The sequence below is a fragment of the Catenovulum adriaticum genome, assembly GCF_026725475.1.
Taxonomy (GTDB): domain Bacteria; phylum Pseudomonadota; class Gammaproteobacteria; order Enterobacterales; family Alteromonadaceae; genus Catenovulum; species Catenovulum adriaticum.
Map to the genome: position 1 here is coordinate 576,715 of NZ_CP109966.1, position 57,671 is coordinate 634,385.

37 protein-coding genes and 2 pseudogenes (2 of these 39 only partly in view) are annotated in these 57,671 nt (G+C 39.2%); 11 read left to right on the forward strand and 28 right to left on the reverse strand.

The window, feature by feature from the left end; genetic code table 11:
* On the reverse strand, positions 1-1,285 hold the 5' portion of the coding sequence (locus OLW01_RS15755) for a glycoside hydrolase family protein (RefSeq protein ID WP_268076514.1). Its footprint begins 845 nt before the window's first position; 1,285 of the gene's 2,130 nt are visible here — the first part of the coding sequence; the start codon lies at positions 1,283-1,285; its stop codon lies beyond the left edge, outside the window.
* 435 nt (positions 1,286-1,720) lie between these two features.
* Here OLW01_RS15755 and OLW01_RS15760 point away from each other — a divergent pair, with 435 nt between their 5' ends.
* Positions 1,721-3,754: a hypothetical protein gene (locus OLW01_RS15760; RefSeq protein WP_268076515.1), complete on the forward strand. Its 2,034-nt coding sequence runs from the start codon at positions 1,721-1,723 to the stop codon at positions 3,752-3,754.
* On the opposite strand, the gene OLW01_RS15765 is transcribed toward OLW01_RS15760, so the two are convergent.
* The 8 genes from OLW01_RS15765 to OLW01_RS15800 form a co-directional block, all read right to left on the reverse strand.
* Positions 3,743-5,176 (reverse strand): sulfatase family protein, encoded by a 1,434-nt coding sequence (locus tag OLW01_RS15765; protein ID WP_268076516.1) that lies wholly within the window; start codon positions 5,174-5,176, stop codon positions 3,743-3,745. The genes OLW01_RS15760 and OLW01_RS15765 overlap by 12 nt on opposite strands.
* Positions 5,166-6,626 (reverse strand): sulfatase family protein, encoded by a 1,461-nt coding sequence (locus tag OLW01_RS15770; RefSeq protein ID WP_268076517.1) that lies wholly within the window; start codon positions 6,624-6,626, stop codon positions 5,166-5,168. Before OLW01_RS15770 ends, OLW01_RS15765 begins: the two co-directional genes overlap by 11 nt.
* Positions 6,623-8,089, reverse strand: coding sequence for a sulfatase-like hydrolase/transferase (locus tag OLW01_RS15775; protein ID WP_268076518.1), 1,467 nt, complete (start codon positions 8,087-8,089; stop codon positions 6,623-6,625). Before OLW01_RS15775 ends, OLW01_RS15770 begins: the two co-directional genes overlap by 4 nt.
* Positions 8,090-8,197: 108 nt before the next feature.
* Positions 8,198-10,531 (reverse strand): PKD domain-containing protein, encoded by a 2,334-nt coding sequence (locus tag OLW01_RS15780; RefSeq protein ID WP_268076519.1) that lies wholly within the window; start codon positions 10,529-10,531, stop codon positions 8,198-8,200.
* Positions 10,532-10,581: 50 nt separating this feature from the next.
* Positions 10,582-11,625: a family 43 glycosylhydrolase gene (locus tag OLW01_RS15785; RefSeq protein WP_268076520.1), complete on the reverse strand. Its 1,044-nt coding sequence runs from the start codon at positions 11,623-11,625 to the stop codon at positions 10,582-10,584.
* Positions 11,625-12,812: a glycoside hydrolase family 43 protein gene (locus OLW01_RS15790; protein ID WP_268076521.1), complete on the reverse strand. Its 1,188-nt coding sequence runs from the start codon at positions 12,810-12,812 to the stop codon at positions 11,625-11,627. Before OLW01_RS15790 ends, OLW01_RS15785 begins: the two co-directional genes overlap by 1 nt.
* 139 nt (positions 12,813-12,951) lie before the next feature.
* Complete coding sequence (locus OLW01_RS15795; RefSeq protein ID WP_268076522.1) at positions 12,952-14,094, reverse strand: family 43 glycosylhydrolase; 1,143 nt, start codon at positions 14,092-14,094, stop codon at positions 12,952-12,954.
* Complete coding sequence (locus OLW01_RS15800) at positions 14,078-15,538, reverse strand: sulfatase family protein (RefSeq protein ID WP_268076523.1); 1,461 nt, start codon at positions 15,536-15,538, stop codon at positions 14,078-14,080. The genes OLW01_RS15795 and OLW01_RS15800 overlap by 17 nt, the downstream gene beginning before the upstream one ends.
* Positions 15,539-15,999: 461 nt before the next feature.
* Between OLW01_RS15800 and OLW01_RS15805 the strand changes: the two genes are divergently transcribed.
* The 4 genes from OLW01_RS15805 (at position 16,000) to OLW01_RS15820 (ending at position 23,141) form a co-directional block, all read left to right on the forward strand.
* Positions 16,000-17,586 (forward strand): alpha-galactosidase, encoded by a 1,587-nt coding sequence (locus OLW01_RS15805; RefSeq protein WP_268076524.1) that lies wholly within the window; start codon positions 16,000-16,002, stop codon positions 17,584-17,586.
* Between the two features lie 80 nt (positions 17,587-17,666).
* Positions 17,667-18,905, forward strand: coding sequence for a nucleoside hydrolase-like domain-containing protein (locus tag OLW01_RS15810; protein ID WP_268076525.1), 1,239 nt, complete (start codon positions 17,667-17,669; stop codon positions 18,903-18,905).
* Between the two features lie 386 nt (positions 18,906-19,291).
* Positions 19,292-22,006: a TonB-dependent receptor gene (locus OLW01_RS15815; RefSeq protein ID WP_268076526.1), complete on the forward strand. Its 2,715-nt coding sequence runs from the start codon at positions 19,292-19,294 to the stop codon at positions 22,004-22,006.
* Between the two features lie 100 nt (positions 22,007-22,106).
* Positions 22,107-23,141: a glycoside hydrolase family 28 protein gene (locus OLW01_RS15820; protein ID WP_268076527.1), complete on the forward strand. Its 1,035-nt coding sequence runs from the start codon at positions 22,107-22,109 to the stop codon at positions 23,139-23,141.
* Positions 23,142-23,168: 27 nt separating this feature from the next.
* Here OLW01_RS15820 and OLW01_RS15825 read toward each other — a convergent pair whose 3' ends face one another.
* The 3 genes from OLW01_RS15825 to OLW01_RS15835 all read right to left on the reverse strand — a co-directional run bounded on the left by OLW01_RS15825 (position 23,169) and on the right by OLW01_RS15835 (position 25,566).
* Positions 23,169-23,534, reverse strand: coding sequence for an energy transducer TonB (locus OLW01_RS15825; protein WP_268076528.1), 366 nt, complete (start codon positions 23,532-23,534; stop codon positions 23,169-23,171).
* A gap of 69 nt (positions 23,535-23,603) precedes the next feature.
* The gene (locus OLW01_RS15830; protein WP_268076529.1) at positions 23,604-24,371 is read right to left on the reverse strand and encodes a hypothetical protein; all 768 of its coding nucleotides are present in this window, start codon (positions 24,369-24,371) and stop codon (positions 23,604-23,606) included.
* A 232-nt stretch (positions 24,372-24,603) separates the two neighbouring features.
* On the reverse strand, positions 24,604-25,566 hold the full coding sequence (locus OLW01_RS15835) for a glycoside hydrolase family protein (protein ID WP_268076530.1): 963 nt from the start codon (positions 25,564-25,566) through the stop codon (positions 24,604-24,606).
* A 354-nt stretch (positions 25,567-25,920) separates the two neighbouring features.
* Between OLW01_RS15835 and OLW01_RS15840 the strand changes: the two genes are divergently transcribed.
* Positions 25,921-28,797: a TonB-dependent receptor gene (locus OLW01_RS15840; protein WP_268076531.1), complete on the forward strand. Its 2,877-nt coding sequence runs from the start codon at positions 25,921-25,923 to the stop codon at positions 28,795-28,797.
* Positions 28,798-29,175: 378 nt separating this feature from the next.
* Here the strand turns inward: OLW01_RS15840 and OLW01_RS15845 are convergent, their stop codons facing one another.
* From OLW01_RS15845 to OLW01_RS15865, 5 genes are all read right to left on the reverse strand, one after another.
* Positions 29,176-31,233: a methyl-accepting chemotaxis protein gene (locus OLW01_RS15845; RefSeq protein WP_268076532.1), complete on the reverse strand. Its 2,058-nt coding sequence runs from the start codon at positions 31,231-31,233 to the stop codon at positions 29,176-29,178.
* An 86-nt stretch (positions 31,234-31,319) separates the two neighbouring features.
* A complete protein-coding gene (locus OLW01_RS15850; protein WP_428980198.1) occupies positions 31,320-32,612 on the reverse strand; it encodes a TRAP transporter large permease in 1,293 nt (430 codons plus the stop codon).
* The gene (locus tag OLW01_RS15855) at positions 32,605-33,111 is read right to left on the reverse strand and encodes a TRAP transporter small permease (RefSeq protein WP_268076533.1); all 507 of its coding nucleotides are present in this window, start codon (positions 33,109-33,111) and stop codon (positions 32,605-32,607) included. The genes OLW01_RS15850 and OLW01_RS15855 overlap by 8 nt, the downstream gene beginning before the upstream one ends.
* Positions 33,108-34,097 (reverse strand): TRAP transporter substrate-binding protein, encoded by a 990-nt coding sequence (locus OLW01_RS15860; RefSeq protein WP_268076534.1) that lies wholly within the window; start codon positions 34,095-34,097, stop codon positions 33,108-33,110. The genes OLW01_RS15855 and OLW01_RS15860 overlap by 4 nt, the downstream gene beginning before the upstream one ends.
* Before the next feature lie 261 nt (positions 34,098-34,358).
* Complete coding sequence (locus OLW01_RS15865; protein WP_268076535.1) at positions 34,359-35,753, reverse strand: FGGY-family carbohydrate kinase; 1,395 nt, start codon at positions 35,751-35,753, stop codon at positions 34,359-34,361.
* Between the two features lie 953 nt (positions 35,754-36,706).
* Here OLW01_RS15865 and OLW01_RS15870 point away from each other — a divergent pair.
* The 3 genes from OLW01_RS15870 to OLW01_RS15880 are packed head-to-tail and all read left to right on the forward strand — an operon-like array spanning position 36,707 to position 40,096.
* Positions 36,707-37,714 carry a LacI family DNA-binding transcriptional regulator gene (locus tag OLW01_RS15870; protein WP_268076536.1) on the forward strand — a complete coding sequence of 336 codons (1,008 nt, stop codon included), beginning with the start codon at positions 36,707-36,709 and terminating at the stop codon, positions 37,712-37,714.
* 1 nt (position 37,715) lies between these two features.
* Complete coding sequence (locus tag OLW01_RS15875; RefSeq protein WP_268076537.1) at positions 37,716-39,092, forward strand: MFS transporter; 1,377 nt, start codon at positions 37,716-37,718, stop codon at positions 39,090-39,092.
* Positions 39,089-40,096 (forward strand): LacI family DNA-binding transcriptional regulator, encoded by a 1,008-nt coding sequence (locus OLW01_RS15880; RefSeq protein ID WP_268076538.1) that lies wholly within the window; start codon positions 39,089-39,091, stop codon positions 40,094-40,096. The genes OLW01_RS15875 and OLW01_RS15880 overlap by 4 nt, the downstream gene beginning before the upstream one ends.
* A 1-nt stretch (position 40,097) precedes the next feature.
* On the opposite strand, the gene tnpB is transcribed toward OLW01_RS15880, so the two are convergent.
* The 3 genes from tnpB to OLW01_RS15890 form a co-directional block, all read right to left on the reverse strand.
* Positions 40,098-40,232, reverse strand: a complete 135-nt coding sequence (gene tnpB, locus OLW01_RS18520; protein ID WP_428980206.1) for an IS66 family insertion sequence element accessory protein TnpB — start codon at positions 40,230-40,232, stop codon at positions 40,098-40,100.
* 126 nt (positions 40,233-40,358) lie between these two features.
* Positions 40,359-42,029, reverse strand: a complete 1,671-nt coding sequence (locus tag OLW01_RS15885; protein ID WP_268076539.1) for an arylsulfatase — start codon at positions 42,027-42,029, stop codon at positions 40,359-40,361.
* A gap of 12 nt (positions 42,030-42,041) precedes the next feature.
* Positions 42,042-42,221, reverse strand: a complete 180-nt coding sequence (locus OLW01_RS15890; RefSeq protein WP_268076540.1) for a hypothetical protein — start codon at positions 42,219-42,221, stop codon at positions 42,042-42,044.
* Positions 42,222-42,859: 638 nt separating this feature from the next.
* Here OLW01_RS15890 and OLW01_RS15895 point away from each other — a divergent pair.
* On the forward strand, positions 42,860-45,526 hold the full coding sequence (locus tag OLW01_RS15895; protein ID WP_268076541.1) for a TonB-dependent receptor: 2,667 nt from the start codon (positions 42,860-42,862) through the stop codon (positions 45,524-45,526).
* Positions 45,527-45,849: 323 nt separating this feature from the next.
* Here the strand turns inward: OLW01_RS15895 and OLW01_RS15900 are convergent.
* Positions 45,850-46,335, reverse strand: a pseudogene (locus OLW01_RS15900) (transposase); the annotation flags it as partial.
* A 130-nt stretch (positions 46,336-46,465) separates the two neighbouring features.
* On the opposite strand from OLW01_RS15900, the gene OLW01_RS15905 reads away from it, so the two are divergent.
* Positions 46,466-48,070 (forward strand): IS1634 family transposase, encoded by a 1,605-nt coding sequence (locus OLW01_RS15905; protein WP_268076542.1) that lies wholly within the window; start codon positions 46,466-46,468, stop codon positions 48,068-48,070.
* A gap of 19 nt (positions 48,071-48,089) precedes the next feature.
* Here the strand turns inward: OLW01_RS15905 and OLW01_RS15910 are convergent.
* The 7 genes and pseudogenes from OLW01_RS15910 to OLW01_RS15940 form a co-directional block, all read right to left on the reverse strand.
* Positions 48,090-48,309 (reverse strand): annotated as a pseudogene (locus OLW01_RS15910) (IS256 family transposase); the annotation flags it as partial.
* A gap of 60 nt (positions 48,310-48,369) precedes the next feature.
* Entirely contained in the window at positions 48,370-50,730 is a 2,361-nt protein-coding gene (locus OLW01_RS15915) for a family 43 glycosylhydrolase (protein ID WP_268076543.1), read from the reverse strand.
* A gap of 118 nt (positions 50,731-50,848) precedes the next feature.
* Complete coding sequence (locus OLW01_RS15920) at positions 50,849-52,363, reverse strand: sulfatase (RefSeq protein ID WP_268076544.1); 1,515 nt, start codon at positions 52,361-52,363, stop codon at positions 50,849-50,851.
* A gap of 158 nt (positions 52,364-52,521) precedes the next feature.
* Entirely contained in the window at positions 52,522-53,088 is a 567-nt protein-coding gene (locus OLW01_RS15925; protein ID WP_268076545.1) for a gluconate 2-dehydrogenase subunit 3 family protein, read from the reverse strand.
* On the reverse strand, positions 53,088-54,776 hold the full coding sequence (locus tag OLW01_RS15930) for a GMC oxidoreductase (protein ID WP_268076546.1): 1,689 nt from the start codon (positions 54,774-54,776) through the stop codon (positions 53,088-53,090). The genes OLW01_RS15925 and OLW01_RS15930 overlap by 1 nt, the downstream gene beginning before the upstream one ends.
* A 6-nt stretch (positions 54,777-54,782) precedes the next feature.
* Entirely contained in the window at positions 54,783-55,553 is a 771-nt protein-coding gene (locus OLW01_RS15935) for a 3-keto-disaccharide hydrolase (RefSeq protein WP_268076547.1), read from the reverse strand.
* Positions 55,554-55,587: 34 nt separating this feature from the next.
* Positions 55,588-57,671 carry the 3' portion of a PVC-type heme-binding CxxCH protein gene (locus tag OLW01_RS15940; RefSeq protein ID WP_268076548.1) on the reverse strand. 1,048 nt of this gene lie beyond the right edge of the window, so only the last 2,084 of its 3,132 coding nucleotides appear in the window; the start codon falls outside the window, past its right edge; it ends in the stop codon at positions 55,588-55,590.

A 57,671-nucleotide genomic window follows, 5' to 3' on the forward strand; every position in this document is an offset into this window, starting at 1 on the left:
CTGCTCTAAAAAAACTATCTTCAATAACATTTGGCTTATTACCCCAAGGTCTAGCACCGTCATTGTTTGGGTGCCAGCCCCAAATTTTAAAGTTTTTATATAAACTATTACCATTCCCTAAGTTAACACCATGGCCTGCTTGATCAGAAACGATAATGCCTTCAATGCTATTGTTTTGCCCTTTCATGCCAATAATTGAATGATTCGAAGGGTATGAATTAACCCCTAATACACCACCGTTATCTGCAAGTTGTTTTGACCATTTATAGTCACGACCAGACCATGCACCCCGGCCGAAAATTTTAATATTATGACCGTCTGCCCCTTCGGTATCACTGATTTTTCCCATATACAGGCGGCCATGCACAACAGCACCACCCGCTAAATAGATTTGTTTACCATCATCTATTACTGGAGCCATATTACCAACCGTACCCTTAAACCAATCTTTAGACGAGCCGGATGTATCAATGTCGGTTTTATTAAATAGTCGACCCAAATCGTGATAACCGGGCAGGAAATAGAGTGTTTTAGCGGCTTTCATTTGTGCTTCAGTTGAGTTCTCGGAATAGACATGAACATCTACTGAGTTTGGATCGGGTATTTGAGTTTCGGCCGGATCAGCAAACAACACAAACATATGTTTTACTACTCCGTCACTGGTTTGTTTGTTGTCTCTAGTTTTAAAATTGACCGCGACATATTGTGGTTTATCCACTACAAACGAAACGCTTTTACCATCTTCTACCACATTAGGAATAATCGCAAAAGGCGACGGCACAATTTCAACATCCTGTGTGCCCTCTCCAAATAATTTAGTGATGGTGACGGTGATCGGCTGACAAAATTCAGACGACAATGATACCCAATTAAATGTACGTGGATCATTTATCGGGTTGGCTCTAAATTCCGAAGCCCAATCCATAGATTGCATTTCATCTTCTTTAGAAACAGATTGAATAACCTCTGCTGGGATCACCTTTCCATTTTGACTAAATGTGACTGAATATTTATCTGACAAGATAGCTTCGCCACTTGCCGTTGGCCAGTCATAGGTATCAATACAAGTCGCAACCGGTGTTGGATCTGGTATTGGATCTGGTATTGGATCTGGTATTGGATCTGGTATTGGATCTGGTATTGGGTCTGGCGTTGGGTCTGGCGTTGGGTCTGGTGTTGGATCTGGTGTCACAACATCATCGTTTATTTTAGTATCACTTGAACAAGCCGCAAGCGACAATACCGCTGATAGAAAAATACTCAAGTAAGTTTGTTTAAGCATCATTTTTTAACAAGCTCCAATCTAATTTCTGATCAATAATTTAATCAAGATCTAGGTTTGCATTATTTGCAATTGAAGCCAGCATTCCATAAGTTAGAAAGTTAATCACCCGTTAATTAATTGTAACTCACAAAAAGATACATAAAGTCAGTTAGATGCAACACTTTGCCATCTGAAAGCTCAGACAAATACTCGCTTCAGTCAAGTCATGATGATTAATAATGCTTCATAGACACTTAAATATTTGGATGTAAATTCAATGAAAGATATCCGAACCCAACATTTCCATTTAAGGCACATTGAAAGGTACAACGGTTAAAAGTTCAGAGGGAAGTTAAATAACACACAATAAATGTTAAAAACAATAATTGTATTATATTAATTATATACCAAAATATATTATATTTAGCAATTTATTCACACAACAGAAGGTCACTTATGCACTTTAAAACTCTAATTGCAACTGCCGCCATATTTATATTGGCATGTAGTGCTAATGCTCAAATGAATATCCCCAATTTGCCCGCACCGGGCAGTTCATACTTTTCAAACTCACTTGCTTATACAGCTCAAGTGAAACAAGGTAACGGAGCATGGCAAACGTTATATGTTAAACGTACCGATTCGCAAGATGAGCTGATTACCAGTAATAACGGCAATGTGTTTAAAAACAGAAGCTTTAACTTTGCGCCATTTTCGTTTGATAAAAACGCCGGCAATATAACCATTCGTGTTAGTAAAAATGCCAGTATTATCTCTGAAAATGTATCAACAAATGCGAGCAACGTCGAAGTCATCAACGCGGATTCAGCGCCCATAAAAATTGATAATAACACCATAGAATTTAACTTAGACTCGCCCAAATATGTCATTGTTAATTTCGACATCCCGAGCAATATCAACAGTCACAATGGACACCAAGTGGTAAAACATCCGTTGGCCATATTTGTCGATGAAGTCAACTCAGATAACAATGAGCCATCAGCTGCAAACGGTCAAACTAAACTGGTTTACGATAGCAATACTACCTACCAAGATATGTATGATGCAGACATCATAGTGTTTAGAGGCGGTTTTCATGATGTAAAAAACCATCAAGCTCAAGGTGCAATCCCGGCTAACAATGGTAAAACAATTTGGTTTCATCCGCGCGCACTAGTCACTGGTTATATTGAACGTGCAGCTGGTGGCGGTTTAGGCGACAACATACTAATTTATGGTCGTGGCGTTTTGTACATGGGTGATTTTCGCAACCCAACTAATACCCCCAACACAGGCCCTTATTGGAAACCCGGCCAAAATAACAACAGCAATACAGGTATGTTTGAAGCCATTATTGCCGGCTCTAATAGCACAATTCGCGGCTTAATCATTGCTGATACCATGTGGCATGGTGTAGTCGTGCGTGATAACAGCACCATAGAAAATGTAAAACTTTGGGGTTGGCATGGCAATAACGACGCGTTTCGTCCGTCAAATGGCAGCCTTATTAAAGGTAATTTTATTCGCGCGGTAGATGATGCCTTGTATACACGCGCTATTACAGTAGAAGATAACTTATTTTACCAAAGCTTTAATGGCGCAATTGCCACGTGCGGTTGGGAAAATGTCGCCGATTCCGGAAATACTTTATTTAACAACAATATTATATACCGACCAGAATGGGCGGGCGGCCTAGGTAATAACAATGGCATATTGGCTTCACAAATTGGCCCTTATACTGAGTGTAAAAACATCCAATTTAATAACACACGTATTTATGGTGATATTGCGGGTATCACTAACTTGAAAGAGTCTAGCCGCTTAGCTCAAGCTGTTTACGATCCAGATAAGCACCAAGGTATACCCGGTATTCGTAATGTGACTTTTAACAATATTACATTGTACGGTAGCTTACTTAACAAAAGTAAAATTGACCCCTCTTCAAATATCGTGATTGAAGATATTGTTTTTCACAACTTTAAAGTAACAGATTATAAAACGGGTTATACCAATAACTCGGATAGAACCGCTTTATTTCAAGGCTCTCAATTAACCAATGATAATGTTTTAAAAATTACCAGTGGCAGTAATGCAACTGTCGCAGAAGACACTTACTTTTTAGATCACAAAGCATCGCTAGAGCGTTTACGCTATCGCTCTTCATATAATGATTTTATTGTCGCATCAGGCACAGGTACTTGGCTGCAGTGGCAAGTTGTGCATACCGACGGCGAGTGGTTTAAAATTATTCACGTGGCGACTGGAAAAATACTTGGTTCAAACAACAGCAATAATATTGAGCTATTTAATGCAAATACAACAGGCAACGACTACCAATGGAAATTTGTTAATGAAGGTGAATACGGCCGCATAATCCATCGTTCATCAGGACTGCGTATCCACATTAAAGAAGACGACAGCCAGTTTGAATTAGGACCAAATACTTGGACAGGTAATCGAACTTTATGGAAGTTGACTTCAGTTAACTAAACTTCTTTCTCCGGTAATTAAAGTTTTCCAACTGCTCGGAACGGATAACAGGCGCGGTGTTTGAGTGTTCTTAACATCGTCGCCTTGCTCGATCATCCACTTTTTAAGTTTTGTTTTAAGCATATTAGCAATGCTTTGTGTTTCAGGTTTGTCAATTAAGTTATTCATCTCCCAAGGATCTTCATCTATTCGATATAATTCAAATTCTGGATTTGCGTAATAGTTCATTACTGTTTCCATTGCCCTTTGATCATTAAGGCCAAGCTCCCACCATTCATGCCAATAACCACCTGCCCCATCGCGGCGCAACAGATCACTGTGATTAGTAAAAGCATATTCTGGGTGAATGTTGTGAATGAGCTTCCATTTATCTGTACGAATTGCACGGCTTGGGTAGATATTTTTGTTACCATCGGCTGTGGTTGTCGTAAATATTTCTGTTCTGTGTTGGTCTGAATTTCCAAATAAAACATCTTTGAATGAACGACCATCTAAGTTTTCCGCGACCTTTCCGCCTGTAATGTCAATTAGGGTTGGCAATAAATCAACCCAGCTAATCATTGCATTTGTTTGTCCTGACTTGATATGTCCTGGCCAATGGGCAACAAAAGGTACTCGTGTGCCATAATCGTAGAGGGTCCATTTACCAAAAGGCCATTGTGAACCGTGATCAGCACTATGGATAAATAAAGTATTATCACCTAAGTGTTGTTTTTGTAATGCAAACAACTTGCCCGCTAATCGGTCGAGTTCTTTAATTTGTTGATAATATTTAGCTCGATGTCGGCGGGTCTCTGGTGTGTCTAAAAACTTTGGTGGCAGCTCAACTCGTTCTGGGCTAAATTCAACTTCAGGATCATTCCATGGTACATGTGGGTTTGTTGTGCCAACAAATAAACAGAGTGGCTTATCAGATTTGCGCTGTTTAAAAAAATCAGCCACCATACGGTCAAGCTTTCCGATGTTATCATAATTATACAAATTTGAATGCGGTCGGTAGCTGTCAAAACCGTAACTTTCGCCTCTCGCCTTGCTACCATGAGCCACTTTGCCAAAAGCAGCAACTTCATAACCTAGCGCTTTCAAATCATTGATTAAACTTTTTACATCCTTTTTTGGATACTGATGATTTTCTTCTGCGCCATTCTTAGCTGGCATTAAACCAGTTAACATAGCTGCTCTGCTAGGTGCACAAGCAGGTGACGCTACATAAGCATGATTAAATACAAGGCCGTCTGCAGCAATTTTCTCAAGTTCAGGCGTTGGAATAAATTCATTTCCATATAGGCTCATATCTCGTTGAGATAAATCATCCGCTAAGTAAATAACAATATTTGGTTTATTTTTCGTATCAGCGAGCAACGATGCACTGAGGCAAAGCCCTATAACAACCCCTAGTATTTGTATTAGCTTACTTCTCATCAAAATGCCCCTCGTTTTTATAATCCCAATCTAATGCTAGCCCGCCTTCGGGAATTCCTTTCGGGTAGTGTCTCCCACTAGGGTTTTTACGGTTAACCGCATCGGCTTCTGTCATCACGCCCTTATCGCCTTGCTGTGCCATCCAAGCTTTAAGCTCGTTAAATAGTTTTTCTTGGATGTGGCTGAGTTCTTTTTTACCTGCTAAATTAGTCAGCTCGTAAGGGTCTTGTTTTACATCATAAAGTTCAAATTCTGGTCGCTGCGAATATGCGTTGGCGCGTGCAAGCGCTAATTCGTCTTTTTTCAACCAAGAGTTAAGTGTGCCAGATGGCCCCCCTTGCTTAACGACAGTATTAGAAAAAGCTTGTTGATGATTTAAATTCCAAACCAGTCGGTATGTGTTACTGCGTATTGTTCTGATGGGGTAACTGTCTGAACCAGAATAAATACCCTTTGTTGTTTGAACCGCATACGCATATTGCCTATGTGTTTTTGCAGGATTTGAAATAACGCCAAGTAAACTCTTTCCATCTAGTGGAATATTAGTTGTATCGCCACCCGCAGCTTCAATTAGGGTAGGTACAATGTCGGCATATTGGATAATGGCTTCCGTTTCTTGTTCTCGATTAATGTTATTTGGCCAGCGCATCAGTGCAGCTGCTCTATGGCCGTTATCATAAAGCGTCCACTTGGCAAAAGGGAAATTTGAGCCTTGTTCTGATAGGTAAATTGCCAATGTATTGTTCGCTTCTCCTGACTCTTCCAGCATATTCATTATCGTACCGAACTGCTGATCCATATAGGTAATTTCTGCATAATAAGCACTCAATGCTCGACGAGTTTCAATGGTATCAACCAAATAATCCGGCACGGTTAAACTTTCTGGAAGATATGCTGATTTATCGCCTCTAAACCATGGTGTATGAGGTTGATTAGTCGCGACAATGAGTGCCCATGGTTGATCAGTTTCTTTAAAAAAGCGCTCTGCCAACTTTAGATTTAAATCAATTTGACTTTGTTTTGTATCACCATGCTTACCGCCAAGGTATTCAAAACTAAAACTGGCATGTGGGGCTTCATGACGTTTCCCCATTAACGCAACCCGATAACCCAAAGGACGAAGATAGTTAGGTAAACTTCGTGTACCTTCATAAGCTGCACCATGGTTAGGATGCGCACCGCTACGAACGGGCTGCAATCCAGAATAAAGCTCCATCCGAGTAGGCGCGCACATAGCCGAGCTAGAAAATGCTTGGTTAAATTTTAAACCTTGTTTAGCAAAGGCATCTAGATTTGGAGTTTTAACGTCCGGATTTCCATAAACGCCAATATCTCGGAAAGTAAGGTCATCCGAAATAAAGATTAAGAAATTTGGTTGTTTGCCTTTTGCCAAAATTGGAAACGATACAAGCCAAGTTAAAACAATGATGATGATTATTGATAGTTTCATTGATAGCCACTTATATCGGGATTTTCTTGCATAAAATACATGTTCATTTCTTGCCACCACTTCAGTAATTGGGGTTTCATTTGTGAAACTTGTTCTGGTACTTGTAGCGCTAAATTGGTTTTCTCACCCAAATCTTTTTCTAAGTTAAACAACATCACTTGACTGCCATCAGGGTTCATCAACAATTTATAATTACCATCACGCATGGCAAGTTTAGGACTACGGTGAGCTTTTAGCCCTGGACGAATAGTAGGGTAAACACCATATTCCCAAAAAAGAGGTTTGCTTCTTATTTGGTTGCCACCTATCAGTGCCTTGGACATGTCCTCACCATCAAGCTCTACATTCGCCGGAAGCTTCAAGTCGGCCATAACGGCCAAACTAGGTAGAATATCAATTGCGGAAAACCAAGTATTGTTATTAACTATTCCGGCTTTAATTTTGGACGGCCAACGGATTAAAAATGGCATCCGGATACCGCCTTCGTATAAACTCCACTTTCGACCAAAAAAAGGGCCTGTAAAACCGGGTGGTGGCGTCATATTTAGTTTATAATAATGCCCCCAGTCAGTTGGTCCGTTATCTGAAGTGAGCATAACGATGGTATTGTTAGCCAACCCAGCTTCGTCAATTGCGTTGAGTAAGCGGCCTATTTGTCTATCCATTTCATCTAAAACCGCAAAAAATTTATCTTCTTTGATATGTCGTCCTTTACCCTGCCATTTCTCTAATTTCGCCTCCGATGGCATATGCGCATCATGCACATCGTTAGGAAACATATTGACCAAAAACGGTTGGCCTTTATGCCGCTGAATAAAGTCAATAGCTTTATCTACATAAGTTTCTGTTGTTTGATGTTTGCGTTTTGAAAGAATTTGTCCTTTATCTGGCGAGTACTGCCAGCTGAGCCTTTGATTACCATGCTTTTGCCAAAGAATACGATTACCAAGCCCTTCAAATGAAACCAGCGATTCATCGTAACCGTAAGCTTTAGGCAAAGGCGCATTATCAACATCTCTGCCGCCACCTATGTGCCATTTCCCAAAATGAGCCGTTGCATAACCTGCCTGTTGAAATAGCTTTGCATACGTCAAACGCTCAGCAGACATAAAATCAGCCATGTTGCGCTGCGCATTATTTTTTCGGCTTTCTAAAAAGGAGTTTATGCGCTCTCTGTGAGGGTAAACGCCTGTTTTTAATGCAACCCTAGAAGGTGAGCAAATAGGTGAATTGACATAAAAATTGGTAAATTTCTGGCCTTCTTTTGCCAACCTGTCGATATGTGGTGTCGGAACTTGATCATTACCAAATGCACTGATATCGCCATAGCCCATATCATCGATGAAAATCATAACGACATTGGGTTTATCGTGTTCTGATTCTATCCGAGTTTCTTTATCAACAGTATTTGCACAAGCCCCTAGTAACGATAAAGTACAAATGATACTGATGAATTTTAACATACTATTTGTACCTCTTAGCTTTATATGGTTTGTCATGACTGCAAGTTTAAGTTTTGTGATCGTTTGTCTATATTTGACTCTACTAAATCAGTTATGTGAAATTCTGATTTATTCAAATGTCACATCCTCTTCGTTGTCAGTCTTCAGCTTTTCGAACATTCCAGTTGAAGTTTTATTTGGGTCAGTTATCAATGAACCGTTGAGATTAAAATTGACAAATCGAATATTACTGATGTTGCCAGAACCATTGTCAAAATCTTCAATGGCATTAAGCAACAAAGTATTTTGAAGCTGTCCGTTACCACCTATTACACGTCCGTTGATTTTTTCATTTTTTATATCAACTAGTTCTTCGTAAGTAGGCATGTAATCCACATATATATTTTCGAATAACCAATTGTTATACGACTGATTTGGGTAAAATTCGTTGCGTAAATAAATGACTCTAGAGGTGGGGCCTTCCATCCAAACATTACGCATGGTGATGTTAGAAATCTGACCACTGCGGGCGTCACCTGCAGGTCTTTCTGTTAGGTTGGCTAAACCACGGTTTTTGTTGAGCCCTGTCCATTCAGTATGAACTACATGGATATTTTCAATCAGTACATTATTAACGGTTTTTGGAAACCAACCAAATTGGAATATACCGCCATTATCCATTTGCCAAACCACACAGTCTTTTATCGATGCGTTAGAGTGGTAAATCTTAAAGGCATCATCCATGGCTGATACAAAACAGTCTGTCATTTGAGTGCCGGTACCAACGTCGAAACCATCGTTGTTATAGCGCCAATTACCCAACATTTTTATGTTGCTAATTTTAGCCCAAGAGTTATTGCTATCAGCCTCTGCGCCAAAGACGTAAAAAGAACCGTTTACAAGTGTTAAGCCTTCAACTATCAGTTCATCTTGTTCAGCGTCTAATAGTTTAATACCTTCACGAGGACAACCATTAGAATAATTATTTTCATCAACACACACTCGCTCGGCTAAAGGCAAAGTGCTGCCAGTATAATATTTAGTTTTATCCGCCCGCCATGGAAATTTCTCACCAGAAATAATGCCACGACCTGAAATGGTGTAACCCTTACCAGGACCGCTATTATGATCGGCGTTTATCGCACCAATCACATAAGCACCGCCTGCTAAATATACGTGTTTTACATTCGCTGGTACCTCCCAATAACTCAATTCATGTGTGCCTGGGGCAAAATAAACAACCGCTTTTGTTTTAGCTTTTTCCCTATCAAAGGCATCCCCGTTTTCAACCAAATAAGTTGTGCTCGCTGCTTTATCAGGTACGGGCGCGATATCTTCTGCTTCAGTACGATCAGCAAACAACAATAATGAATCCAACGGAATATCTTTTAATGGTGCGTATCGATTATCTTTAAATTCGATTGATAGCTTTCGATTAGATTGCAGAACACGGATTTTTATCGTTTTCTTGCCTAAATCTTTATCGAGCACCTGATATGCAACACCTGACAGCGAGGTTGGTCGCACTATAATATCGGTGACTGTACCTGCATCGGCTAATTTTGTTATATCAACATCAACGTGACGAATATTTGCATTAAACGAAAATTGTGACCACGCAAATGAACGCTCTGTGTTACGGTATGAATCTGCTCCGTCTTTTGTGCCCGGTTTTAGTTTTGGTGACATCGACGGTACTGGTGGAATGGTTTGCAGAACTGTCAATTCAGTATCCTCAATTGAAACACTGAACTTTTCAGATAAATTAACCGCTGGCAGTTCACCAAAGGTGTAAATTTGCAAATCAGCAGATCGATTCGGTTCCGCAATCACTCTGATTGTTTTGACAGTCACAATCACATTATCACTTGTAGTAGCACCTTCATTGTCCGTTGCGTGAAGCGTAAACGTTAGTTCAGTGTCTTCATTTACATCGGGTGCTACAAAACTTGCCTCAACTGTATCTGCGTTTAATAATTGAACATTTGGCCCACTCGTTTGTTGCCATGCAATACTTTGTATTTCACCATCCGTATCACTCACAGTACCTTGTAAATTTACCAATTTTTCAGAAATTATGTTTTGATCTGGCCCTGCTAAAGCAACAGGTGGTTGGTTTATATTCTTAATCAATACTGGGAAGTCTGTACTCGCCTTGGCACCATCATTGTCAGTAACCGTAACCCGAAAGCTTAACGTTTCGTCGCTGGTAACAGATGGTGCTTGGAAATTGAGTGAAGACAACTCACCATTAAAACTCACTTGCGTGCCTGACAGCTGCTGCCATTGAAATCGCTCAACAGTCCCATCTTCATCTGCTGAGTCCGCTTTCACCTCGACTTGTGTTTTTTCGTCAATGATTTGGGGCGATACCGAGATGGTTGGTACTTGATTGCTGGTGTCTTCTGTTTCATTTGCACGCTGGTTGCTGCTGCCACAAGCTGTTAAAACAGACAATATCAAAAAATTTATTACCAACGACTTAACTTTAAAATATATCATCATAGCACCTATTAAAAGCTCACCTTGCCAACACCCTTAGCGGTCATTTTTATAGGCTTAATGAATCCGTTGTTGTCATAAAACATTTCTTCAATTGCGGTTTTTCTGGCGTTATTCGGGCCTCGGTAAGGACCTTCGCCTTCTACATTTTCCCAGCGATGATAAACCATGTACCATTTATCTGTTTTGGCATTGTGGATAATGGAATGGTGACCTGGACCTTTAAAATTATCATCACTTTTCATTAAGTTGCCCTTAAATGTCCAAGGGCCTGTTGGCGACTCTGAAGTAGAATAGTAGACTGAATAGTTTGCTTTATTAAAGCGGCCGTGACTGTAGGTAAAATGGTACATACCATTGTGATAATGGATAAAAGCGCCTTCAGTAAATTTTTCTGGTGTATCTACTTTAATTTCTTGTTTAATGCTGATCATGTCATCATTAAGTTCAAATACACGAAGCGTTGAACCCGCACTTCCGCCTGCATAAAGATAGTGTTTACCACTTTTGGGATCTTTAAATACCATGGGATCTATGGCTTCAAAGCGACGACCCGTCCGTTGTGCTGGGTCCTTATGTTGATTTTGGTCTTTAACTAATGCAATGCCCGAATCATTAAAAGGCCCGACAGGTGAATCAGAGACGGCAACGCCAATATATGAAGGCATAGGACCAGCTGAGTAGTAAAAATAGTATTTACCATTATTTTTATGAATACCAGGCGCCCAAGGTCGTTTTTGCTCAGGTAACCATTCAATTTTGTTAAAATCTAAAATGGGTCCATGTTTTTGCCAATCAACCAAATTTTTTGAGGAGAAAGCATAAAATTTACGATCCCACTGCCCATGTGTTGGATAAATATATACAGTGCCATCTTCCACCATTGCATGTGGGTCAGCCGCATCATCCAGTACAAAGTTATAATTTATATTTGAATCTTGTTTAGTAACTGTTTCGGTTGACGTCATTGAGCATGATACAACCAATAAAACAGATGTAAGTGTGGTGAATTTTTTTAACATTTCTATTTGTACCATTTTAATTTTGAAAAACATTAGCGAACCAATTTGGCCTGGTCCGAGGTTAACATAATGGTTTGTTTCGTATAGCTAGGGCCGTTCGAGTGGACGTTTCCTTGCTCATCAAACCAAATTGGGTCTATTACCAGACTTGGAATACCACTAGAGTCAATGCCGTGACATGACAACCATAATTTTCCGTCTGGCCCTGTGAATATGGCATTGTGACCTACTTGATTAAATGGGCTATTTATATCGCCTTGCCAAGTAAATCCAGATTTTTCGGCGGCAATTTTTGACATCGCACCATAAAAAGGATTATCAGGATTTTTTATCCAAGGTCCTTTTAAAGATTTTGCGGTTGCATAACCAATTTCGTACCCTCGAGTCCAACTTGAATAAAATAAATAATAAGTATCTTGTCGCTTAACAACATAGGCACCTTCAATACCTATTGAGTCCCATTCGTAATATTTTTTAACTTTAGGTATTGGCCTGCCATCATAACCGGGCACTTTTAGTAAATTACCATTTTCATCGTAATCAAAATCAACAGGGCCGGGTTTAATCGCACTTTGTGGTTTGGAAAGTAGTGTGCCTGTGGCTAAGTCGATTTCAGCAAACCCGATACCAAATTCTTTACCTTTATTCCAAAACGCATAGGTTTTGCCATCTTCGTGATAAAAAGTTAAATCATTACCTTCGGTTAATGGCTTTTCATCTGTAACAACTTTATATGGCCCTTCAATATGATTAGCAACGGCGTAGCCTGTAAACTGGCCTACATAACCGAGTGTGTCGTTTCTAGCGTTAAACAAAGCATAATATTTGCCATCAATTTTTTGTACTTCTGGTGCCCAAAAACGGCGGTAGTACCATTTATGTTTTCCAACTGGCTGGACAATATAGCCTCGACTTTCCCAATTAATTAAGTTTTTAGAACGGTATAAAATAACGCCTTTATTTAATTGACCGCTTGCTTCATCTTCTTGGCGGCTCCAATGAGGGTAAGATGTACCAGTCATGTACCACCAATCACCATCACGAAACACCTGAGCATCACGCAGGCCGCCTTTGCCTATTCCAGAGGAAATTGGATTCTGATAATTAAATGCATATGTTGTTTGTGCTGGAGGCTCATTAGAAACCTGACTGCAAGCAGTAATAAACATGATTGTGCAAAGATAGCTACTCGCATGTTGAATGATTGTTTTAAATCTCAAATCTGACCCCAAAAAATAAAATATTAATTATTATAATACAATTAATTTAACGTAATAAAAAACTCTAGACAACAAAATTTTAAAAATAGATTGATATTTAAGTTAATCATATTTTAAAACAAAGGTTGAAAATGTATTTCTAATCACTGTGTGTGCTCAAATGTTCTGGCAATGTCCAAGGTTTAACCTTTTTCCAAGCTTCTGGTATGCCTTCTATTGCCAATTTATCGACAAAAGCCTGATCTTCTTCATTAGGTTTAAAACGTGGGTCTAGCACTGTAACCACAACATCGTCTCGGCTAATTGTAAGTTCAATTGGCACGAGCCATAAGTTCCAGCGATTTTTACCACCGGCTTGTTTTACATAGTCATGATCAAATGCTGTAACCCACCACTTTCCGTATGGGTCTTGAACTAAATTGCCGTGACCTGCATTTTTTACCATCATGCGGCGTTTACCGTACGGCCCTTTTAAGTTTTTTGATACCGCATAATATAAATCATAAGTATCTGTGGGTTCATAGCCATAGCGACCAGAGGCGATATGCAGGTATTTGTCGGCTATTTTTTCAATAAGTATGCCTTCGTAGCCCATTTCGTGTTTACCCAAATGTGCCAGCTTTGTTGTAGGTTCGGCCAATTGAGTCATATCTGCGTTCATTTTGCCAATAAAGTCCGCTTGCCACGCATAATAAATGTCATTACCTTCTTGGTATAAATGCGAATCTATATTGCGCTGCATCATAGGAGGTAGTGCTTGATATGGCCCTTGTGGTAAACCACTGGTGCTTTTTAACAGAGCATGTCCTCCGCCGTCAGTGCTATGCGGTATCCACCATGTGCCTTGCATATAATGAATTTCAGGTGCCCAAATAGCAACCGGGTTGTATTGGTCTTTTACCTTTGAGCTTGCTTTGGTTCGCTCTATATATTTTTGATAATGCCACGAGTTTTGTTGTTTACCGTCAAGATGTAATTGCCAAACTAAGCCTAGATTTTGCCAATCGACCAAGTTTTTACTGCGCCATAAACGCACGCCCGCTTTATCACCCCAATGTTTACCTGCGGTTGTTCCGGTTAAGTAGTAATAACCATCTGGCCCTTTTTTAACAAACGGGTCTCGTACTAATTCGTCGAGTGCATTAAATGCTTGATTATGCGCTTTTAATAATTTGATTTTGTTTGCTTGGGGATCTGACTGATTATTTGCAAAAACTTGCCAGCTTGCACAAACCAAAAGCAGCGTGCATACACGCACGCTGGAATTAATTTTGTTTTTCATCAATTAACACGTCCAATCGGTGCTTAATATAAGGATATTTTTCAATAAGATTAGTACTTTCAGTTGGGTCTTGGCTTAGATCAAACAGCAAATCGGTTGCATTGTCTTCTACTCTGCCTGATTTACCTACATTGTTCATACCCTTTTTTATGTATTTCCAATTTTGATAACGCACACCGGCTATTTCATCCTGATAACTTAAAAATACGATTGGTTGATTTGCTTGTTTCAAATCAAACAAAGGAACTAAACTTGTGCCGTCTAACTGATACTGAGCGCTATCAATGCCTGCTAATTGTAATATAGTGGGTGCTAAGTCTATGGTTGACGTTATATGTCCCGTTACTTGATTCGCTTTTATTTTACTTGGCATACTCATAATGCCGGGTACACGAATGCCACCTTCGTAGTTGGTAAATTTTCCATAACTAAATGGTTTGGCCGAACCTGCATGACTGCCGTATCCTAACCAGGGGCCATTGTCCGAGCTAAATACAATTAAAGTATTGTCTAATTGCTTGGTTTGTTTAAGGTGGTGAATAAGCTTACCAAAATAATGATCAATTTCTTCTACTGTGTCGCCATATAAACCGCCGGCACTTTTCCCTCTAAATTCTTCGCTGGCAAATAAAGGTACATGAGGCATGGCTGGGGTTAAATACACAAAAAATGGTTCACTTGAGCTGTCAATAAATTCGATCGCTTTTTCAAAATAGCGTTTGGTTAAAGTGCTTTGTTCGGCTGGATATTCAACTATTTTATCGCCTTCAAATATAGGCACTAAATCTCGAAGTCCTTTTTGTCTTATTAAATTGCGCTTTTTGCCAGCTTGCTGCACAAAAGCTTGATCCGCTCTCGCTTTTTCTAAGCTGTATCCTTGATTAAATTTAACTTGTTCAGCAAATTCGTGTTTGTAACCTATATACATGTCATTACTGTATGGAATGCCATAATAGTAATCAAAACCCTGTGCGGTCGGTAAAGTTGTTTTAAGATCTCCTAAGTGCCATTTACCAATAGCAGCTGTGCGGTAACCTGCAGGTTTAAGCATTTCTGCTAAAGTTATTTGCTCTGGTTTCATGCCCATTGCATCTGGAAAATACACCCCGGTCACACCGTTATTTTTAGGTAACTTGCCTGTTAATAAAGCAGCACGCGATGCACTACATACAGAAGATGCGACATAAAAATCGGTAAAACGCAGGCCTGTTTGTGCAAATTTATCTAAATTAGGTGTTTTAATTTTATCTGCGCCATAACTGGATAAATCGGCGTAACCTTGATCGTCAGTAAATACCACAATTATATTTGGTTTTTCAGCTTGATTTGAGCTGGTGCTTTTTGTTTTTGCCAGCTCTATTGAGTTGCTACAACTGATCAGTGCACCACATATGGTAAGTGGTATCAGTTTTTTTATCGTTATGTTAATTATGTCTTTTAGCATATTTATTCACTTGTTCGCGTTTGATTATATGTATTTTTTCATACCTAAGATGAATCGCGACAAGCAAAATTTCCTCGATAAACGGCAATTCGTATTGATTTAATGATTAACCGACCCACTTTATATATTCTCACCAAAAGGATAAAAATAATTAAAAAGATACTTACAAATACAATTTAAACATGGCGAAATATGAAAAATGACCAACAGCCAGATATAACAATTCGTGTCATTTTGTTAACCATTCTTGTTTTAAATCATGTCAACACTTAAAGCGTAAACAATTGTTTTTACTCGTAAATAAAAACAAATTAGAGACTAGATACAAATTACCAAGATATAAAGATTGATAGTCACTCCAATTACTCCGTTTCTCGTTAACAATAACGCTACTTAAAGCGCATTCGCGCAACAAAAGTTATTTATATTACAATTATTCAAGCCAATAAAAGGGTTTACACATGCAAAACTTTAAAAGTTTATTTGCAACCACTGCCTCCGTATCTGTAATAGTATCGGCGCTTTTAACCAGTGGATGTTCATTAACTGACAAAACAACCAATACTGAGGCGAAAACAACGTCTAACTCCAATAATTTGTTACTTGAAGTAGCAGAGAAGCCGCCTTTAGGCTGGAATAGTTTTGATGCTTGGGGTGCCCGCATAAACGAAAAAGATTTTCGTGAAACGGTCGACTTTATGGCTGAGAACTTAAAACCTCATGGTTGGGAATACGCTGTTATTGATTATATTTGGTGGAACCCTGCACCGGGTGCACATAATACAAAAGAAAATTACGATCGTCGCCCTGGCCACCCCAATGTATTAATAAATGCAGACGGTTCTTTAAAAAATCCAGCTGAAGCACCTATGGACGAGTATGGCCGACTGCAACCTGCAGTTGAACGCTTTCCATCATCTACAGGTGGTAAAGGTTTTAAACCTTTGGCTGACTATGTTCATAGTAAAGGTTTAAAATTTGGTATTCACATAATGCGCGGAATGCACCGCCATGCATGGTATTTGAATACGCCAATTTTGGGTACAGATAAAACGGCACGCGACATCGCTAAATTTAATGACCATGCGGGATGGTTAAACAATATGTTTGGTATTGAATATCGAGCAGAAGGTGCACAAGCATTTTACGACTCTATTTTTAAACAATATGCACAGTGGGGTGTCGATTACATTAAAGCCGATGACATGATGGGTCAATGTGGTGCGCCTTTCCACAGTTATTATGCAGGCGAAATTGAAATGATGCGCAAAGCAATTGATAACTCAGGTCGCCCGATGGTATTGAGTTTATCCTGCGGTGAAGCGCCGATTGCACACGCGAATCATTTAGAAAAAAATGCCAATATGTGGCGCGTATCCGCTGACTTTTGGGATAAATGGAAAGATTTACGTCGCAGTTTCCAGCTATTAGACAAATGGTCACCGTTTATTGGTGAAGGCACATGGCCTGATGCGGATATGATCCCGTTTGGTCGTTTATCGTTAGACGATCGCCCACATGGTAAAGAGCGTATGTCGCAATTTACCACAGATGAAAAATACACTCTAATGACCTTGTTCAGTATGGCGCGTTCTCCGCTGATGATAGGTGCTGAGTTAAATACTACGCCATTTGAAGAAATTAAAACCTTTTTTATGAATGACGAGGTGTTATACGTTAATCAAAACAGCAGCAACAACCGTCAGATCATCCGTTATGACGAAGAAACAGCAAAAAAAGGTGCAACTGTAAATGACTTTTATGCAGCTTGGTATGCCGAAGACCCTGCCAATGGCGATATATTTATCGCACTGTTCAACTTAGGCGACAAAGTAAAATCTGTTGGTATTACCTTTGATATGGAAAATATGCGCGGCACATACAAAGTTCGTGATTTATGGGCGAAAAAAGACATAGGTACCGCCAAAGTTAAATTTGCACAAACATTACCGCCTCATGGTGCGGGTTTATACAGATTCAGTAAAGTAGCTGGGTCTTCCGAAGCTTGGGTTATCCCGACTGAAGAAAAATCGCACGACAACCAGTAACACCGTCATTATAAGCACCAAATCTTTGATTTGGTGCTTATAGATTTGCTTTTAATAACTTACCTTGGTTAGGTCTCTGTATGAAACATATTCTTGTTCTATTGTCCGTTATCATATTATTCATTAATACTGCATACGCTAAACCCAACATCTGGGTGCTAACTGATTTATCAAATCCAACAGATAGGCGTACCGGAGGTCACCCGCAAAACGACCCTGACGATCAAGTCTCAATGGCGAGTTTATTGCTAATGGCCGATCAATTTAACATTGCTGGCATATCAATTGGTTCAACTGACAGACAAGATCTCAGAGATCCAATGCCATTTTTTCAAGACATGTTTATAAAGGCCTACACCAACGACATTAGCAATATTAAAGGTACACACGCTTACCAGCAAAAATTACCTGTTTTTTGGTCAAGCCTTACACGCTCAGGCAAACCCATTCAGTTCAACCACAATGATAATTACATCAACATAGATCATCTAGAAACGATCAAAAACCTGGCCGATTTCGCATCAAATAACAAAGTGTATGTTTTAAATTGGGGCCCGATGACTGAAGCCGCAATTTTAATTAAACATCTTATTTCGACGGATAATCATCGTGCTTTACAAAATACTCATATAATTTCACACTGGACCATGTCATTTATTGCGCAAGGTACACCGCAAGCACCATACAAAGTAGCCAACTGCACTGATGATTTAAAAGCATGCCACTATTTACATCAACAAGCCGCTAGCAGACATGACGTTAAACTAACTGAATTAGGCTCTATTGGCCAAAGTGGACTGGTAAACGGTTCGATAAAAAATTTGCTACCTAAAAGCGCTGAAAGTAGCCAATTAGCGCAAATATTTAACCGGGCAAAATTTTATTACGGTAAGCCAGATCAAAGTGATGCGGCAACCATGTGGGTATTACTGCAGGGTTATCATATTGCTCTAGACGACTTTCAGCACAACGGGAAATTAACACAAGACGAAGAGAGTTTTTATCAAAAACGCTTTTTACAAGCGGCACCCAATATGATGGAAAGCTTAAAAAATGCCGCGAATAACATGGCTGGTTCAACAATGGACGAAACTAAGATATGTGCAGCTTTTACCTATGTATATAAAAAACAGCAACACTACGAGCTATATGCCCCTTATAAAAACATGCGTTATTCAATAGAAGATGATGAAGGAAATACCGTCTTAGAGGGTATTGCCAAAGGTGGTAATGAAAAATTGGACTTACCGATAAAAGCAGAAAAATCATACTCAGTAACGGTAGAATATAAAAACTGGCACAGTCATTATTGGCTATAAAAAACATAGCAATCATGATCCGAATTCCCGTATTTTAAAAATTTCTTCACAACTGCCGAAGCTAACAACAACTTTCATTTAGCCGGCAGTAACCTCAGTTTATGTATTACAGGAAAGCTTTCACTGTAATACATCAGACTCAGGTCGACGAGACGTTACGTCCTGCCCAAAAGCTTAAGATTCCCTCAATACCCAATATTTATTACGACGCTTAATTAGAACTAAACCTATTAACGCTTAATTTTATTGGCCTAGAAGCGCAACTTAAAAAGAGACAAATGGTCACTCCAAAACATTGTTAATAATATATTATAATAACTCGAGTTTTTGGTTACCACTAACGATAAGCAAACAACATTGGTCAATAACAAAAAGCTGAGGGAAAGATGTCAAAAATCAATTTAAACCGTTCACTTGCGGCTGCGGCAGTTGCAAGCGCTTTAACCATGCCTAACGTGGCTCAATCACAAACGAATTCATCGGCTGATGCAACAGAAGTCATTCAAGTAAAAGGAATTCGCGGCAGTTTATTAAAATCAAATGATGTAAAACGCGAAGCAATTAATGTTGTTGATGCGATTACCGCTGAAGATATTGGTAAATTCCCGGATCAAAATTTAGCGGAGTCTTTGCAACGAATTACAGGGGTTTCTATCGACCGACAAAACGGTGAAGGTACCGGTGTCACTGTACGTGGTTTTGGCCCGACCTTTAACGCTGTACGTTATAACAATCGCACAATCGCAACCACAAACACAGAGCGCAATTTTGACTTTCAAATCATCGCCCCAGAGCTATTAACAGGAGTCGAAGTACACAAATCCCCTACGGCTGATTTACCTGAAGGCGGTATTGGTGCCACTATTAATATGCAAGCCGCTAAACCTCTTGCAAGCCCTGGTACTAAGCTTGTCATTTCTGCCAAAGGGACACACCAAAATATTTCTGGCGAAATAAGTCCTCAGGTATCAGGTTTGTATAGCACCACTTGGAACAATGACTCAATGGGCTTTCTAGTCGGCATTTCATATTCAGATAAACAAAGCCGAATCGACCGTTTTGATTTACAAGATGTGGGTTACAAATCCACTTTTATTGATACTAGTGACGATGGCGTGTCAAATGACAAAGTTAAAGGTAGACACCCAAACAAACCAAACTTTACTGCTGAGGTTGAGGATCGTGAACGTTTAAGTATTGCTTCAACTTTCCAGTGGCGGCCTAGCTATGAACATACAATTACCTTAGATGCCATGTTAGTTGATTTTGGTAATTTTCAAACGCGATACGGTACTCAGTTTTCACCAGAAGGTGGAACTGTAAGAACGAACCACCTGCAGGACGAGAACGGAACTTTTGTAAAGTTTACCGCTCCAAACAACCCCAACGATATAGAAGTTCGCCCATTTCAGGACGATACCAAAACCCATTTAATTGGCTTTAATTACGAGGGAATTTTAAACTCGACACTGTCTATCTCAACAGATATTTCTTATTCAAAAGCCGAAAATATTAACCGTAAGGATCAGCTAACACCTGGCGCTCGTTTTGACTATGAATTTGACGCCACCACTGGCAACAACATCCCTAATATAACGACTCCAGGAACGGATTTGGAAAACCCTTCACTCTTCCAAGCTCATTTTGTTGGTTTACGAGAACAACAACGTGAAGACTCCGTTTTAGAAGCTAGATTTGATGCCAATTTAGATTTATCTATCGGCATATTAGAAACATTAGACGTAGGTTACTTTTTATCTGACCGCGAAAAATCTCAAGTGGGATATTCAAACAATCAAAATTGGTGTGGCTTAGGTTGTGGCAGAAATGACGACAAATTTGACCTACCAGACAATATATTTGAACCGTTTCCATTCGATAACTTTATGTCGCAAGAACCCGGTGACTTTCCGCGTGCGTGGGCCACGTTTGATGCGAGTAAATTTTTAGGATTTGTTGAAGAAAATGCACCTGACACTTTGATAATGACGAAGCAAGCTGGTGAAACCTTCACAACAAACGAAAAATCAGATTCACTTTATGTCAAATTAAATTTAGGCGGGGAACTTGCTTCAATGCCATGGGCTGGTAACTTTGGTTTGCGTTACGTTAACATCAAACGCGAAACCTCTGGTGTTGCCCAGAATATTCAATTTAATGACAATACCATCGTTCACCAAGGGGGATCAAATATCGCTTTTGTTGGGGAGGCAGAGCCACTAACTGCAAGTAAAGACTTCAGCACGGTTTTACCAAGCTTGAACTTTAAGTTGGAACTGTCGAATGAATTAATCCTGCGCGCATCAGCCTCAAAAGTAATGACACCTCCGGGTATGTCTGCATCGTCCGTGCAAATGAGCACCAGTGGTATATTCGAAAATTTTGTCATTAGAGGCTCAAACCCACAATTAGAACCATTCCAAGCGAAACAATTCGATTTAGGCTTAGAATATTATGCCGACAACGGTGATGCCATCAGTATAGGTTTATTTTCGAAAGACATCACGACAGGTATTGAGCAAATTGTTAGTCGTATTGATACCGGTTATGACATCCCAAATTTAGGTCGCTTATTTGCTTTAGACAACCGTTATCAAAATACTGATGGTGGTACAATACATGGTTTCGAATTCGCTGTATTGCATAACTTTGATTATCTACCTTCGCCGTTTGATGGTTTGGGTATTCAAGCGAACTATACTTACGCAAAAAGCGCGTCCGATGATAAAAAAGACCAAAGTGATCGTTTAGATAACTTCGCTTTACCAACTGAAGAAGGCGTCGGTGGCTTTGCGAAAAATTCATACAATTTAATCGCATTTTACGAGAAAGGGGATTTTGGTTTGCGCTTAGCTTACAATAAACGTGACCGCTTTATTTTACAAAGCGAAGGAGGGGGTGGCGATGCTCGTTATGGACAACCATATGGTCAATTAGATATAAGCGCTTCTTACGATATAACTGAAGACGTTGCTGTGTTTTTCGAAGGTACTAACCTTACCGACGAAGGTACAATTCGTGAGCAATCATACGGTCGAATTTACAGTGTTGAATACGCTGGGCGTCGCTTAGGTGTAGGTATGAGGGTGAATTTTAACTAATAAGCCACACCCAACCAGCATTGCGAAGATATAACGTTTCGTAATGCTGGCATCACAACATATATTATAATAGCTCTTCATTTAAATCATTGGATTTAATATGTCTAAATTTCGTTTAATTGCGTTCTGTTTTTTAGTTTCTTTGGTGGCCACGTCTTGTTCGTTCAGTTCACATTTAGCGCCAAACATTCTACATTCTATAAACTATTCTGGACAATACCATTGGCACTCACAAACCAAAACCCTTACTTTTCTTTCAAGTGGCAGTTTAAACTCTGGCCATCAAGGTTGGGATATACCAAAACAAATAAAAACATTAAAAATTGCCAAAAATGTAAAAGTTCAAGGGCGATTTAACGTATTCCATAGCTTGGAAATTAAAGGGCAAAACGCTGTTACGTCTTTAATATATGGCACACCTATTAAACGCTACAACAAATTGAACAATGGCTGTGGGTTGTGTAAGTCAGCTATCTTGGCGCGTGGCGAAATTCAAGTAAAAATCACAAATTTAACTTCACTTGATCCTTACGGATTTCACTTTACCGGAAAAGACGGGGCTCAATTAATAATTGATGGCGTTCGTGCAATTGACGCTAGAGGCGGTCATCAAAACAATAGTGACGGCGTATCAGCGGCTAGCGGTACTATCATACGTAACAGCTATTTTGAAACAGCCGATGACGTTATTAAAGTATATGCCGATATAACGGTTGAAAACACAATGATTAAAATGATTGGCAACACAGTACCTATTCAGTTTGGCTGGGGAAGTTATGGTAACAATGCCACAGCTGTTTTTAACAACGTGACTATTATTGGTGAAGCAGGCAGAAATAACACTGGCAACGCAGTGATAGATGCCAGAAAAGGACGTTATACTAAAAATTTGATTTTGGACAAAGTAACTATCATCAACCTGAATTCAGCGTTAATAAATTTTTGGAATGAAGGACAACAAGCACCTGCTGGGACCGCAAACATAGTGATAAATAACTCAACTATCGAAGTGAATAAATTCGCCTACCTTAAAAATATGCAGGCGAATGTCAAGGTATGCAATCAAATGGTGCCGCTTGATACAACCCAGACCAGCTGGAGTTGTGGGCAGTCTAATTTAGCTTCAATGGAATAAACGACCAACAAACATAACTTGAATAGACTAATTTAACTTAAACTCTAAGGTAACAAGCTGATTTTTGGCGGCGTTATTGATTTTGTATTTCCATTGCTCGACAGCTCGGTAAGCTTGTTTATCGAAATTGAAGCCTTCAGGGCTATAATCTATAACCTGCAGGTTCTTCACATTGCCATTTTCATCAATATCAAACTGCAATTGCACCCAACCGTTTTGTCCAGCCCTAGCTGCGATTGCTGGATAACGTGGAGGAACTCTTAAGATCAGTTGAACAGCCTCATTACTCTTTTTCGCATGACAACAAATATTCGGCGTTGGTTTAACGGGTACGGGTGTGCTTTGACAAGCAATCAGTGAGAGTGACGTCAATAATAACCATACGTTTTTCATCTAAATCCTTTATAAGTTTTAAGCTGGGTAGTTAAAAACAACAATATATCATACAAATGGTTCACATATTTACACTTGCATGAGTATCGCTTTAGCGGTTGCGCGTATCTCTGAATCAAATTGCGGGTTATCTGCGATTTTCTGTAGATTCCGCTTAGTGACTTCAGAGACTGATTGCAACTCATACAGTAAATTAAGCGTTTGCATTACAACGCGCTTACTATTACTGGATAAATGCTTTTCTATCCGTCCGTCTATGATTTTCTGAGATTCAAATTTAGCTAACAAACGGGTAGATTCCACTGCTAAATCGGTATCAAAAGGTGCTGCGGCAGCTTGAATACGCTGGCGGATATCCTCAGAAACATCTTCAGTAATGGCATGCGAAGCCAAACCTGAAAACACTTGAACTAGCACCTCGTTACTACTTTCCATATAGCTGTGCTCTATTACCCTGCGCAACTTTGAGCCTGTTGCGTCGGGCGTTTCTGAGTTAGCACTAGCAAGTAGTCTATACCCCGCAATTCTAAATTGGTTGTTTTCGCTTTTAAGTAATTCAAGCGCAACCTGTTCGCGGTATTCATCGTTAAACTGAAAGATCACATCTAATAATAAACGCGTTTCAAAAGCATCAGCACTGTTATATGTTTTAATAAAATCAATCAACTGATACGGGTTTTGTTGTAGCGCCAATTTAAGTTCTCTGCGGCTAATACTACGTAATGTTTTTTTAGATAGCAGTTGGGTTAAGTTAGATTCGGCGAGTGCTGATTGCTTATGAACCTGTAGTTGCTCTAACTGAGCGCTGTTGTCTAAATTATGCTTTTGAGTTGTCATTGGGCTGCTCTTTAGACTGATATCTGAATTCTGATCATTAAATTGCACATATGTTTGCATTAAATAGCCAGTCCCGACTGCTAATATCCCGATAACAGACCATAGCAGCAGGTAAATTATTTTCCGCATAAGTTTTGTACTTAAATAAACTTAGGTAAAAGGTTTAAGGCGGATAATTGGTCACTGTATAACCAATCATCCGCCAATGTATTGTAATGTCGATAAAATCAAATTAGTTACAATATGCGCCATTGGTAATATTAGCGTTACTGGTTAACCTAAATTCCGTATTCGAACCCGTGGACGCCAAACACTGCCCACCAAATAAATTAAGCGTAGCGCCGGAAACCGTTAAGTTTGTATTTGATAAATGACCAAAGGTATAAAGTTTGGAGCGATTTTTACCCGAAGCAACTGTGTGGTTAAACGCCCCTCTGTAGTCAACTTTGCGGACATACCCAGTTTCATTAGTGCTAACCCACGCAAATACACCATGACGATAACTTGAGTGATTGTCTTTTACCGTGTTTGAGCCTTTTAAAATCAATTTAGCATAATCGAACCCACCCCAACCGAATTGAAAGGGCGCACCAAATTCGTTATGGGTGATATGCACATTTTCTACAGTCATTTCAGTGCGATACACTTTTATACTGTCATCAAAGGTATCGATATTTGAATTTCGAATTGAAGACCCCACTCCCCCACCAAAACCGTCGGTTGTATGATGATGGTGCACGTCGCTATTTGCCGCAATTCGGGTATATAAATTTACATTATCAACCAACATTACTGAGTTATCCGTGTCACCCAAAATGTGGAATTTTTCAGGATTTCGGCTGGTTAAATTAGAAACTGACACAGTACAGTTGCAGTCAGCATAAATCGTACTGAGTTTCTTGCCCGCTGTGCCTTTAGCATCAGCTTGCGACTCTCCCCACAGGCCATTGGGTGCAAGTATTGAAGTTGACCTATTGTTACCACGAATGACGACGTCGTTTGTGCGGCCTTTAAGAATATGGATATTTGCTTGAATGGTTTTGTTGCCCGGAATAACAATTTCATCATAATCACTGTTATCGTTTATCACTATCGTGCCGGTTTGGTTAGACAAAGTTAATGTACCACCAGCATGAGCCATAGCAGCCGCAGATAATGCGCCCGTTAAAAAAGCCAGTTTAAACAAGTTTTGCATGTGTATACCTCTATTTAATGTGTGTGTTTTATGTATAAATTTTCAACAGAAATATTGTGTTTATATATTACATTTAAGAAAAGAAAACACAACAAACAAAACACAAAAAATATAAACAAAACCAGAAAAATACGTAGTCAGTTGTTTTAAAACATATTTTAAAATAAGCGTTAGAAATAAAACACCTTAAATTAGAACATTATCATTTAAAAAACATTTAATTTGACATACAAATAAATAACAATTAAGTTTTAATTGCTTTTATTCGAATGAACCGAACATCCTGCTGTTACCTCAGTTCATTTCGCTAAGCCAAAATATTTATATTACAATAATACATATGGATACATGCTAATGCTTAAATTAACCCACCTCAGTACACTGATAAAAACCAGCTTATTAACCAGTTTAATTGTTTATCCTGCGATAAATATTGCAGCTTTGGCCAATGAACAAGAAACAGAAGATCCTGAAACCATTACAGTGACAGGTATTCGCAATTCGTTAAAAGAGTCCGCTTATATCAAACGTAATGCGACCCAAGTTGTAGATGTCATTACTGCTGAAGATATAGGTAAATTACCCGACAACAACATTGCAGAAGCTTTGCAACGTGTTACCGGTTTACAAATAGGCCGTGACGCAGGAGGAGAAGGTGCAGGCTTTCAGGTACGGGGGTTAAGCCAAAACCGCGTCGAAGTAAACGGTCGCAGCTTAATCTCAAATAACTCAGACAACCGCAATAATTCTTTTACCGGTATATCTTCTGCGTTATTTGCCGGTGTTGAAGTGATTAAGTCACCCTCTGCATCAGATACAGAAGGTGCGTTAGGCGCAACCGTGCGTCTAAAAACACGTAAGCCATTTGATACCGCGCCAGAAACAGTTTCAGTCACGGCCAAATTAGGTTACGACACACTGCGCGAAGACGAGGTAGACCCTGAACTCAGTTTATTTGCCAGTAATACATGGGATTCTAGTTTAGGAGATTTTGGTGCATTGATTAACGTTTCATACCAAGATTATAATCAAAGAACCGAACAAGTTGAAAATAATGGCTGGCGTAAATTAAATGGTGCAAGTTACACCAATGGTGATGTAAATGCAGTTAACCCCGGCTATCCGGTTTGGGTACCCCGCACCAATAGATTTCAACGCTTTGACTACGACCGTCAAAAAATAGGCCTTGATGCATCATTTCAATTTGCGCCAAATACCGAACTTGAGTTTTTTGTAGATACTACTTTTATTCAATTTGACTCGCAACAAAGCCAACCAAAAGTTGTGGTCGACTTAAAAGGTGGCTTTTTAGGGTTTGATTATCAAGACGAAAATTTAACGACAGTAACCCATACTGATGGTTCACAACAAGGCTTTTTAATGGCTGCAAATGTCATTTCTGAAACCAACGCTGACGACCCTGAATTTGGTCAAGCTGGCTGGGTTAAATTTAATCCAACAAATCAGTTAGGCGAAGAACAACAATACGCCCTAGCATTTGGCGGAACATACTTTAAAAACGATTATAAATTATCGGTACAAGCACAAACATCACGCTCAACCAACGACAGTAAAAACATCAATACGAATTATCTGTTAGCTAAATCAGAAGAAGTACAACAACAGGTAAACTACGACTTTTCAGGTAAAGGTCTGCCACAAGCTGAGATTATTTTGCCAAATAACCGAAGTGGCGCGACATTTGATGGTTTATATATGACCAATGTTTGGGCACGTAACAACGACAAAAAAACCGGAGAAGACAGTCTAAAAATTGATTTTGAATACACGTTAGATAACGGCATTTTCACAAGCTTTGAAACGGGACTTCGCCTGGCTGACAGAACCGCGAGCCGCAAAGAATTCCAGTTGGCTGATTTAAATAACTATTTGTCTGACTTAGATCCAAGTGATCCCAATTACGACGACAGCACCAGCGGACAAAACATGCGAATTGCATTAACAGACTTGCCGACTGAAGTGCAAAACATGATAGTGGTTACAGATGGTGAGTTTATGTCTGGCGAAGCAGGAGCAGTACCACGCAAATGGATTACGCTAGACCATATGTCTGCGCAACAATTTAAAGCCATGGGTGATATTGTTTTGGCGTTAGACGATGATCCAAACTACAGCGGGCCGGTGTCGGCGTTTAACGAAACAGCGACCGCATGGTTTGACATTGAAGAACAAACCAGCGCAATTTATGCACAACAAAACTTTGCCGGTGACAATTTTCGCGGTAACTTGGGGGTGCGTTATGTAAAAACAGATGCAACCGTAACCGCCAACCAAAATGGCGTACCTAAATCAGAAGAAAATAATTATTCCGACTTTTTGCCTAGTTTTAACATCAATTTTGATTTAACCGACAAAATGAATATTCGTTTTGCTGCAGCTAAAGTGATGTCTCGCCCTAACCCAGTAGACTTGTCACCTGCATTGAACCTAGCCGGCAATAGCCAAAGTGCAACTATTGGAAACCCAAATCTTGCGCCATTTAAAGCCACTCAATATGATTTAAGTTACGAGTGGTATATTTCAGATACCAGCGCATTGACTGCTGCAATTTTTTATAAAGATGTCGCGTCTTTCTTTAAAACTGGAACGCGCAATGAAATTATTGACGAAACCCAAGACCGTAACTCTGACGGCTGCACAGTCGCATTGGCCAATGAAGGAAGTGATGTAAACTGCACGGTTGCCAAAGCGCAAGAAGATGAAGTTGTGCTGGCGTTTAAAGAAAATGGAGAATCAGGCACGATTCAAGGTTTAGAAATGAGTTGGCAGCAAGATTTTAGTGAGCTACTGCCTGCACCATTTGACGGCTTAGGTTACGTGCTGAATTACACCCATACGGATAGCGAGCAACCGGGTCAAAATTTTAACCAAGTAACGGGCGAAGAGTTGCCACTGCCAAATCTTTCAAAAAATAGCTACAACGCGATTGTTTATTACGAAAAAGATGATGTAGGCGTGCGGTTTGCCTACAACTATCGCGATGAACGATTGTTATCCAACAGCCAAGGTGGTTTAGCTAAATATGCTGATGCATATGACCAGCTAGATGTATCAATAGATTACGCATTAAATGACCAAGTTAACTTATTCTTTAGCGGCAGCAATGTTTTGGACAGCGACGTTTACGAATATGTTGGCATCTCTGATGCAACCTTTAGATATCGTAAAACCGGTCCGCGCTATACTATGGGTTTACGTGCTAAATTTTAGTGAGTCTTGCTGCTTCATATACAGGGTCTAGTATTGCTGCTAGACCTTCTTTTTTATCCAGCTAGCTCACTAAGTGAAATCTAAGCCTTGTTTAAACGAACATACTTTTGTAGCAAATAGGCTAGGTCACCTAAGTGACGTACTCTTTCTACTGTAAGTAAATTTCAGACAGAAAAAGACGTTAATATTTAACTTTTACAGTGTTATAAAATAACACGGCTTTACGCTAAAAGTTTAATTTTTATGATGGTATTTAGAAACCTATACCACTTCAATCTATTATTTAGCTTTTTTCTTATCGAATACCTCAATCAAAAAGTGTAGTGGCCAAATTACTCTGCCACTACACTCACGCGGGATAAACCCACTGCTACGATTTTAATTGAAATGAAACACACTAATATCGCGTTTTAAATCAGCGCCTTTTTGGATTAATGTTTTAGTTGCTTCAACCGTTTGACTGCCTTGTTCATACATACTAGCAGAATCATCTTTAATCACATGAATACGGCGGTTAATTTCATCTGCGGCATTCGTCTGCTCTTCAGTTGCCACAGCAATTTGTGTCGCCATATCGGTAATTTTATCAAGTTCTGATTTAATCAAGCTAAAAGCATTGGTACTTTTTTGCACACTTTCTACGGTTTCTTGCCCACTACTTTGCAGGATCGACATTTTTTGAGTGGCTTCTTCTGCGCCATTTATCAGGGTTTCAATTTGAGCTTGTATTTGCTCTGTCGACTCATGGGTGCGTTTAGATAAGTTACGTACCTCGTCAGCGACCACAGCAAATCCTCGGCCTTGTTCGCCTGCTCTGGCCGCTTCTATGGCTGCATTTAATGCCAGTAAGTTGGTTTGCTCTGAGATCCCTTTGATCACCTGTAAAATATGGCTAATTTGATTCGCTTCATTATTTAAATTTGCCACCATTTTGCTGGTATCATCAAGCTCTTCAAACAGCGCATTCATCGCGAGTTTGCTCGATTGAGCATCTTTTTCACTTTCGATTGATAAGTTGTATGCACGTTTAACCGTATCAGAGGTTGATGAAGTCATGGTAGACACTTCATATATAGTGGATGTCATTTGGTTAATTGCGACCGAAATACTATCAGTTGCTTCTTTTTGATTATCAATTAATTTCATTGAATCACTGACCGAGGTGGAAACACTTTTAGTCGTCTGATCCATCGTGACAATTTGTTCCTGTACTGTCGATAAGGTTTTTTCAAATGTTTGGGTCAGTGAATTAAAAGCATTGCCAACTAAACTGAGTTCATTGTTGCCTTCTATATGACTACGCAAAGTCATATCTTTACTTTGTGCCAAAGTAGTTAAGCCAGTCATCAGTTGCTTAAGTGGCGTGTTGATACTGCGAATAATTTGATACGAAACTACTGACAATACGAGTAATAATACGATAATCGCTATGATGGTGTTAAATACCGCACTTTTTGCATCTGCCATTAAAGCATTTTTGCTAGTTTCTATTTTGTTTAAAACATGATTAATGACTTTTGCATACGCATTGTTAATTTGCTCGCTGGTATTCAGCCATTCTGTTTTATCCATAGGTAAAGGCTGAGCAATCAATTCACCGGCTTCTTTTCTTATTTTTCGATAATTCTGCAATGTGCTGGTATAAAAAGCTTGGCTACGTAAATGTTGATTAAAATAATCAATACTTTGCTGAGGCGCAAAACTAATAAAATAATTAAGATAACTGGCCTCTAACGCTGCTAATTTTAAAATGTCACCATAATTATTAATGGTTAAATTACCTACAATGCCTGCATAAATATGCCCAACTAAAAAAGATGAAGCATCTTTTGCATACACTAAATTTTGATAAGCGTTTGCCAACAACGAAAGCTCTGGGTTGCTGCTAGATAAAATAACCACTTGCTTAGAGCTATCAATTAAACTATCAATCGTATTTTGGATGGTTAAAATGGTCCAAATTTTAGAGCCATTAGGATCAGTTTCATCTTTAACATTTTTAAGTCTTTTATTGGCTAAAGATCGGACAAATTCAAGTTTATCAAAACTGGTTTTAATTTCTGTAAGATCTTTTTGCAACCTTGGAAAAGACTCAAATTTTTGGCTGTCGGCAATAAATGTTTGATAGTTTTTTAATGCATCATCTGATATCGCCCGCCGATCTAACATATTTTGTTTAAACTCTAACCCTACTTCATGAATACGCGACCCTGGGCCAAGGTACATTTTAGTATAAAGTAACTCTTGCTGAAGCGCAGAAATCGCCGGAGATACTACATATATATACTCTTGCAATATCTCTAGCTGTTCAATTTTTTTAACGGCTGCATTGGCATTTTGGTATCTTTCTAAAGCAAAAAATAAGCTGACAAGTAATGGAATTAGCACCAATAATATTATTCTGGTTTTGATTTTAATATGGTTAATTATTTTCATATTTTTCATCCAATGTTGGGGCTAAATGCCTGCTGAATTTTTGCAAATAACACTTTGGCAAACATCAACAGGCTTTATTTAAATGACTAAATTAAACCTAATAATTTAGGTAAATATTCACTAATACTTGGAAAGCTGGTCACTAATACCAGTGCAGCGACCATGGCAGCATACAATGGCAATATGGGGCGTATTATTTGACTAATCCCGACTTTAGCAATACTACAACCAACAAATAAAACACTCCCCACTGGCGGTGTACATAAACCAATTGACAGGTTTAAGATCATCATGATCCCAAAATGTAATGGTGATAAACCTAAAGATTCAGCCACAGGCAACAAGATAGGCGTAAATATTAATACGGCTGGCGTCATGTCCATAAAAGTGCCAATTAATAACAAGGTAATATTAATAATCAGGAGAATAACCAAAGGATTTTCTGACAAACTCAACAAGGTTTCACTAATAGATTGCGGGATAAAAGCGTATGACATTAACCACGACATGGCAGACGAGGCACCAATTAATAACATAACAATCGCTGTTGTATTAACGGACTTTAATAGCAATGGGTATAAATCTTTCACTTTAAGCTGACGATAAAATACCAGCGAAAGTGCTAAAGAATATAATACCGCAATAGCCCCCGCCTCTGTGGGTGTAAAAAAGCCAGCGATAATGCCGCCAATAATTAAAACAATTAATAATAAGCTGGGCACGGCGCCAAACAACGCGGGCCAGAATGGTTCAATTGCTTCACTAGACAAAGGCTGAATATTTTTTCGTTTAACGTAGATTGCACAAGCGGCAATCAACAATAAAGTGACTAAAATACCCGGTAAATAGCCTGCAATAAATAATGCCGCAATGGATACGCCACCGCTTGCTAACGAATATACAATTAAAATATTACTCGGTGGTATTAACATACCTGTGGTTGCTGCCGTTACGGTAACAGCTGTGCTAAATGGCTTATCGTACCCTTCTTTTTTCATCGCCGGGATCATAAAACCACCAATGGCAGAAGTAGCCGCAACCGATGAGCCTGAAATAGAACCAAATAATGCACATGAAATTACATTTACAAATGCTAAACCACCGGGTAAACGTCCAACCAACACTTTTGCAAAACTAATCAACCTAGCAGCAATACCACCCTGCCCCATTAAATAACCAGACAATATAAAAAATGGAATAGCTAATAAAGCAAAACTATCTATACCAGCAGTCAGCCGCTGCGCTATTGTCGTTAAAGCCGGCAAAGTATCAATGGTGGCCAACATAGTCACCAAGGTGGCAAATATAATGGCCAATGCAATAGGCAAGTTAATTAACAATAAAACGGCAAATACACCAAATAAAATTGCACTAGTCATTTGTATTCTCCTGCTCAGGTAAACTGGTTTCCAGTGTCAGATAAAAATTGATGCTATAAAGCAAAAACAAGACCCCGCTAAGCGGTACTACAGTATAAATAAAAGCCACAGGTACATTTAACACAGGCGAATATTGTTCAAATTCCCAAGTCATATAAACCAAATTACAGCCGCCAATAATTAATACTGAGACGGCAAATATCGCAACTAATACACAACAAAAACGGTATATTTTACGGGCTTTATCAGCTGATATTTTTTGAATTAATAGGTCAAAACCAAGATGGCTATGCGTGCTGTAAGCATATGCACCGCCCAATAAACTGATCCAAATTAATAAAAAACGAGCAATTTCTTCTGTAAATGAGCTAGGTTGCGGCAAAATAAAACGAGTCAGTACTTGCCAAGTGACATCAACCACCAATAAAACCAGCATAACAGCCAGCATTAAACGGATAATTGAATTAAGTTGAGTTAAAAATGATTGCAAAGATCTCATAGTTGGCGCCCTAATTTTTTAATATCAGCCACTAATTGCTCAAGCGGTGTGCCTTCAAGTTGTTTATAAATTGGCTCGACACTTTTTTGGAATTGCGTTTTGTCAGCTCGAATCACTTCAACACCAGCTTCTTTCACTTTGTTGAGTGACATTTGAGTCGACTCAGCCCATAATTTTTTCTGGTACTGGGTTGCTAATGCCATTGCTTCTTTTAGCCAAGCTTGCTCTTGTTTAGATAAATTATTCCAAGTGTGGGTGCCAATAATGATAACGTCTGGAATTGAAGTATGTTCATCTAATAAGTAATATTGGCTGACTTCATAATGTTTAGAGTAATAAAAACTGGGCGGGTTATTTTCTGCCCCTTCAACGATACCTTGTTGCAGGGCTGTGTAGAGCTCACCCCAACTAATAGGCGTGGCAGCACCACCCATAGTATTAACCATAGTCACAGCACTTTGACTGCTCATTACTCGAATTTTTAACCCTTTTAAATCGTCTGGCTGAGTGACTTTATCTTTTGTTGTATAAAAACTTCGGCTACCGGCATCAAAATAGCCTAACCCTTTGATATTAAAATCTTGCCCTGAATCTAATAACTCGCGACCTATTGAGCCCGATAAGGTTGCCCAAAAATGTTCTTGGTCTTGAAATAAATAAGGCAAACTAAATACTTTCATGCCTGAAACAAAGGTTTCAAGCGTACTGGCCGATACTTTGGTCATATCCATGCTGCCAATTTGAATCAGCTCAATAATTTCTCTTTCAGAGCCCAGCTGACCAGATGGATATAAAACAAGATCCATCTGACCATTAGATATACGCTGTAACTCGGTATTCATATATTCTAAAGATTGGTGCACTGGATGTTGTATATCTAACCCGTGTGCAATTCGAAGTGATTTTGTGCTGTCAGTTAATTCACCACAGGCATTTAATAAAACAATCATCAATGCCGAGGTGATGCTTTTTGTAATAAAACGCATATTAGTCACTAAACTCTGCCCATAAAATTAACAAAAAAAATACATAGGTTATTGTATATCGAAAACATTTGACTTGAAATGACTATTTTAGATTTTTTATCGTTAATTTTGGATTTATATGCTTGATAGGAGAGATTAAAGGTTACTAAAAAAACAAATTAGCAACCTTTATTATACAATTTAAGAAATGATTAAGCTTATTATTTGTAGTTGATTAATACCCAACCGCATCATATTTTCAATGCTTGGAGATTTAAATAACTACAAGTTTTCTTGAATAGCTGACAGCCATTGCGCTTTATACTGTACTAAGTTTTCTATACTGGTTTTTAATGCTGGCTCAACTTTGGGTTCATCAAATGATTTACCCCATGACATTAACTGAGCCACGCCTTGCACTGTGCCTGTTGTATCGGTTGATAAATAAACATTTTGATCACCTCGTAACTGCGATAATAAACCGCATAAAAAAGGATTTTTCAAAAAAGCCCCTTCAATATAAATATCACCAGAAACCTTCAATGTATCCAACTGATAGTCGAGCATTAATGCACAATACAAAGAAGCTAAAGCCGCACCTTTAATTGTTTTTTTATTACCCAAAATACAGCCTTCACTGTGACCAAAAGGTCCACTGCCACCACTAAAATCAGGCAAAGCAAATACATTTGAGTTAATCACATGCTGGATATCTTGTGCTGAAAATTTATCGGCAACATTAGCGCCAAATCGCTTACAGATACTTGCAAATTCACGCCCCCCCATAAATCTTGCACAAGCAACCGCTTTGCCGGTCGCATCAATATTTGCCAGCATATCTTTATCTTTAGATAAATTTTCAAGTGAGACGTTAGCCGCCATGCTAATTGTCCACGTACCGGTTGAAATAACGGTAAAAGGACGATCATCTTGAGAAACGCGATACCGCAAAAAGCTTGCGTTGCTGTCATGAATTCCGACATGTACTTGGCATTGCTCACCTAGCCCCCAAGCTTGTGCTAACTGAGGTTTAATTTGACCAACGCAATGCCATGGCGGCATCACTTTTGGAAATAAGTGACGCCAATTCATGGTATCAACCAAGCTTGAAAAGTCATTATCCGCTATAGACCATAAATCGGTATGACACCCCAATGAGGTAATATCTGTACTGACTTCGCCAGTTAATTTCCATGCCCAATATTGTGGATACATTAAAATATCAGTACATTGATTAAATTTAGTTGCAAAGTGGTGTTGCAGCCAAAATAACTGTTTGCCAAGGTTTAAACCTGCAGGCAATGGCGGCGAAAATGTTTTTTCGTATAAGGGTTTAACGGTTAAATAAGGTTCATTAATTTTATCTAACTCGTTATATTCATAATCTAAAACGGGTAAAACCAGCTCTTCTTTATCACGGTTAATTAGAGCAGCCGTTGCACCATGCGTAGAAAAAGCAATGGCTGAAATGTGATATGAGCTCGCTAATAATTTAATATTTTCACTTAACCATGTCCAAATATAATCAACATCAACACTTGGATACGCTCCTGAAGAATCAATGACATTATTAGTTTGCTCAGTACGAACAGGGTTATTTCTTGCGTCTAATAAGCAAATTTTGATATGAGTTTTGCCTATATCTACAACTAATGAATTTAAAGACTGATCTGACACTTTTGATTACCTTTAAGTAACATTAGTAAATTATAAAGCGATAATGCCTAATCTACTAACCTAAAATCACCACACATACCCAATACTATAACAATATTAAGAGTAACTTCAAATACAAACCAGTCAAAATAAATCTAATTTAATCAAAACCAACAATAAATACTTGTAACTATGTTAGTTGTGTGGGAATATAGATAATATTAGTTTTGAACATAGAATCTCCAATTTTATTAATCAAAACGATATAAATTAATTGGATAAAAGCAACCAATGCTACCCGCTAGCATCCAATTTCAGAGCGTCGTGTGTGGACAAGGATGTCCGCTTTTCTGCTGTCCCCCTCACTTATCAAGCTATCTTTTTATTTCACTTTATAAAACAAACCCACCCTGTATAAAAATTAAACACTATGCTCAGGACAAGATCATACTTTAATATATCGCCAATATTTAAATGGGAGAGCCATAATTTAGCACACTGGATTTTGTGCCAGACAAATCTTAAGTAATTGCATCCATGCAGTGTATTTTCAGGACGAAAAATCCAAGCTTACATGGCAAGCAGCGTTTTTGTGACAATGATGGGCTACTTGCGCCACTTCGCTAGTTTGTGGAAAAGTGTTCAACTATTATTTTGCCCTGAAACTATGTTCTGTTTGCCAATCAAAATACAAATATGGGTTGGTGTTTTTTGCGAAGCCGCTCATTGTAAAAGCGAGTTAAACGCAGTTTTCAGCAATGCAGTTTTCAGCAATAAGGCCGGAGAATAACACACAAAGCCTTCATCTTGATAAATGTTGAAGAAACTCCAGTATCTGCAAATAATACCTCCAAAAGCGCAACAAATATTAAAAAAGATGCAAACTCATCGCTATATAAATTACTTTAAATGAGTAATTTATATATAATAACAGGGTTAAAATAAGCCAGAATTCAGTAAGGCAGGTTAATTTAGTGTCAACAATCAAAGATGTTTCAAAACTCGCCGGGGTATCTCCAGCAACCGTATCCAGAGTCATTAATAATGCAAATGGCGTAAGCGCTAAAACAAAAGAAAAAGTTAAACAAGCTATTGCCGAATTAGATTTTTATCCTAATGCTCAAGCTAGAGCGCTAGTTAAGCAATCGACAAATACAATCGGTGTTGTCATGTCTGAACTGTCCGATCCTTTTTTTGCTATTATGGCTAGAAGCATTGAAATAACAGCAGAAAAATATAATGCCAATGTCTTAATTAGTACAGGCTCATTAAATGAAGAAAAAGAACGTCAGGCCATTAACAGCTTACAAGCTCAAAGATGCAAAGCGATGGTGGTCAATAGTAAAATTTTATCTGATGAAGAATTAATTGATTTTGCTCATAAAATTCCGGGATTTGTGCTCATAAATAAATACATTGAAGCCATTCAAGAAAGGTGTATTTGGCTTGATAACCAGCAAGGTGGTTTCAATATGGCGCAATATATCTTAGAGATGGGCCATTCTAACGTGTTAGTTTTATCAACCAAAAACAAAGTATATGACGCATCCCGAAGACTAGCGGGAATCCAATCAGCCTTTACACAAGCACATAAAATTTTACCTGCTAACCATATCATTTACACGTCACCTGATCCTCAAGGTGGAGAAAAAGCAATTGAACAAGCCTTAGCAAACGGCATCAAGTTTACCGCTGTATTAGCTTACAATGACGCAGTTGCCGTTGGCGCTGTAGCAAAACTGACTGAAAAAGGGTTAAGCGTGCCAGAAAATGTCTCTGTCATTGGGTTTGATGACGTACTGTTGGCTAACTATTGCTCGCCGCCACTCACAACCGTTAAATATCCGATTGCTGTGATGTCTCAAAAAGCAACTGAATTAGCATTAACGCTCAGTAAAAATGAAGGTAAAGTTAGTCAAACAATAAACACTTACAAATACAAACCGATCATTATCAAACGCAGCTCTGTTAGCTGGGGTTAACATGCTCCAGTTGCCTGCAATAAAAAATAAAGAAAAAGTAGCGATTGGCAGTGGGTATCTTGCCATTTTTTTTGCCGGCCATTCAATCAATGCGCTTACAACCCCCTACTATCAAATGACTCGGGCTTTAGACCCACTTTTATTAGCAATAGCATTAACTTTACCCTTAATCATTTCAGCAGCAATTAGCTCTCAAGTAGCGATTATATCTGACAAAATAAAATTCAAATGGGGTAGCAGAAGACAATTAATTTTATTAAGTGGCTGGGTCGCAGGTATCAGTTTTTCGTCTTTATGGATTTTCCCTGAGTCATGGGGAGATACCACATTACTGATGATGCTTTGCTTGGTAGCCAGTGTTTTCTACATTAGTAGCTGTTTTTTTTCAATCAATATCAAATGTGTTACTTTTGAAACTCGTTCAGATAACTACCAAAGAACATTAGTTTTAGCCTTTGCGTCTGTATTTGAGCGTATCGGTTCACTGGTTTATTTTTGGCTTTACCCCTTAGCGAAATTACCAATCTGGCAATCGGTCTATACAGGGGTACAAGTCGTAGGTTCAGCAGTAGGTTTGCTTTTAATTGCCGGGTTCGCCACTATTTTTGCCTTTTTATGCCAAGAAAAAACCGATAAAACGCCTCATTTTCAGCAACTAAAACAAGCTAAGTTAACATTTAGCAACCTAACCCCAGATATAAAAAAAGCTTTAACCATTATATTAGCGTTAGTCATTTTAAAATTTGGTGCTACCAGCGTTTGCAGTAGCTTTGACTACTATTTGCTCGTCTATTATGTAAATTATGGCGACATAGAAGCGGGCTCACATTGGAAAGGCATACTTTCAACTTCTTTTGCCTTATTTGGTATTCTACTCACTCCAGTGATCGCCTATTTAGTCAATGCTTATGGTAAAATAAGCATTTTAAAATTTATTTATGTTATCAGCAGCGTAGCTGGCGCGGCTAAATGGTTTATTTACACACCCGAAAGCGAATGGCTAATCATTTTAGACGCTTTACTAAATGCATCGTCTTGGGTTGCTATGTCTGTAATAATACCAGCGTTGCTTGCAGATTTAAGCGCAATTCACCATAAAGCATCTGGCTATCAAAACACGTCATACTTTGTATCTCAGCATAATAAAGTGCTGCAATTTAGCTTAGTGATTGCACTAATAGGATCTGGTACCTTACTCAACTTAATTGGTTTTGATGCCAGTTCAGGCACAGCCCAAACAGAGAGCAGTTTGTTTTTTATGCGGTTAATTTTATCCGTAGGTTCGATTTTATTTAGTTTGCTGCCAATTTGGTTATTAACTTTTTACCCATCAAATTGCGTTAACCATTCTCAACTAACAGGTAATTTAAACAAATGATAACAATCAAGGATATAGCAAAAGCTGCAGGCGTGTCACCTGCAAGCGTTTCCAGAGTCATTAATAATGGTCCTAAAGTTGGGTCTAAAACCCGTGAGCGAATAAAAACTATTATGCAAGAGATGGGGTACCAACCAAATGTACACGCTCAAGCGCTAAATACACAGCAAAATGAAGCAATAGGCATAGTGCTGGCCGATTTGACCGACCCATTTTTTGCCGCTATGGCTCATGGAATAGAGCAAGTCGCCAGTCGTAAAAACGTGCAAATTTTTATGAATTCAGGCGCATTTAAACAACACACAGAAATGAAAGCCATTGAAACATTAAGAGAACACAGATACACCAATATGGTTGTCAACAGCGCAGCTTTGTCTGATGATCAATTAATCAAATTTGCAGAATCTATCCCGGGCTTTGTTTTACTCAATCGGTATATTGAAAAAATAAAATCTAGATGCGTTTGGTTAGATGAATATATGTGCGGCCATATGATGGCTCAACATATCGGTGAAAAAGGACATAAACAAATGGCGGTTTTACTGACCGACGAAATCCGACCTAACACTCAAGAAAGATTAAGAGGAATGGTCGATTATTTCACCGCGCAAGATATAACACTACCAGATACAAATATTGAATATAGTTATGCAAGTTATGAGGGTGGTGAAATTGCCGTGCAAAACTTGCTAGCAAAAGGGATTAACTTTACCGCTTTGCTCTGCTATAACGATGCAATGGCTGTCGGAGCGATTTCTATGTTTAAAGCTCATGGTTTAAGGGTTCCAGAAGATATATCCGTCATAGGGTGCGATAATTTAATTCTCGCAAAGTGTAGTATCCCTAAACTGACCACAATAAACGTCCCCATTGAACAAATGGCAAAAAAAGCGGCTGAGTTATCACTAAAATTAGCCAAGCCAAGATTGGAGCAAAACATAATCGAAGAGCAAAAATTTACCCCCAGCTTAGTCGAAAGAGGCACAGTGAAGGACATCACTTAAATTAGACATATTTATCTTTTTTACAGAAGATAAATAAGGCACCAAACATGACATTTAAGTTCATTTCAACGATGATATTGACCAAGCCGTTAATGGATTTTCGAAAATCGACGACTGGATTGCAGGTAAATATCATTTGGCTCAATAAACATTATTCATTTTGCTAGCCCGTCAATCAGAGCGGATAAATAGCTGGGTGACGTTGAAGCTGGCAATTTTATATTCTGCCACTACAATTGTGACTTATCCACTAACGACCAATTTAATGGTCGTATCGTCTATTTTTATTTAGCCAAAACGCACCTGAATCTGGACGAGCTGGCCCTATCCACTGATCCACAAGATCACGCTGAAACCAACGTTCGTATTGTAGAATCATAGACTGTGCTATGTCAGGGTGTTTACTAAATAAGTCTGATGTTTCAGTACGGTCAGCTTCCATATCAAATAGTTGCCAAGCCTCTTGATAGCGAGAAACTAACTTCCACTTACCATCTCTAACCGCTCGATTGCCTTCATGCTCAAAGAATATAGGCTCAGATCTGTTTACCTCTTTCCCTTTGAATATAGGTAACAAACTGACACCATTCATTGGTAGTATTTCTGTATCTCGGTATGTTTTGGGATAAGTTCCGCCACTAATATCTATCAACGTCGGTAAGATATCCACAACGTGAGAAGGAGTGCGTTCAAAATCTTTACGTGTATTGGTGATGCCTGCTGGCCAATGAGCAATTAGTGGTGTCGCAATGCCGCCTTCGTGTGTGTAGTGCTTATACAATTGAAATGGGGTATTACTTACTTCAGACCAGCTTTGACCTATGACGTGCCGCGATTTTGGGCCACCAAGCGGATTGCCAATCGCGATGCCATTTGGGCCACTTTCCGCAGAAGGACCGTTATCTGACATAAACAAAATCAGCGTATTATCTAAAATACCTTCAGACTTTAAATAATCAGTTAAACGACCTATGCTCAAATCAATGTGTTCTATTGATGCTGCATAAACCGCCATCATATGATCGAAACGGATTTTGTCTCGTTCACTTAAATCATCCCAGTCAGAAACATCAGCTGATTTTTCAGGTAAGCGCCAGGTAGAATCAACGAGTCCTAACTCAATTTGGCGTTGATAACGAGCTTTGCGTAATTCATCCCAGCCAGCCATGTACTTACCACGGTATTTTTCGATCGTTTCTTGTGGTGCTAACACTGGAAAATGTGGTGCAACATGAGCCAAGTACAGGAAAAATGGTTGTTGCTTCTTGACGGCTTTATCAACAAATTTAATGCCCCAGTCTGTCCATAAGTCAGTTCCATACCAATAACCTTCGGCTAACTTTGGGTCGTCCAGTTGAAGTTTTTTACCATCTAGGAAAATAGGTACCGCAGACTTGTCACGTTTATTGAATGGTATTTGGTCAGGAAAATAAATACCTCCAGCAGTTAAAGCCAATGATCTCTGAAACCCACGCGTTTCTGGCGGTGTAGTTTTCCCTAAATGCCACTTCCCTGTCATAGCGGTCAAATATCCAGCTTCGCCTAAAACATCTGCTGCTGTGACTGCTCTTTTGTGTAAATGACTTAACGTACCTCTCGAGCCTTCAATATATTTACCAGACAAATAGCCCATACCAGCCTTATGCGGATACATCCCTGTTAACAAAGAAGCTCGGGTCGTACTGCATCGTGATGTATTGTAGAACTGACTGAATTTCATTCCATTGTCAGCTAATGCGTCAATATTTGGTGTCGGTATTTCACTGCCATAACTACTGATGTCAGAGAAGCCCATGTCGTCGACGAGAATAACAACAATATTGGGCGGGTTAATTTTACTGACACTTGATGCACCTACACTATAAGCTGTAGGCAATAGTGAGCACGCTGCTACCAGTAATGATGCTAAATAGTTTTTCATAATAAGTTTCATCAGTTAACTCCATTAATTTCTTTCAGTTTTAGTTGGCGCATCGGCATCAATGAGCGACGCCAAAATGTTTTCACTATCAATAGCTTCTGTTTTATCCAACTTATATCCAACCAAGTTGGCTAACGAGGCATATAAATTAACATGAGACATTAATGCATTACTGATACCTGTTTTTTGCTTACCTTTATTCATAAGAACTCGAATACCACCAGCAAACGGCCCTGCTGGTTTATGTGTACCAAGTTTTTCAGCGACTATATCAGCATAAACGTCTTCTAATACTGGATTATTATCACTAGAAACATGATTAAAATATTATCTAACAAACCTTTATCTCTTAGTGCATTAACAATACGTCCTGTCATCCAGTCAACTTATGTGGTCACATCTCCCCTAGGTTCCATATCGGTTGAATCGGTAAAATCGACACCCACTTGTTTTTCATACTCTTCTCTCACCTTACTTTAGTAATTATGACTAGAGCTAAGATCTCTGTTCATAATTCGATGATATAAAAATTACCAGCCAAAAGGCAACCGTTTTCATTTTTATTGTTTATATTTTAGCGTTTGAATATAAAAGCAAATAGATCCCATACCAACCAAATCTCTTAAAAAGATAAAAATACTGTAAAAACAGAGCAATTTTAATTTTATTTGTATATTTTTAGCTAATAAGTATACTTAAAAAATGTTAACTATAAAAACATAATTTTAACACTTAAATCACATTAAGGGAAACTGTTTTCTTTTAGGTGGGATAAATTAAGGTACATAAGTTATTACAGGCTAAACAATGTCTAAAGTAATAGTTTGAAAGAGAGAGCACTCATGAATAATAAATCAAGCGAAAAACGCCCCTTTTCGGGAAACCTACCTAAAGTAAGTACAATAGCTACCTTAGTAGCAGCGACACTTTCCGGGCAAGTAACCGCTCAAGAGTCACAAACACAACAATCGTCCAATGTTGAAGTTATTGAAATAACAGGGATCCGCGCCTCGTTGAAAAAATCACTCAATACAAAACGATTCGCAGACACAGTTGTTGATGCAGTATCGGCAGAGGATATTGGTAAATTTCCGGATGAAAATGTAGCAGAATCATTACAACGAATAACCGGTATACAGCTTAACCGAGGCGTAGACAATGCCGCTGATGATAATTTTGGTTCAGGTGAAGGCACACAAGTTTCGGTACGAGGTATTCGCCCAGACCTTAACTTGATTCGCTTTAAAGGGGTATCAGTTGCACCCAATACGATAAATAGAAATTTTGATTTTAGTATTCTAGCACCTGCATTGGTTAGCAAACTAAAAGTTTACAAAACACCTTCAGCAGATCTTCAAGAAGGGGGAATTGGCGGAACAATTGACGTAGAAACATTAAAACCTTTGACTAACCCGAAACGAAAATTAGTTGGAAGTTATAAAGTAACTTATCCAGAAATAAACCAAGAGCCGGGATATCGAGCATCGGCACTTTATAGTGAAGGGTTTATGGATGATACGCTGGGAGTTGTTCTTTCAATCAACTTCCAAGATGTGGAGCTACAACGCCATAGATATGAAACTGCGGGCTGGATTGATAGACCGATTGAAGGCACAACAGCTCGAGTTCCACGCAACTTCCGCTATAACAACCGTTCACAACAAAAAGATCGAACAGGTATTTATGGGGCTATTCAATGGCAGCCTTCAGATACACTTGAATTCGAGTTATCACACTTGTTTGCTGAAGAGGATATGCGTGATTTTGGTTCTCAACCTATATACCCAGCAGAAGTAAATCCTGCATTTACTCGAACCAATGCTGTATTAACAGCGGCTGGTGAAGAAGATGAATTTGACCGTTTTCTTTCCTTTGATGCAGTTAGTATAGGTCCAACTCGTCGATTACTCGCAATAGATAGAGACTTTACGCTAGGCCTGAAATCTACAGCCTTAGGTATGAACTGGACACCCAGTTACTCTTGGTCTATCGACGCAAAAGCTGCCATTTCCGAAGGTAAGTTTGAACAATATCAATATTTTATGCAGTTTTGGGGGAATGATGATTTCAGCATTTCTCATACGGATGCAGGTCAACCTCCATTACTTTCCGCTAATCAAGCTGGTGACCCTTCAGTCAATGGTTTGTTGTTTGAGAACCCTGAACGTTACTATATGAACGTATCTAATTTATTAGATCGAAGGTTTAGCAATGATATGACTGACATTGCCTTAGATTTTACGCGAGATCTTGATTTTACCTACGTGCCGAGCATTAAATTTGGTTATAGATATACGGATGTAGAACACGTCGCTTTTCGTCAAAGAATCGATGGTAACCCAATTGTAAGAGGGTTAGAACCTCGTATTACACTAGATAAGTATATTGATTTAACTGATCCTGAAGAGTTTAGTGCAAGTCGAGTTGGGGGCGTTGAATATATTCCCAATATCAATATTAGCAGTCTCACCAATGATGTATCTCAGTTATATGATCCAGCAGATTTCAGTTCTAATGGTAGTGACTTAGCGGCAAACTACGCAATCAACGAGGCAATAAGTGCTGCTTATTTTAGAGTTAACTATGAGCTAAGTGATAATATCCGAGGAAACTTTGGGGTTCGTTACGTTGAAACCGAGCAAATCAGTGATGGTTTTGATAGTGCTTCTCGTGAGCCTGTAAAAATCAAGCAGGACTATAACGATACCTTACCCAGCTTTAATATTGTGTACCAAATAGCCGATGACATGTTACTAAGAGGTGCAGCAGCTAAAACAATCAGTCGCGCACCTTTACAAGATCTAAACCCTGGCGGTAATATAAATGAAGAAGCCGGTCCCCCAGCTACAGCAAACCTTGGAAATCCATTTTTAGAACCTTTCAGAGCAAATCAATTAGATTTATCTTATGAGTGGTACTTTTCAGAAACGTCGCTTTTTTCTGTTGCGTTATTTAAGAAAGATATGGAGTCGTTCATTGTTAAAGGGTTTGATCAACGTATAGTTCCTGGGTTTGAAGATTTAGGAGAGCTAGATGTAACTCAGCCCGTTAATGGACAAGGTGCAGATATTAAAGGGTTGGAAGTATCTTTGCAGGGTGATTTTTCATTTATTACAGATGAATTAGCTAACTTTGGATATATCGCTAACTATACCGCTGTTGACGGTGAAATGGATGAAGATGGTAGCGACGTACCTGGTATATCTGACACGAGTTATAACCTAAGTGTTTTCTGGGAAAATGACGTATTCAGTGTCAGAACCTCATACAACTTCCGCAGTAACTATGTCACCTTCCCTCAATATTTAGGTTTTCCAGTTTATCGAGATGGAAGAGGTCAGGTAGACATGAATGCCAGCTATAAGTTGAATGAAAACGTTTCATTTATTGCCAGTGCAGTGAATATTACAGGAGAAGAAACCTATGATTACCATGCCACTGAATCTAACTTTATGAACTATACGCTTTCTGGCCCAATTTATAATGTGGGCATTAGAGCTAGGTTTTAAACATTTATACAATGATGTTTGGCCAGTTAACTGGACATATTGGTTGATTATACTTTCAACTTTTTAGGCTCTCATTTTTGAGGGCCTATTCGTTTATAGAAGCCGCACTTTTCTATCCACTTATATGTAATGGCAGACGGTGTTTTTTAGAGTAGTTTGGTCAATACAGGATAACTGAGATGGTTCAGCCCATCTTCAGAGTAAAATGTTGAAATCATCTGACTGAACTATAGAAATCATTTTTATAAAGTATCTAAAAATATTTAATTAGATAAATCTTTATCGTTGAGGGCGTTCAAAAATCTGTGTCAGGTAAATACGGCCTAAACTTGCAAATACTCGTCTAACCGCCCTTTAAAGTGTACCGCAAATCCGACAATGTTAAATACCAGTTGGCAACTGGCATTGTCCATTTTTTCTGAGCATGTAATATGCCAGCATACAGCTGCTTGAGCAAACTATTTTCATTTGGGAAGGCCCCTTCTGTTTCAGATACATACAGGCCGAGTCATTGTTTTTTCCCTTCAACATTTAAAACCAAAATTGTATAAACTGCTTTACTAACATAGCGACCTTCATCTTTCACTTTAAAGTGAATAGCATCCAGCCAAACAATGGGATAAACCGCATCTAATGGACGAGATTGCCAAGTTTTCAGTTGTGGGATTAAGCTTTCGAATATCTCGATAGCTTAATCCCATTGAAAACATGGAGAGAATTTTATGGTCTATTTCTTCAGATAATTTGGTTTGATTTTTCTTAACCAATTGAGGTTCAAAACGACCTGCTCTGTCTCTGGGCGTATCTAACCGTCATTCCGCACCTAGTTTTTAATTAACTTTGGTGTTTTTTTATTCAGTTGATCGCATTATTTCAAAAAAGCCTTGACCTAGATCCCAGATCTTGATCTATTACTCTCTTTTGAGAGTGGTGATCACAATGCCTAACCCTTTTACTAAAACACTTGAACATCACGGCTTGGTTGCTGGTTTTTGTCATGAAATCCAATTGGTCGACTTAATTGACCGTAAACTCGGTCAATCAAACGATCGTACTTTAAGCTTTGGCCAACTGGTTTTGGCTATGGTGATAAATGGCTTGGGGTTTACTGGCCGAACGCTACACATGTACAGTGAGTACTTTAAAGATAAGCCACTTGAGCGCTTAATTGGTGAAGGCGTCAAGGCTGAGCAAATCAATGATGATGCGTTAGGTCGATGTTTAGACAAGCTGTATGAATTTGGTGTATCCAGTTTATACCAAGATCTCGGCGAAACGGTTGTTAGTCACCTTGGTCTGGGCGGAGAATCACTACATTTAGACTCCACTAGCTTCCATTATGATGGTCAATCAAACGATGTGGATGATGATGTTAATACTATCCACATTGCCAAAGGGTATTCTCGCGACCACCGCCCCGACTTAAACCAAGTGGTTTTAAACCTCATCTGTGAAAATCAATCCGGCATTCCGGTTTATATGAAACCCGCCAGTGGCAACTGCAATGATATGGATGGGTTTAAAAAGATAGTTAAAGCCCATGTGAATAGCTTAAAGGCAGCACAACGCTGTCGCTACTTGGTGGGGGATGCTGCTTTATATGTTCAAGAATCCCTTTCTCATTTACAGCAAATCAATCAACTATTTATCACGCGTGTCCCTCAAACACTCAAAGAAGCTAAAACGCTCATCAAATTAGCTCCGACTTTAAGTTTTACGCCTTTATCTTCAGGCTACGAAGGCGTGTTTCATGAATGTGAATATGGTGGCGTAAAGCAAAAGTGGTTGCTAGTACGCAGTGAGCAAGCTGCTAAACGCGAAACACATACGTTAAGTAAGCGCATGCACAAACAAGCAGAGCAAGCACGTAAAAGCTTTAAACAACTCAGTCAAAAAATATTTGCTTGCGAAGGTGATGCACAAAAGTCATTGGAGGAATGGAAAAAGAAACAAATACTCTGTGATGTTGAAGGGCAAGTTGAAAAAGTCCCCGTATTTGCCGGAAAAGGGCGACCTAAAAAAAATGAAAACCCGATACGGATTGATTACCAAATTACAGGGCGTTTATTTACTCCACTGGCTCGACGCCAAGCGGCATTGGAACAATTGGGGCTGTTTATCATTGCCAGCAATGACATGAGTGAAGCGTTAACCATGGATAAAATGCTCAGCACGTATAAATCACAGCAATCAGTAGAAAAAGGCTTCCGCTTTCTGAAGAGCCCAGACTTTTTAACCAACGCCATTTTCTTGAAAAAGCCAGAACGAATAGAAGCATTATTAATGGTGATGACGGTCTGTTTAATGGTATATGCAGCCTTGGAGCATCAGATCCGCAAACAACTTGTAGAGCAAGAGCAGTACTTCCCTGATATGAAATACAAACCCCATCAGAAACCCACCGCTCGCTGGGTGTTCCAATGCTTTCAAGGGATCACCATCATATATATCAACGAAAAAACTAAATTCGTTGCCAATTTAGAGGAACGTCACCGCACCATTATTAATTGCTTAGGTCATCACTATCAAAAAATTTATTCCTAAAAGTGGTGCGGAAGATCGGATCTAATTCAAATTCACCGATTGAAGTTTTAATGGTCTTGGCTGTTGAGCCATTTTTACGATTGGATTGTATATCTTCTTCAAGATGCAGCTCTAGTTCAGCTTTTAAAGCAGCTTCTGTCAGCTGTTTAATTAATGGGGTGAGAGCGCCCTTGACCGACGAGCGCTTTTCCTGGTTGAAACTGTTTTAATACCTCATTGAAATCAAATTCTTGATTCATGTGCCACTCCTGTTTTGTTTTATCTAAATAATAGATTGAAGTGACACAGGTTTCTAAACATTACCAATTTGAATGTTGATAAATTCCTAAACTAATAGGTACATTTTGTTGGCTGAAAAATTCAGGGTATCGCAAGTTACCTTGAATATCTAAAGGGAAGCCACTTTCAGCAGAACCTTTATCAATTAATGTTGATTCAGCTTTTAATCTAAAGTCTCCTTGCTCTGGCGCAACAAACATAGGGTTTTCGTCCATATTCCCTTGTGAACCAAACAGTTCATTAATTTTTGCTGCAGATTTTCGCCTTTGAGTATCAAAAGTGCGCTCGGTTAGCCCCAGCACTTGATTATCATAAAAAGCATTGTTCACTAAATTAACCCAACCTGTTTTTTTCAAATCTGCTTTTTTAGGGATCACCTCTGTTATCGTATTCATAGTTTTAGCAAAGCCATCAGCTTGAATTAAAGCACCGCCTTTATTACCCATAAAAATATTATTAACTAATCTGTGTTGGGCTGGAATGTGACCCAGTTTGGCAAATGAAACAGAGTTAGACATGCCAACATTTTTATATGCAACAGAATTAACCATTAACAAAACCGAACCACCACGCAAACAAACATTGCCACAATTAAGAACCGTTTTATTATTGGAAATAACAGAGTTAATAATACGTACCGTACCGGTTCTCATATGCTTGGTATTGGCATAAATGGCACCGCCGTCCACACGAGCTTCATTATCATCTAATATTGAATTATAAAACCGAGTGTGATAACCATTGTAATCATTTGCATTAATAGCAACAGCACCGCCATTATTTAACGCTAAATTCTTTTCAAACTGGGTTCCAATAAATAAGGGAGATGCACCATCGGTAATATATACACCACCGCCATTGCCAGCAGCGTAATTATCTTTAACTAAGCTGTTCACGATAACAACATGCTCACCGCCCCCTTGAATATACAAACCACCACCATTGCTATTTTTGTCATGGTTAGTACCACCGGTAAAAGTAAACCCTTCAATGCGGATATATTCGCTGTTAACAATTTCAGCGGCTCGGCTGCCTTTACTTTTCACATCAATAATGACATTAGCGTCACTGGTATCGCGCATTGTTCTGCTGGTTTCATCACCATCAAAGCCACCATATAACCAAATTGCTTTTTTATTTTTAATCAATAATTTTTCTGAGTATTCGCCATTTTGAACCCAAATTTGAGTACGGGGTGACGCAGATTCAATCGCTTGATTGATTGAAGTATATGCATTCTCCCAACTATCACCTTTATGATTATTACCATTTTTTGAAACATAAATAACCTGAGCATCTTCAGGCGGTAAAACGGGGTGGGGTAATTTAGGGCGGATTTTACCTTCATCATCGATCAATAAAGGAAGCAAAGCAGGATCTTCTCTAAATGGCGCGCCCGCTTCATCATTACCAAACATGGTAGACCATAAATTTCCATCATGATCTTCAAAGATCATATTATGGCCTGCATGAGGTATCGCTAAATAAGATTCGCTATATGGCCCCATTAAATTTTCTGCCGTTGCAATCATGGCATCGTATCGACCATCTGCCTGACGGCGAATTAAATTAGTATTACGATAAATATGGCCTCGCTTTGGCCCTTCGGCATTCCATTCAGCGGCCATTAAATAATAAATGCCATTTTTTTCAAAAATGTTAACCCCTTCATAACCAACTTTGTTACCTTTAGCATCTTTTAAAAATGTAGCTTTAGTATCTAATAAATCCGACATGTCGGGTTTCATTCGTTTTACCAGCCCAGGTCCCCAAATATCGTAAATGATGCCATCTTTAGGATCTTGAAATAATGTTTGATCAATCCCGGTACCAAACTTAACATCTCGAGCCACCACTTCATAAGGCCCTTGAGCTTCACCTGAAGTGCTTTTAAGCATAACACCGCCAACACCATTACCTGCGATAAAAAATGGTATATAAAAAGTCTCGTTCAGATAATGGATCTCAGGTGCCCAAGCCCCGCGCCTTAACATCCCATTTTTTTCAATAATCTTGCGCTGTTCTTTGGTTCCATCTTTCTCAAATTGCCATACAAAACCACTTTCGCCTAACAGTGTCCAATTTTTAAGATCATCCGATTGCCAAACTCTAATGCCTTCATTAACTCCCCAGTTATCATCCGTTGTCCCGGTTAAATAATATTGTTTGTTTGGGCCTTTAGTGATAGTGACATCACGTAAATGAAAATCAAAAAGAGGCGTGATGCTAGGAATAGCAGGTTCCAATTCATATATCTTTTGCTCAATTCGTTCAGATACATTTGCAGCATCATTAGCAAATGAGCTCACTGACCAGGCTTGTAAGAGCGAAAGTAAACCAAGTAGCCCTATATTAGTTTTATTAATTAATTTGTTTTTCATATTCAAGACATTTCCTATTAATAACAATTAGCGGGCACCAATCATGCCTACCATGTAAACTCAAACTAGCGTAATTTTTAGCTATTTTTCTTTGCCACTAAATTACGTATCGGTAAAATTAATGCTTGTTACCCTTGCCTTCAGCTGCAAAATTTTTCGGTACCCATTCACGTAAACCCCCTTTTATCTCGGCTAATTTTGATTCTTTTGCGATGTTGTGCCATTCATTCGGATCATTCTTATGATCGTATAATTCTTCTTCACCGTTGGCATACAAAATATATCGGTAACGATCATCTCGAATTGCGACATTGCCGCGATAATACTCTGTTATGGCGGGCATCTTTCGGTTGTAGTTTGGATCGGTCAACAAAGGGACCAAAGATTCACCTTGAATTTTTTCTGGCTTATCGAAGCCAGCTAATTCTAAGAGTGTCGGGAAAATATCAATCAAACTGACAGCTTTGTTGGACCGGGAATTGGCTTTAGTTAAACCTGGTACAGAAACGATTAAAGGTACTCGTGTCGACTCTTCCCACAATGTACTTTTGCGCCAATGATTTTTTTCACCCAAATGCCAACCATGATCAGACCACAATACAATAATCGTTTTTTCGGTTAATCCGGTAGTATCAAGCGCATCCAGCAAGCGTCCTACTTGGGTATCGGCATGTTTAATAGAAGCAAGATAAGCTTGCATACCCAATTGCCAGTGACCCGCTCGCTTAATGTTAGAATGCGCTGAATTTTCCAGAGAATCTGCCTTGTCATCTTTCACTTGATCTTTTCCTTGTAAAGCCCAAGCCATACCAATAGAACCGACATCATCTAAGTCATTTTCAATTGTGCTTGGAATGACAATGTTTTCTTCAGGAAACTCAGCATAAAAACGCTGTGGCACTCGCCAAAGAACATGAGGCCGGTAAATTCCTGCGGCAATAAAAAAAGGTTTGTCATGTGGTTGTTGTAGTTTATCGATCACCCATGAGACGGTTCTGGCATCCATGGTTTCATTTTCTAAATTATTTTTTAATGGATGAATATTAAATTCCCCACCCACAGAATAAACCTCCCTTTTGTCAGCAATGGCATCGGGAAATCGCTTTTTGACGTCATCCCATGCGCCTTTCTTATAGTTAAATAAATGCAGAAGTTTACCGGAGCCTGCGGTATAAAAACCGTTATTTTTATACACTTCGCTGATGGTCACATTTTTATTTACCACAGGTTTTGAAGGTACTCCATTGCGATATATTCCTGTTGTAGACGGTAGCAACCCTGTCATAACAGCTGCACGAGAAGAATTACAAACCGGACTAGCGGTATGCGCATTGGTAAACAACATTCCTCTGTTTGCTAGGCGATCAATATTCGGTGTTGATGCGTTTGGATGCCCACCTAACACGCCAACCCAGTCGTTGAGATCATCTACCGAAATAAATAACACATTATAATTTTTAGTATCAATTTTTTGGTTATCAGCGACCTCATAAGATGGTGAGGGACGCTGCACCTGTTGACTAGCAACGCAACCAGCCAAAAAATTTATAGTCAGCATTAGTGGCAATAATTTTGTTTTTGCCCGCCAGTTAAATTTATTTATATTCATCATATTCATAACTTGTTTGAGCATAAAAATCTCTTTACCTAATACTTGAGTTTTAAAATCGTTAAACGATAACAATGGCTAATCTTTGAAAAAGTTAACCATTAATAAATATGCTCTTTTATAACGAAATCAAAACCATGTTCCTTGAGCGTGGATATTTATTTGTCTTTTAACAATACCCTCTAAATGGTCCAAGCTCGCCCTTGGTTTTCATTCAATGGCATGCAAGGGTCATATTCACCCGGAATAGGCAGATAAACTGTAACTTCTCTACCGACTTTTTCACTGGTAAAATAACCAAGCAGAACTAATTGCCTAAGTTTGGTAATTTGTTTGATTTTGGTCTTGCCCTGATTTTTAAAATCGACCAGAAGCTTGGTCTGCATGGTTTGACTTAATTCAAAAAAAGCTTTTTTAAAAGTTAACAATGACGCTTCGTCTATGCTTCTAATCGCAGACAAAACCAAATCTAATTCATGTTTTTGCATGTAATTTTGACATAGCAAAGCAATGAAATCTGGCACGCCCACATCAACAGCTCCGGGTGTATCCGTTGTAGGTAACAAACAATCGCAAAAAGATTTGAGTGTTTTAGATTGCCGCGTGGAAAAAAAATCAGACTGACTATTACTAGCCAAAATCATTTCTTGCGCAATTGCAATATTTGAACTGCTCAGTGACGCAAACCCTAGCCCAGCACCAGCAATTACTCGCTGAATGAGCGCTCTCCGGCTAATTGAATTCGTCATTATAGCGTTCCTTTTTTCAAAGCGTCTGCTGCAAAAGCCGCAGCTCTGGCCGTTAGCGCCATGTAAGTTAAAGATGGATTGACACAAGATGACGACGTCATACATGAACCATCAGTCACAAACACATTTTTCACCGAGTGAACTTGATTCCACTTATTTAACACCGACGTTTTTGCATCCTGTCCCATACGCGCTGTACCCATTTCATGGATAGCGAGCCCAGGAGAGACCTTTCGATTATAAGTATTTACATTTTTATAGCCCGCATGTTCGAGCATTTCGGCTGCTGCATTCATCATATCTAAACGCATTTTGGCTTCGTTATCTTTAAACTCGGCATCAAACTCGACCAAGGGAAACCCCCATTCATCTTTTTTCGTGGTATTCAATGAGAGTTTATTTTGATGGTAAGGTAAACATTCGCCAAATCCAGTCATTCCCATACGCCAGGGTCCCGGAGCTAATAAATCGGCTTTAAAATCAGCGCCATATATTTCTAATTCTTTAATACCACGTGACCAATTTTCCCGGCTAGCTCTCCCTTGATATCCAAACCCACGCAAATAATTTGCTTGTTTGCTATTCGCGTCGATATTTCTAAATCGAGGAATGTAAAATCCACTCGGACGACGGCCTTTGTAATAATCTTCTTCACCACCTTTAATTTGGCCAGATGCACCCACCATATGGTGGTGATCCATTAAATTATGCCCCAATTCACCACTGTCGTTGCCCAAACCATGTGGAAAACGCTTAGACGTGGAGTTCATTAAAATAGCAGTGGTTGCAACTGTTGATGCACAGCAGAAGATAATTTTGGCACGAAATTCAATTTCTTCATGAGTTATTGCGTCTTTAATAAGCACACCTGTCGCTTTTTCAGTTTTATCATCATAAATAATTTTCTGAACAACCGACATTGGGCGCATCGTCAAATTGCCACTGGCATAGGCAGCTGGTAAGGTCGATGAATTACTACTGAAATAGCCGCCAAACGGACAACCTCGATCACATCTAGCTCGATACTGGCAAGGCCCTCGACCATTATGCGCTTTCGTTAAGTTAGCGATTCGACCACTAGTGACAACACGACCAAATTGTCTAAGCATGGATTCTCTAAACGCTTTTTCCATGCAATTAAGAGGCATTTCAGGTAAAAACTGACCATCAGGCAGTTGAAACAAATTTTCAGAACGGCCAGATACACCAATAAAGCGTTCAACATGATCGTACCAAGGTGCTATGTCGGCATAACGAATTGGCCAATCAACCGCAATGCCTTCTTTAGCATTAGCTTCAAAATCTAAGTCACTGAACCGATAAGAATGTCGTCCCCACGTCAGCGAACGACCACCAACATGATAACCTCGGATCCAATCGAAGCTTTTCTTCTCTAAATAAGGGTGCGAAATATCATCAACAAACCAATGCTGGTTATTTTCATTTAAATTAATTTTGTTTTGTTTTGGCTGTCGCGCCTTTTGTTCAGGAGTTAATGTACCGCGCCCTTGATAGTCCCAACTATCTTTAAATGCAGTCGGGTACTCACCATGTTTAACATCGCGTCCGCGCTCTAAAACCAAAGTTTTTAAGCCTCGTTCACTCAGTTCTTTTGCAGCCCAGCCACCACTTACGCCTGAGCCAATCACTATTGCATCAAAGTTATTTGCTTTTTGTGTATTAATCATCGCCTATTATAACTCTCTTAACCAAATATTTCTGAAGCTAACCGGATCTCTATGATCCTGCAGTTTGATAGGCTCACACCCATGAGCTTTGTCATAATGTGCTGTACCGACATAAACGGTAGGACCTTGCAGTTCAACATTATGCAATACTAATATGCCATTATGCATTGCAGTAAAACGAGCCGGCGAAGTGACTTGGCCTTTTTTATTAAATCTTGGAGCTGTGTAGATAATATCGTATTCATTCCATTGCCCAGTCGGCCTTGTTGCATTAGCGAGTGGTATATGCTGTTTATATATAGAAGCCGCTTGACCATTGCTGTAGGTTTCATTTTGATATGAATCTAGAATTTGCATTTCGTACAAACCTTGCATAAAAATGCCACTGTTGCCAAGCTGTTGGCCAGACTTTCCTACCGCTTTAGGAGGCGATTTCCATTCAATATGAAGCTGTACATCACAGTATTTTTGTTTGGTTTCAATTGCACCACTGCGAGGTTTCACTGTCATTGAGCCGTCGGTATTAACCGTCCACTGTGCTTGGCCACCTTTGCTGCTTTGCCACGCAGATAAATCACTGCCATCAAATAAAACAATCGCGTCGCTTGGTGGTTGGCCTGCTTTTAAAGCCTCGACAACTGGAACTTTTGGTTGCCAAAATTCACTGTACTGATGCGGTTTCAATGGTTTTGTCTTTTCTTTTTCACCTGCCGCGGTTGCTTGCCCCATTAGGCCAACAACAGCTGCAGTGATTAAAATAATTTTTCTTTCTTTCATTAGTATGATCTTCAAATATTTGTTGTTAAAAGACTTAATCAAGTGACTGCAAGTAAGCAATAATATCCATCAAATCTTGCTCGCTAAGTCCCAGCAGTTTGGCCGAAGGCATAATTGATTGGTCACTCGTGGTTTTGCTGACAATGTCAGTTTGAGCAATGGAGTGCATCTGCCCAGCAATAGTCTTGAGTACCACTGAAGCAGAATCAGAAACCAGAAAACCTTCAATCGATGTGTTATCGGTTTTTTTGATCTTGACTGTTTCAAAGCCAAAAGACATTGCAGCTGATGGGTTGATGATTGAGTCGAGCAAATATTCTGTACCGAACTTTTTTGCAATAGCAGTTAAATCCGGTCCAATATCACCACCTTCTTGACCGATTTTATGACAAGTAAAACAGACAGCTCGACCATTAAACAAAGCTTCTCCTCGCTCAACATCTCCGGTTAAAGCCAAAATTTGCTTAATGGTTCGGTATTCGCCAGCTTGAGTTTGCGCACTTCCACCATCGTGATAAACCTTAAAGCGAATATTGGCCTTGGGCTCATTATATTTTTTGCGTTGGACTTTGTGATCGACTCTCCCTTGCGCAACAAAACGAACAAATTGATGCCCAGATAAACTATAAAACAGAGTCGAAGGTGCGTTAACCCCTAAGCCTCCAATCAACTTTTGACTGCCCGGTAAGGTAATTGGCAAACCTCTCGCCGTCATATTCTTAGCGATATAACCCTGCTTTGTATTAGCCGCGCTCCAAGGAAAATCTCGCAATGCAACTCGGCTACCTTCGGCATCTATAAAATAGGCATTTACCCAAAGCCCCAAACCCCAATTTAAGTTTGGATCATCTTGTTCAACTTCTAAATACAATCGATTTGCACCGGTGATATCTAAATCAATATCGGCAATTTGTTTTGGCTTATTTAATATTTCACTTTGATAAGCAGGTTGCTCAATGGTAATGGGGACTGGTGCTTGCATCGGCTTTTGCTTTGGCAACTGCGCTGCCAAGTTAAACGCTCTCAAATCATTCGTATCTCGATTTCTAACCCACCAATCAGTATAAACTCTCGTATCGTCAGGACCATTTATTGCAAGTTCGAGCATGTATTGACCCGCTTGTTGAGTCGAAATAAACGCTAGCGCATCGATTGACGCTTTGCGAGTAGTTATACCAAACGACTCATTGCGAGCTCGTTTGTAAAAATCACTGGCCGCTTGTCTAGGGTGCAATCGCCAAGCTAAATCGGTAAATTGCTCACTCCATTTATTCGCGTCATCCGTCGCTAATTTTTGATGCAATACTTTATAAACCTTAGGTTCATCACCTTCGCTTGCTGTACCGATAGCTTCTAAAAGCCAAGGATCTTTTGTTTTATATTGCTCAGCTAACTTGAGGATCAGCGCCTGTTTTTGAGTAAAGTCTACATCCCGCAATGATAATGCAATTTCACGCAATAAAGCAGGATGATCTCGCCCAATTAACTGTTTAGCTAAAGCTAGTTTTAATTCAGGAGCAACGGTTAACATGGCTCTATATGCGGTAATCACATACTGTTGGTTAGTTGATTTTAATAAACCTGATACTTCAGCTAATCCGCGTTCTCCCAAATTGGCCAGAACCCAAATTGCACGCGCTGCAATATACTGATTATCGTGTTTTAACAGTCTTTTAAGTGCAGGCATTGCGCTTATTCCTGATTTAACCAACCGATGAAAGCCCAGCATGCGTACGCTTGGTGCAGGACTTTTTAACGCTTCAATTTGACCTTGAACTTGGGTTAAATCTATATCGGGAACATTTAAACGCTTATTTTTAGGGGCTATTCGGTAAATACTGCCATGACTAAGTTGATCCGACATTTTGTGGCCCCCAACGCCAGGGTCAAACCAGTCACTCAAGTAAATGGCGCCATCTGCCCCAATTGCGATATCAGAAGGCCTAAACCAAGTATGCAAATTGCTGGGAGTTGCAGTATGATTTGACTTAGTGCTGACAAAATTTAATCGATTGCCTAAATCAAATCCTGCACCATCAGGTTTAGGATGGTAGCCAAAAATCACACTTAAAGCCGATTCAGCACTGAGCAACATGCCTTCATATTCTTTACCCAAAG

Coding starts and splice junctions, on each gene's coding strand:
- OLW01_RS15760 (WP_268076515.1), top strand. CDS start 1,721: ATGCACTTTAAAACTCTAATTGCAACTGCCGCCATATTTATATTGGCA.
- OLW01_RS15765 (WP_268076516.1), bottom strand. CDS start 5,176: ATGAGAAGTAAGCTAATACAAATACTAGGGGTTGTTATAGGGCTTTGC.
- OLW01_RS15770 (WP_268076517.1), bottom strand. CDS start 6,626: ATGAAACTATCAATAATCATCATCATTGTTTTAACTTGGCTTGTATCG.
- OLW01_RS15775 (WP_268076518.1), bottom strand. CDS start 8,089: ATGTTAAAATTCATCAGTATCATTTGTACTTTATCGTTACTAGGGGCT.
- OLW01_RS15785 (WP_268076520.1), bottom strand. CDS start 11,625: ATGTTTTTCAAAATTAAAATGGTACAAATAGAAATGTTAAAAAAATTC.
- OLW01_RS15795 (WP_268076522.1), bottom strand. CDS start 14,094: ATGAAAAACAAAATTAATTCCAGCGTGCGTGTATGCACGCTGCTTTTG.
- OLW01_RS15800 (WP_268076523.1), bottom strand. CDS start 15,538: ATGCTAAAAGACATAATTAACATAACGATAAAAAAACTGATACCACTT.
- OLW01_RS15805 (WP_268076524.1), top strand. CDS start 16,000: ATGCAAAACTTTAAAAGTTTATTTGCAACCACTGCCTCCGTATCTGTA.
- OLW01_RS15810 (WP_268076525.1), top strand. CDS start 17,667: ATGAAACATATTCTTGTTCTATTGTCCGTTATCATATTATTCATTAAT.
- OLW01_RS15815 (WP_268076526.1), top strand. CDS start 19,292: ATGTCAAAAATCAATTTAAACCGTTCACTTGCGGCTGCGGCAGTTGCA.
- OLW01_RS15820 (WP_268076527.1), top strand. CDS start 22,107: ATGTCTAAATTTCGTTTAATTGCGTTCTGTTTTTTAGTTTCTTTGGTG.
- OLW01_RS15825 (WP_268076528.1), bottom strand. CDS start 23,534: ATGAAAAACGTATGGTTATTATTGACGTCACTCTCACTGATTGCTTGT.
- OLW01_RS15830 (WP_268076529.1), bottom strand. CDS start 24,371: ATGACAACTCAAAAGCATAATTTAGACAACAGCGCTCAGTTAGAGCAA.
- OLW01_RS15835 (WP_268076530.1), bottom strand. CDS start 25,566: ATGCAAAACTTGTTTAAACTGGCTTTTTTAACGGGCGCATTATCTGCG.
- OLW01_RS15840 (WP_268076531.1), top strand. CDS start 25,921: ATGCTTAAATTAACCCACCTCAGTACACTGATAAAAACCAGCTTATTA.
- OLW01_RS15845 (WP_268076532.1), bottom strand. CDS start 31,233: ATGAAAATAATTAACCATATTAAAATCAAAACCAGAATAATATTATTG.
- OLW01_RS15850 (WP_428980198.1), bottom strand. CDS start 32,612: ATGACTAGTGCAATTTTATTTGGTGTATTTGCCGTTTTATTGTTAATT.
- OLW01_RS15855 (WP_268076533.1), bottom strand. CDS start 33,111: ATGAGATCTTTGCAATCATTTTTAACTCAACTTAATTCAATTATCCGT.
- OLW01_RS15860 (WP_268076534.1), bottom strand. CDS start 34,097: ATGCGTTTTATTACAAAAAGCATCACCTCGGCATTGATGATTGTTTTA.
- OLW01_RS15875 (WP_268076537.1), top strand. CDS start 37,716: ATGCTCCAGTTGCCTGCAATAAAAAATAAAGAAAAAGTAGCGATTGGC.
- OLW01_RS15880 (WP_268076538.1), top strand. CDS start 39,089: ATGATAACAATCAAGGATATAGCAAAAGCTGCAGGCGTGTCACCTGCA.
- tnpB (WP_428980206.1), bottom strand. CDS start 40,232: ATGATATTTACCTGCAATCCAGTCGTCGATTTTCGAAAATCCATTAAC.
- OLW01_RS15885 (WP_268076539.1), bottom strand. CDS start 42,029: ATGAAACTTATTATGAAAAACTATTTAGCATCATTACTGGTAGCAGCG.
- OLW01_RS15890 (WP_268076540.1), bottom strand. CDS start 42,221: ATGAATAAAGGTAAGCAAAAAACAGGTATCAGTAATGCATTAATGTCT.
- OLW01_RS15895 (WP_268076541.1), top strand. CDS start 42,860: ATGAATAATAAATCAAGCGAAAAACGCCCCTTTTCGGGAAACCTACCT.
- OLW01_RS15905 (WP_268076542.1), top strand. CDS start 46,466: ATGCCTAACCCTTTTACTAAAACACTTGAACATCACGGCTTGGTTGCT.
- OLW01_RS15915 (WP_268076543.1), bottom strand. CDS start 50,730: ATGAAAAACAAATTAATTAATAAAACTAATATAGGGCTACTTGGTTTA.
- OLW01_RS15920 (WP_268076544.1), bottom strand. CDS start 52,363: ATGCTCAAACAAGTTATGAATATGATGAATATAAATAAATTTAACTGG.
- OLW01_RS15925 (WP_268076545.1), bottom strand. CDS start 53,088: ATGACGAATTCAATTAGCCGGAGAGCGCTCATTCAGCGAGTAATTGCT.
- OLW01_RS15930 (WP_268076546.1), bottom strand. CDS start 54,776: ATGATTAATACACAAAAAGCAAATAACTTTGATGCAATAGTGATTGGC.
- OLW01_RS15935 (WP_268076547.1), bottom strand. CDS start 55,553: ATGAAAGAAAGAAAAATTATTTTAATCACTGCAGCTGTTGTTGGCCTA.